Source organism: Pseudomonas folii, assembly GCF_014357575.1.
GTDB lineage: Bacteria > Pseudomonadota > Gammaproteobacteria > Pseudomonadales > Pseudomonadaceae > Aquipseudomonas > Aquipseudomonas folii.
Window position 1 is genome coordinate 1 of the sequence record NZ_JACONW010000028.1, and the last position, 46,928, is coordinate 46,928.

General features: G+C 59.3%; 37 protein-coding genes and 1 pseudogene. 17 read left to right on the forward strand and 21 right to left on the reverse strand.

Annotated elements, in window-relative coordinates; genetic code table 11:
* The 5 genes from hslU to H8S59_RS08485 all read right to left on the reverse strand — a co-directional run.
* Positions 1-1,328, reverse strand: a 1,328-nt coding sequence (hslU, locus tag H8S59_RS08465; protein WP_187521107.1) for an ATP-dependent protease ATPase subunit HslU, incomplete at its 3' end; no start/stop codon positions are given.
* 68 nt (positions 1,329-1,396) lie between these two features.
* A complete protein-coding gene (gene hslV / locus H8S59_RS08470) occupies positions 1,397-1,927 on the reverse strand; it encodes an ATP-dependent protease subunit HslV (protein ID WP_027901992.1) in 531 nt (176 codons plus the stop codon).
* A 222-nt stretch (positions 1,928-2,149) separates the two neighbouring features.
* Positions 2,150-2,830, reverse strand: coding sequence for an SPOR domain-containing protein (locus H8S59_RS08475; RefSeq protein ID WP_095092494.1), 681 nt, complete (start codon positions 2,828-2,830; stop codon positions 2,150-2,152).
* Between the two features lies 1 nt (position 2,831).
* Positions 2,832-4,568, reverse strand: coding sequence for an arginine--tRNA ligase (gene argS, locus H8S59_RS08480; protein WP_187521108.1), 1,737 nt, complete (start codon positions 4,566-4,568; stop codon positions 2,832-2,834).
* Positions 4,569-4,832: 264 nt separating this feature from the next.
* Entirely contained in the window at positions 4,833-7,052 is a 2,220-nt protein-coding gene (locus H8S59_RS08485; RefSeq protein ID WP_187521109.1) for a primosomal protein N', read from the reverse strand.
* Positions 7,053-7,218: 166 nt separating this feature from the next.
* Between H8S59_RS08485 and rpmE the strand changes: the two genes are divergently transcribed.
* From rpmE to H8S59_RS08500, 3 genes are all read left to right on the forward strand, one after another.
* Positions 7,219-7,452: a 50S ribosomal protein L31 gene (gene rpmE, locus H8S59_RS08490; RefSeq protein WP_020293533.1), complete on the forward strand. Its 234-nt coding sequence runs from the start codon at positions 7,219-7,221 to the stop codon at positions 7,450-7,452.
* 11 nt (positions 7,453-7,463) lie between these two features.
* Complete coding sequence (locus H8S59_RS08495) at positions 7,464-8,279, forward strand: thermonuclease family protein (RefSeq protein WP_214658251.1); 816 nt, start codon at positions 7,464-7,466, stop codon at positions 8,277-8,279.
* A 291-nt stretch (positions 8,280-8,570) separates the two neighbouring features.
* The gene (locus tag H8S59_RS08500; RefSeq protein ID WP_027901987.1) at positions 8,571-9,839 is read left to right on the forward strand and encodes a malic enzyme-like NAD(P)-binding protein; all 1,269 of its coding nucleotides are present in this window, start codon (positions 8,571-8,573) and stop codon (positions 9,837-9,839) included.
* A 164-nt stretch (positions 9,840-10,003) separates the two neighbouring features.
* On the opposite strand, the gene H8S59_RS08505 is transcribed toward H8S59_RS08500, so the two are convergent.
* Positions 10,004-12,460 carry a penicillin-binding protein 1A gene (locus tag H8S59_RS08505; protein WP_425504563.1) on the reverse strand — a complete coding sequence of 819 codons (2,457 nt, stop codon included), beginning with the start codon at positions 12,458-12,460 and terminating at the stop codon, positions 10,004-10,006.
* Between the two features lie 211 nt (positions 12,461-12,671).
* Between H8S59_RS08505 and H8S59_RS08510 the strand changes: the two genes are divergently transcribed.
* The 11 genes from H8S59_RS08510 to hemE all read left to right on the forward strand — a co-directional run bounded on the left by H8S59_RS08510 (position 12,672) and on the right by hemE (position 28,943).
* Positions 12,672-13,736: a pilus assembly protein PilM gene (locus H8S59_RS08510; protein WP_095092490.1), complete on the forward strand. Its 1,065-nt coding sequence runs from the start codon at positions 12,672-12,674 to the stop codon at positions 13,734-13,736.
* Positions 13,736-14,302, forward strand: a complete 567-nt coding sequence (locus tag H8S59_RS08515) for a PilN domain-containing protein (RefSeq protein WP_095092489.1) — start codon at positions 13,736-13,738, stop codon at positions 14,300-14,302. The genes H8S59_RS08510 and H8S59_RS08515 overlap by 1 nt, the downstream gene beginning before the upstream one ends.
* Positions 14,299-14,922 carry a type 4a pilus biogenesis protein PilO gene (gene pilO / locus H8S59_RS08520; protein WP_187521112.1) on the forward strand — a complete coding sequence of 208 codons (624 nt, stop codon included), beginning with the start codon at positions 14,299-14,301 and terminating at the stop codon, positions 14,920-14,922. Before H8S59_RS08515 ends, pilO begins: the two co-directional genes overlap by 4 nt.
* Positions 14,919-15,446, forward strand: a complete 528-nt coding sequence (gene pilP, locus H8S59_RS08525) for a type 4a pilus biogenesis lipoprotein PilP (protein WP_187521113.1) — start codon at positions 14,919-14,921, stop codon at positions 15,444-15,446. The genes pilO and pilP overlap by 4 nt, the downstream gene beginning before the upstream one ends.
* Before the next feature lie 56 nt (positions 15,447-15,502).
* Complete coding sequence (locus H8S59_RS08530) at positions 15,503-17,605, forward strand: type IV pilus secretin PilQ (RefSeq protein WP_176469754.1); 2,103 nt, start codon at positions 15,503-15,505, stop codon at positions 17,603-17,605.
* 4 nt (positions 17,606-17,609) lie between these two features.
* The gene (gene aroK / locus H8S59_RS08535; RefSeq protein WP_027901980.1) at positions 17,610-18,128 is read left to right on the forward strand and encodes a shikimate kinase AroK; all 519 of its coding nucleotides are present in this window, start codon (positions 17,610-17,612) and stop codon (positions 18,126-18,128) included.
* A 129-nt stretch (positions 18,129-18,257) separates the two neighbouring features.
* Positions 18,258-19,361, forward strand: coding sequence for a 3-dehydroquinate synthase (aroB, locus tag H8S59_RS08540; protein WP_187521114.1), 1,104 nt, complete (start codon positions 18,258-18,260; stop codon positions 19,359-19,361).
* A 9-nt stretch (positions 19,362-19,370) separates the two neighbouring features.
* Positions 19,371-20,990, forward strand: coding sequence for an AAA family ATPase (locus H8S59_RS08545; RefSeq protein WP_187521115.1), 1,620 nt, complete (start codon positions 19,371-19,373; stop codon positions 20,988-20,990).
* A gap of 357 nt (positions 20,991-21,347) precedes the next feature.
* Positions 21,348-25,796: a glutamate synthase large subunit gene (gltB, locus tag H8S59_RS08550; protein WP_187521126.1), complete on the forward strand. Its 4,449-nt coding sequence runs from the start codon at positions 21,348-21,350 to the stop codon at positions 25,794-25,796.
* Positions 25,797-25,917: 121 nt separating this feature from the next.
* Positions 25,918-27,336 carry an FAD-dependent oxidoreductase gene (locus H8S59_RS08555; protein WP_095092482.1) on the forward strand — a complete coding sequence of 473 codons (1,419 nt, stop codon included), beginning with the start codon at positions 25,918-25,920 and terminating at the stop codon, positions 27,334-27,336.
* 542 nt (positions 27,337-27,878) lie between these two features.
* Positions 27,879-28,943 (forward strand): uroporphyrinogen decarboxylase, encoded by a 1,065-nt coding sequence (gene hemE, locus H8S59_RS08560; protein ID WP_095092481.1) that lies wholly within the window; start codon positions 27,879-27,881, stop codon positions 28,941-28,943.
* Positions 28,944-29,034: 91 nt separating this feature from the next.
* Here the strand turns inward: hemE and H8S59_RS08565 are convergent, their stop codons facing one another.
* Positions 29,035-30,261 carry an MFS transporter gene (locus H8S59_RS08565; RefSeq protein WP_425504564.1) on the reverse strand — a complete coding sequence of 409 codons (1,227 nt, stop codon included), beginning with the start codon at positions 30,259-30,261 and terminating at the stop codon, positions 29,035-29,037.
* 165 nt (positions 30,262-30,426) lie between these two features.
* On the opposite strand from H8S59_RS08565, the gene H8S59_RS08570 reads away from it, so the two are divergent.
* From H8S59_RS08570 to H8S59_RS27255, 3 genes and pseudogenes are all read left to right on the forward strand, one after another.
* Positions 30,427-31,323, forward strand: a complete 897-nt coding sequence (locus H8S59_RS08570; protein ID WP_095092479.1) for a LysR family transcriptional regulator — start codon at positions 30,427-30,429, stop codon at positions 31,321-31,323.
* A gap of 80 nt (positions 31,324-31,403) precedes the next feature.
* Positions 31,404-32,165: pseudogene (locus H8S59_RS27250) on the forward strand (MCP four helix bundle domain-containing protein); the annotation flags it as partial.
* Between the two features lie 72 nt (positions 32,166-32,237).
* Positions 32,238-33,026 (forward strand): methyl-accepting chemotaxis protein, encoded by a 789-nt coding sequence (locus tag H8S59_RS27255; RefSeq protein ID WP_425504565.1) that lies wholly within the window; start codon positions 32,238-32,240, stop codon positions 33,024-33,026.
* 117 nt (positions 33,027-33,143) lie between these two features.
* Here the strand turns inward: H8S59_RS27255 and H8S59_RS08580 are convergent, their stop codons facing one another.
* The 14 genes from H8S59_RS08580 to H8S59_RS08645 form a co-directional block, all read right to left on the reverse strand.
* Complete coding sequence (locus H8S59_RS08580; RefSeq protein ID WP_027901972.1) at positions 33,144-33,590, reverse strand: hypothetical protein; 447 nt, start codon at positions 33,588-33,590, stop codon at positions 33,144-33,146.
* A gap of 31 nt (positions 33,591-33,621) precedes the next feature.
* Positions 33,622-34,848: a beta-ketoacyl-ACP synthase gene (locus H8S59_RS08585; RefSeq protein WP_095092476.1), complete on the reverse strand. Its 1,227-nt coding sequence runs from the start codon at positions 34,846-34,848 to the stop codon at positions 33,622-33,624.
* Complete coding sequence (fabG, locus tag H8S59_RS08590) at positions 34,848-35,576, reverse strand: 3-oxoacyl-ACP reductase FabG (RefSeq protein ID WP_187521118.1); 729 nt, start codon at positions 35,574-35,576, stop codon at positions 34,848-34,850. The genes H8S59_RS08585 and fabG overlap by 1 nt, the downstream gene beginning before the upstream one ends.
* A complete protein-coding gene (locus H8S59_RS08595) occupies positions 35,573-36,028 on the reverse strand; it encodes a hotdog family protein (RefSeq protein ID WP_095092474.1) in 456 nt (151 codons plus the stop codon). The genes fabG and H8S59_RS08595 overlap by 4 nt, the downstream gene beginning before the upstream one ends.
* Positions 36,025-37,221: a beta-ketoacyl-[acyl-carrier-protein] synthase family protein gene (locus H8S59_RS08600; RefSeq protein ID WP_187521119.1), complete on the reverse strand. Its 1,197-nt coding sequence runs from the start codon at positions 37,219-37,221 to the stop codon at positions 36,025-36,027. Before H8S59_RS08600 ends, H8S59_RS08595 begins: the two co-directional genes overlap by 4 nt.
* Positions 37,218-37,715 carry a DUF3261 domain-containing protein gene (locus H8S59_RS08605; RefSeq protein WP_187521120.1) on the reverse strand — a complete coding sequence of 166 codons (498 nt, stop codon included), beginning with the start codon at positions 37,713-37,715 and terminating at the stop codon, positions 37,218-37,220. Before H8S59_RS08605 ends, H8S59_RS08600 begins: the two co-directional genes overlap by 4 nt.
* A complete protein-coding gene (locus H8S59_RS08610) occupies positions 37,712-38,446 on the reverse strand; it encodes a class I SAM-dependent methyltransferase (RefSeq protein WP_187521121.1) in 735 nt (244 codons plus the stop codon). The genes H8S59_RS08605 and H8S59_RS08610 overlap by 4 nt, the downstream gene beginning before the upstream one ends.
* Complete coding sequence (locus H8S59_RS08615) at positions 38,443-39,687, reverse strand: NAD(P)/FAD-dependent oxidoreductase (protein WP_187521122.1); 1,245 nt, start codon at positions 39,685-39,687, stop codon at positions 38,443-38,445. Before H8S59_RS08615 ends, H8S59_RS08610 begins: the two co-directional genes overlap by 4 nt.
* A complete protein-coding gene (locus H8S59_RS08620; protein ID WP_187521123.1) occupies positions 39,674-40,846 on the reverse strand; it encodes a cation:proton antiporter in 1,173 nt (390 codons plus the stop codon). The genes H8S59_RS08615 and H8S59_RS08620 overlap by 14 nt, the downstream gene beginning before the upstream one ends.
* Entirely contained in the window at positions 40,843-43,179 is a 2,337-nt protein-coding gene (locus H8S59_RS08625) for an MMPL family transporter (RefSeq protein WP_187521127.1), read from the reverse strand. Before H8S59_RS08625 ends, H8S59_RS08620 begins: the two co-directional genes overlap by 4 nt.
* Positions 43,169-43,783 (reverse strand): outer membrane lipoprotein carrier protein LolA, encoded by a 615-nt coding sequence (locus H8S59_RS08630; RefSeq protein WP_095092467.1) that lies wholly within the window; start codon positions 43,781-43,783, stop codon positions 43,169-43,171. Before H8S59_RS08630 ends, H8S59_RS08625 begins: the two co-directional genes overlap by 11 nt.
* Before the next feature lie 116 nt (positions 43,784-43,899).
* The gene (locus H8S59_RS08635; protein WP_122707474.1) at positions 43,900-44,325 is read right to left on the reverse strand and encodes an acyl-CoA thioesterase; all 426 of its coding nucleotides are present in this window, start codon (positions 44,323-44,325) and stop codon (positions 43,900-43,902) included.
* Positions 44,315-45,862, reverse strand: coding sequence for an HAL/PAL/TAL family ammonia-lyase (locus H8S59_RS08640; RefSeq protein WP_187521124.1), 1,548 nt, complete (start codon positions 45,860-45,862; stop codon positions 44,315-44,317). Before H8S59_RS08640 ends, H8S59_RS08635 begins: the two co-directional genes overlap by 11 nt.
* Positions 45,843-46,781: a lysophospholipid acyltransferase family protein gene (locus tag H8S59_RS08645; RefSeq protein WP_425504566.1), complete on the reverse strand. Its 939-nt coding sequence runs from the start codon at positions 46,779-46,781 to the stop codon at positions 45,843-45,845. The genes H8S59_RS08640 and H8S59_RS08645 overlap by 20 nt, the downstream gene beginning before the upstream one ends.
* Between the last annotated feature and the right edge of the window lie 147 nt (positions 46,782-46,928).

A 46,928-nucleotide genomic window follows, 5' to 3' on the forward strand; every position in this document is an offset into this window, starting at 1 on the left:
TACCGCGACAGATCCTCATCCTTGGCCAGTTCGCCAAGATGACTGTTCACGTATTCTGCATCGATGCGGATCGGCGCTGCATCCGGATCCGTCGCCAGATCACCGGCGCTGAACGACACTTCCTCAAGCAGACGCTCAAGCAAGGTGTGCAAGCGACGCGCACCGATGTTTTCGGTCTTCTCGTTGACCTGCCAGGCAATCTCGGCGAGACGCTTGATGCCGTCGGCTTCGAACGCGATGTTCAAGCCTTCGGTCTTCAGCAGTGCGCAGTATTGCTCGGTCAGGGACGCATGGGGTTCGCTGAGAATACGCTCGAAGTCCTGCGGTGACAGTGCCTTGAGTTCAACGCGGATCGGCAGACGGCCTTGCAGCTCAGGCACCAGATCGCTCGGCTTGCTCAAGTGGAAAGCGCCGGACGCAATGAACAGGATGTGGTCAGTCTTGACCATGCCCAGCTTGGTGTTGACCGTGCAGCCTTCGATCAGCGGCAGCAGGTCGCGCTGGACGCCTTCACGGGACACATCGGCACCGCCCACATTGCCGCGCTTGGCGACCTTGTCGATTTCGTCAATGAACACGATGCCATGTTGCTCAACGGCTTCCAGCGCTTTGGCCTTGAGTTCTTCCTCGTTGACGAGGCGGCCGGCTTCTTCTTCGCGCACCAGCTTGAACGCTTCCTTGACCTTGAGCTTGCGGCTCTTTTTCTTGCCCTTGCCCATGTTGGCAAACAAGCTCTGCAGCTGGTTAGTCATTTCTTCCATGCCAGGTGGCGCGGAAATATCGACGCCAACGGCTTCGTTGATTTCGATCTCGATTTCCTTGTCGTCCAACTGACCTTCACGCAGACGTTTGCGGAACAGCTGACGGGTGTTGGAATCGTTGCTCGGCGCGGCTTCTTCCTGAAAACCCGTACGGGCAGGAGGCAGCAGGGCGTCGAGGATACGGTCTTCAGCAGCGTCTTCGGCGCGGTGACGAACCTTGATGATTTCCTGTTCGCGCAGCAGCTTGATCGCCGCGTCAGCCAGATCGCGAATGATCGACTCAACGTCGCGACCGACATAGCCGACCTCGGTGAATTTGGTCGCTTCGACCTTGATGAACGGCGCGTTGGCCAGCTTGGCCAGACGACGGGCGATCTCGGTTTTACCGACACCAGTCGGGCCGATCATCAGGATGTTCTTGGGTGTGACTTCAACGCGCAGTTCTTCCGGCAATTGCATCCGGCGCCAGCGGTTACGCAGGGCGATGGCGACGGCGCGCTTGGCATCGTCCTGGCCGATGATATGGCGGTTCAGTTCATGGACAATTTCACGGGGAGTCATTGACATGGTATTTGGCGGTCCTCCAGCTGATTCAAGGTCGATATGGCCGCCGATTGCAGCGGCCATATTGAGGCTTATTCAGCGAGGTCCTGCTCCTCAATGGTGATGTTGTGGTTAGTGAACACGCAGATATCGCCAGCGATATGTAGTGCGGTTTCGGCAATTTCACGCGCCGACAGATCGGTTTTTTGCAGCAGGGCGCGGGCAGCCGCCTGGGCGAAAGCACCGCCGGAACCCATGGCGATCAGACCGTCTTCGGGTTCAACGACGTCGCCGTTGCCGGTGATGATCAACGAAGCATCTTTATTGGCGACGGCCAGCATGGCCTCCAGACGGCTCAGGGAGCGGTCGGTCCGCCAGTCTTTGGCGAGTTCAACGGCGGCACGCACCAGATGACCTTGGTGCTTCTCAAGTTGCCCTTCAAAGCGTTCGAAAAGAGTGAACGCGTCGGCCGTAGCGCCAGCGAAACCGGCAATCACTTCGCCGTGATACAGGCGACGCACTTTCTTGGCGTTGCCTTTCATGACGGTGTTGCCCAGAGAAACCTGGCCGTCGCCAGCCATGACGACTTTGCCGTGGCGGCGAACTGAAACGATGGTGGTCAAGGGAGAGTCTCCACACAGCGGGGCGAAAATGCCCTGGTGAAAACTCATATGGGGGTGTGGAAGGGGATTTCAACCACGGGGGATGAGTGGTTGGGCATTGCCGGTAGGAGCGCGCTTGCCCGCGATAAGGGCCGAAGGACCTTCAAACAATAGTGGGCCTCACTATTTCTACGACTGCTTCGCAGCCGATCGCGGGCAAGCGCGCTCCTACCAATTGGGTAATTATTTACTACGTTGCTGCAACAGCAAGTTACTAAAACCACCGCCCGCCAGTTGCTTCTGGGCAACGGTCAGTTGCTCACGGTTGCTGAACGGGCCGACCAGTACGCGGTACCAGGTTTCCTCTTTGACGGTGCCGGATTCCACGGCGGCGGTCTGGCCGAGCAGAATGATCTGAGCACGAACCTTGTCGGCGTCTTCTTTTTTGCGGAACGAGCCCGCTTGCAGGAAGAACTGCGTCACTGCAGCCGGTTTGACCACAGGCGGTGCCGGTGGCGGCGTCAGGCCGCTAAGTGCCGCTTGGGCGCGTGCGGTATCTATCTTCGCAGCCTGTTCAGGCGTGACCGGCGCAACCACAGGTGGCGGAGTTTTCTCCGGCACGGCTTCGTTAGGCACGATGACTTCCGATTCCGGCAGCAGCGTGTAGAAGTCGTACTTGGGCTTCACAGGTGCTGTCGGGCTTGGCGGCGTCTTGTTCGCTTCAGCGATTTTCGCCGCCTTGGCGTCAGCCCGAACCCGCTTGATGTCATCGCCACCCGGTTCGAGCTTCATCAGGAAGACAACGAATGCACCGACGCTGAGGCCGATCGCCAGCCACAGCCATCCAGGAATCGGCTTCTTCGCGGGTGCCTGATAACGGCTGGCGCCGCGCTTGGGAGCAGGTTTCTTTTTCGCGGCAGCCAACTTACATACGCTCCAGTGTTTCCAGACCCAACAGTTGCAGGCCTTGCTTGAGGGTGCGGCCGGTCAATGCAGCAAGGCGCAAACGGCTCTGCTGTTGTTCGGCATTATCGGCAGCCAGGATAGGGCAGTTCTCGTAGAAGCTGGAGAACAACCCCGCTAGATCGTAGAGGTAAGCGCACAGAACGTGAGGCGTGCCCTTTTCGGAGACGTTGTTGAGGATTTCCCCAAACTGCGCCAGACGTGCAGCCAGCTCCTGCTCCTGTGGTGCCTCAAGGACGATCTGGCCCTTGCTGGCATCAAACGGCGTACCGAGTTTACGGAACACACCCGCAGCCCGTGTGTACGCATACAGCAGATAAGGCGCGGTATTACCTTCGAAGCTGAGCATCTGGTCGAAGTTGAAGCTGTAATCGCTGGCCCGATGCTTGGACAGGTCGGCGTATTTCACCGCACTGATACCCACCGCCTGGGCAATGGTGCGCAGTTCGTCTTCAGGCAGCTCCGGGTTCTTTTCCTTCACCAGGGTGTAGGCGCGCTCCTTGGCTTCTTCGAGCAGGTCAATCAGCTTGACCGTGCCGCCATCGCGGGTCTTGAACGGACGGCCATCGGCTCCGTTCATGGTGCCGAAGCCCATGTGTTCCAGTTGCATGCCTTCGTGAACGAAACCGGCGCGGCGCGCGACTTCGAAGACTTGCTGGAAGTGCAACGCCTGACGCTGGTCGACGAAATACAGCACACGATCAGCTTTGAGTACCTTGCTCCGGTAGCGCATAGCCGCCAGGTCGGTGGTTGCGTACAGATAGCCGCCACCGGCCTTCTGCACGATGACCGGCAGCGGGGTGTCGTCTGCGGTGCGGAATTCTTCGAGGAATACGCACTGTGCGCCGTTGCTCTCAACCAGCAGGCCGGTGGCTTTCAGATCGGCAACTACGTTAGCCAGATCGTCGTTGTAAGCACTCTCGCCCATCACGTCTGCCGGGGTCAGTTTGACGTTCAGCAGGTCGTAGACTTTCTGGCAGTGCGACAACGAGATGTCTTTGAATTTTGCCCACAGGCTCAGGCATTCAGCGTCACCGGCCTGCAGTTTTACCACCAGCCCACGGGCGCGGTCGGCGAACTCTTCGGATTCGTCAAAACGTTTTTTCGCAGCACGGTAGAAGTCTTCCAGGTCCGACAACTCGTCGCTGGTGGCTGGCTGCTCTTGCAGGTAAGCCAACAGCATGCCGAATTGCGTACCCCAGTCGCCCACGTGGTTCTGGCGGATGACGGTGTCGCCCAGAAACTCCAGAACGCTGGCAACGCCGTCGCCGATGATGGTCGAGCGCAAGTGGCCAACGTGCATTTCCTTGGCCAGGTTCGGAGCCGACAGGTCGACTACCGTGCGCTGTGCAGGGCCGTTTTTGCGGACGGACAGTTGGGCATCGGCGAGGGCGGCATCAAGACGCGCGGCCAAAGCCTGAGTGTTCTGGAAGAAATTCAGGAAGCCCGGACCGGCGATTTCCACCTTGCTGATCTGCTCGTCGGCAGGCAGTGCAGCGATCAGCTTTTCAGCCAGATCACGGGGCTTCATGCCGGCTGGCTTGGCCAGCATCATGGCGATATTGCTGGCGAAGTCGCCGTGGGTCTTGTCCTTGGCATTCTCCACCTGAATCGCTGGCGACAGGCCTTCTGGCAAGACGCCCTCGGTGACGAGTTGGCTCAGGGCTTGTTGGATCAGCTGGCGAATGGTGTCTTTCATGGTGCTCTCTTTCGACCGCAAGCGCGGCGGCGCCTGGATGCGCGGGTGGAAAAACTGGGCATTATCCGTTGCCGGAGCCACCTTGCCAACCGCGTTGGATGTGCGGTTGTAAATTACGGTCTGTTGGAGCGAGGCTTGCCCGCGAAGGGGTCGGCACATTCAATAAATCTTCGCCAGCTTGATATCGCCTTCGCGGGCAAGCCTCGCTCCAACAGAAAAGCATTTCAACCCATCGGGTTAAATTTCTTAACGCCGGTGTCAGGGCTAATACAAATCCACCGGATCCACATCCAACGACCACCTGACCTGCCTGCCACTCGGCATCTGTTCCAGGGCCAGCAGCCAGGAAGCAAGCAGCCGATGCAGTGGCGCTCGGGCGCTGGATTGCAGCAACAATTGGGCTCGATACCGACCGGCGCGGCGCTCCATCGGGGCCGGGACCGGGCCGAGCAGTTCAATGCCGCCCAGATTCATGTCGTTCAACAGTTGCTCGGCAACCGAGCAGGCTTCATCAAGGAACCCTTCGGCCTGACCCGGTTTATGCGCTTCGGCCCGTAACAGTGCCAGATGCGCAAAAGGCGGCAAGCCCGCCGCGCGACGTTCGCTCAGGGCTTGCTCGGCGAAGGCGAAGTAACCTTGTTCGGTGAGCTGAATCAGCAGCGGGTGATCCGCCAGATGCGTCTGGATAATTACCCGGCCTGGCTCTTCAGCTCGTCCGGCCCGCCCGGCTACCTGTACGATCAACTGCGCCATGCGCTCGCTGGCGCGGAAGTCTCCGGAAAACAGGCCGCCGTCGGCATCCAGAATCGACACCAGCGTTACACGCGGGAAATGGTGCCCTTTGGCGAGCATCTGCGTGCCCACCAGAATGCACGGCTGGCCGCGCTGGATAGTTGCGAACAGTTGATTCATCGCGTCTTTACGCGAGGTGCTGTCGCGATCAACCCGCAATACGGGGTAATCCGGAAACAGAATGGCCAGACGCTCTTCGGCGCGCTCGGTGCCTGCGCCAACCGGACGCAAATCCACCTTGCCGCAGGACGGGCACTGGCGCGGTACGCGTTCGACGTGGCCGCAGTGGTGACAGCGCAGTTCGCCGGAGCGCTGATGCACGGTCATCCGCGCATCACACCGCGGGCAGCCCGACAGCCAGCCGCAATCGTGGCAGAGCAGCGTCGGCGCAAAGCCACGTCGGTTCAGAAACACCAGTACTTGCTGACCCGCTGCGAGGGTCTGGCCGATGGCTTGTTGCATCGGTCCGGAGATACCGCTGTCCAGTGGACGGCTTTTGACGTCCAGACGCATGAATTTCGGTTGTTGCGCACCGCCCGCCCGCTGGTTAAGGCGCAACAGGCCGTAACGGCCGGTGTAGGCGTTGTGCAGGCTTTCCAGCGAAGGCGTGGCCGAGCCGAGCACAATGGGGATGTTTTCCTGGCGCGCGCGCACTAAAGCCAGATCCCGGGCGTGATAACGCAGGCCTTCCTGCTGTTTATAGGAGCCGTCGTGCTCTTCGTCGATGATGATCAGGCCGGGATTCTTCATCGGCGTGAACAGCGCCGAACGGGTGCCAATAATAATGTCGGCCTCGCCATCCCGCGCTGCCAGCCAGGCATCCAGCCGATCGCGATCATTGACCGCCGAATGCAGCAAGGCGATGCGTGCATTGAAGCGCTGCTCGAAGCGCGCCAGAGTTTGCGGCCCGAGGTTGATTTCCGGGATCAGTACCAGCGCCTGTTTACCGGCTTCCAGCGTTTCGCGGATCAACTGCAAATAGACTTCGGTTTTGCCGCTGCCGGTAACGCCCGCCAGCAGAAACGCGTGAAAGCTGCCGAACCCGGCGCGAATCGCCTCGCAGGCCGCGCGTTGCTCAGTATTGAGTGGCAGTTCTGGCTGGGCCAGCCAATGCTCATGACGCGCTGAAGGGGCATGGCTGCGCACTTCAACCTGCACCAACTCTTTAGCCAGCAGCAAATTGAGGCTTTCTTTATTCAGCATCAGCTTGCTCAGCAACTGATGCGCAACACCGTGGGGATGCTGGGCGAGCGTGGTCAGTGCTTCAAGCTGCTTGGGTGCCCGGGCGATGCGCGGGTCATCGACGCTGGCATTCGGCGCAACCTGCCAGAAGCGTTCCTGGCGCGATTCGGCCGGTTCGCCTTGGCGCAGCAGTACGGGCAGCGCCCAGCTCAAGGTATCGCCGAGACTGTGCTGATAATACTGAGAGGTCCACAGGCACAGTTTGAACAGCGCGGGCGGCAGGGGCGCCTGTTCATCGAGCAGGGCGATGGCGGGCTTGAGTTTGTCTGCGGGTACTTCGCTGTGATCGGCGATCTCGATCAGGATGCCGATCATCTCCCGACGGCCGAATGGCACACGCAAGCGCATGCCCGGCTGCAAGGCGCTGCGCAGCACCCCGGCGGGCGCCCGGTAGTCGAACAGGCGCCGCAGTGGCGAAGGCAGGGCAAGGCGCAGAATGGCGTCGGGCACGCGGGGTTTCCCTGTTACGGTATGTGACGGATGCGCGATCTTAGCAGACGACCGGCGTAAAGCCCCGCTTGCGTGATCTGGATTGTCTGGTAATATTCGCGGCCTATTTACGTGCGGTATTCGACAATAGTGTTGGATGGCGGCACGCTAGCCCGAGGAAGTACCGATGAAAGCTGATATCCATCCAGTTTACGAAGCCATTGACGCTACTTGCAGCTGCGGCAATGTCATCAAGACCCGTTCGACTCTCGCCAAGCCTCTGAGCCTGGACGTTTGCAACGAGTGCCACCCGTTCTACACCGGCAAGCAGAAGACTCTTGACGTTGGCGGCCGTGTTGACAAGTTCAAGTCGCGCTTCGGTGCGTTCGGTGCTACCAAAGCTCCTGCTGCTGCAGAGTAAGGTTGGCCGATCTGGAAAATCCAACGGGTTTCTCCAGGCTGCTTAAAAAGGCGTCCCTTGTGGGCGCCTTTTTTGTGGCCGCGATTTGGTTGCCTGCCGCTCAGGCTCTTTGCCCTGCGCCATCTTCGCTCCCGATTGTTCAGGTCGAGCGTGTGGTCGATGGCGACACCCTGCGCCTCAAAGATGGCCGCAATGTGCGCATGATCGGCCTCAATACTCCCGAGACGGGCAAGAAAGGTCGTGCCGCCGAGCCATTTGCCGAGGCTGCCAAACGCCGCTTGCAAGCGCTGGTGGATGAGAGCAATGCCACCGTCAGTTTGCGGATCGGCGAGCAGGGCAAGGACCGTTACGGTCGTGTGCTGGCTAATGTCTACAGTCGCGACGGTGCGAATCTGGAAGCGCAGTTACTGAGCGAGGGCCTGGGTTATCTGGTCGCGGTATCGCCGAATGTGGCGTTGGTGGACTGTCAGCAAGCGGCTGAGCTTACTGCGCGTAAGGCTGGCCTCGGCCTGTGGCGTAATTCCCCGGTGCAATCGGCTGGTCAGATCGATAAGGGCGGTTTTGCGCTGGTCTCTAGTCAGGTCACGGGTGTGCAGCGCAATGGGGGTGGCCTCTGGATTGAGCTGCAGGGCTCGCTGGTGCTGCGTATCGCACCTGATCTGGTCAGCCAGTTCGATGTAAAGCAGCTGAGTCGCATGAAAGGGCAGCGCATCGAGGCGCGTGGCTGGGTCGTTGATCGCTCCCGACGGGGTGGCCTCAAGGAGGGGCAGGCACGGTGGATGATGCCCATTACTCATCCGGCGATGCTTGATTCATCGACCCCATGACACACCGATCTGTAGGGGCGCGCTTCCATCAAACAACACGCAAACTAATGGATTGGAATGCATTTTCTGTAGGAGCTGCCGAAGGCTGCGAAGCGTTTATCCTGACACACCCCAATCGCAGCCTTCGGCAGCTCCTACAAACTAGTTGCCCTGATGCAACTCCTCCGCTCTAAGCGTAAAGTCTAACTTCCCGCCTATTGACAGTAGTGACTGGCCAGTCTTGTTAGGACTTTGCATCTTGCGTATCCTCGGCGGTCCGTCTTCCCACAGTAAAAAAAGCGGAATGCCCACATGTCTGATTTGAAAACTGCCGCGCTTGAATATCACGCCAATCCTCGTCCGGGGAAACTGAGCGTAGAACTCACCAAGCCCACCGCTACTGCTCGCGACCTGGCCCTGGCTTATAGCCCTGGCGTTGCCGAGCCTGTGCGTGAAATCGCCCGTGACCCTGAGCTGGCCTACAAATACACCGGCAAAGGTAACCTGGTAGCAGTTATTTCCGATGGCACCGCGATCCTCGGCCTGGGTGATCTGGGCCCACTGGCATCCAAGCCAGTGATGGAAGGCAAGGGCGTTCTGTTCAAGCGTTTCGCCGGTATCGACGTATTCGATATCGAAGTGGATTCGGAAAGCCCACAGGCTTTCATCGATACCGTAAAACGCATCTCCATCACCTTCGGCGGTATCAACCTCGAAGACATCAAGGCGCCTGAGTGCTTTGAGATCGAGAAAGCGCTGATCGAACAATGCGACATCCCTGTTTTCCACGATGACCAGCACGGCACCGCGATTGTGACTGCGGCCGGCATGATCAACGCGCTGGAAATCGTCGGCAAGAACCTGGCTGACGCCAAGATCGTCTGCCTGGGCGCTGGCGCTGCGGCCATCTCCTGCATGAAGTTGCTGGTGAGCATGGGCGCGAAGATTGAAAACATCTTCATGATCGACCGTTCCGGCGTTATCCACTCCGGCCGTACCGATCTGAACCAGTACAAAGCGGTGTTCGCTCACGCGACTGAAAAACGCACGCTGGCTGACGCTCTTGATGGCGCCGACGTATTCGTTGGTCTGTCCGGCCCGAACCTGCTGAGCGCTGAAGGCCTGAAGTCCATGGCCAAGGATCCGATCGTGTTCGCCTGCTCGAACCCTGATCCGGAAATCTCCCCAGAGCTGGCTCACGCCACTCGCAGCGACGTGATCATGGCGACCGGTCGTTCCGACTACCCGAACCAGGTCAACAACGTACTGGGCTTCCCGTTCATCTTCCGCGGTGCCCTGGACGTTCGCGCCAAGCGCATCAACGAAGAAATGAAGATCGCCGCGGCCAACGCCCTGCGCGAACTGGCAAAACTGCCAGTGCCTCAGGAAGTCTGCGACGCCTACGGCGGCATCAAACTGGAATTCGGTCGTGAGTACATCATCCCGAAACCAATGGACACCCGCCTGCTGGGCCTGATCGCTGATGCCGTTGCCAAGGCAGCCATCGAAAGCGGCGTTGCAACCCTGCCGTATCCAAAGCACTACCCGCTGACCAGCGTAGATGACGTTTTTAACGGCTAATCGCTGATTCAGATGCACAAAAAACCCTGCAGCGATGCAGGGTTTTTTTGTGGAGCTAAATCTGTTGGAGCGAGGCTTGCCTGCGAATAGCCTTAACGCGGTGCGTCAGTGGTACCGAGGGGCCCGATTCGCGGGCAAGCCTCGCTCCAACAAACGGGGGTGCGTCAGAAAAGGTCGATCGGTGCTGACTCGTCCGCTGGCAGCGGGCTGCCTGGCGCCTGACCGCCCAGTTCGTTGACGCTTGGCGGTGTGTCTTCGCTTTTGAACAGCTCGAAGAACGCGTTAGGCGTGCTCGGTGTCGCGGCCCTGCCGCTGATCGGATCAACCCGCAGGCTCAGGATGCCATCCGGTTCGGCCTGCTGATGCGGCGGTTTGTCCTTGAGCGCAGCGCTCATGTAGTTCATCCAGATCGGCAGGGCAACGGTACCGCCAAATTCATGACGGCCCAGGCTTTCGGGTTGGTCGAAACCCGTCCAGACCGTAGTCACGTAATCGGCGTTGTAACCGGTGAACCACGCATCCTTGGATTCGTTGGTCGTACCGGTCTTGCCCGCGATATCCGGACGGTTCATCGCCAGGGCCCGGCGGCCGGTGCCGCGTTTGATCACATCCTGCAGCATACTGTTGAGAATGTACGTAGTGCGGCCGTCCACAATGCGCGGTGCAATGGCGGGTGCCTGAGGGTCTACCGGCGCAGCAGGCTGTGCTGGCCCTTCATTGGATGAGGTGATGAGCGCAGGCCCATTGGGCACCGCGACCGTGTTGGCATGTGGCGCTGGCTGATGGTCGACCGCCGGGACGCTTGGCGGGTTGGCTTCAAACAAGGTCACGCCATCGCGGCTCTCGATGTTCTGGATCAGGTACGAGTTGATCTTGTAGCCACCGTTGGCGAACGCCGACCAGCCGGTGACGATTTCCATCGGTGTCAGGGTTGCAGTGCCCAGTGCCAGCGACAGGTTGCGCGGCAGATCGCTCTTGTTGAAGCCAAAGCGCGTGATGTAGTCGATTGACGTATCGATGCCCAATTGTTGCAGCAGACGAATCGAAACCAGATTGCGCGATTTGTACAGCGCTTCACGCAAGCGGATCGGGCCAAGGAACGTATTGGTGTCGTTCTTCGGACGCCAGACCTTGTCCAGATACTCATCAACAAACACGATCGGCGCATCGTTTACCAGGCTCGATGCGGTGTAGCCGTTGTCCAGCGCTGCGCTGTACAGGAACGGCTTGAAGCTGGAACCCGGTTGACGCTTGGCTTGCAGGGCGCGGTTGTAGTTGCTCTGCTCGAAAGCGAAACCACCGACCAGGGCACGGATTGCGCCATTTTGCGGGTCGAGGGATACCAGTGCACTTTGCGCGGCTGGAATCTGGCTGAACTTGAGAGAGCCATTTTCCTGACGCTGCAGGCGAACCAGATCGCCGACATGCGCGACATCAGCAGGCCCCTTGGGATTTGCGCCCAGGCTGTTGGTGTTCAGATAAGGGCGCGCCCATTTCATGCTCGCCCATTCGACAGTTTCTTCCTTCTCACCATTACGGGTCAGGACGCGAACGCCGGTCTTGTCGACCTGGGTGACGATTGCAGGCTCAAGGCCGCTGATGGTGCGTTGTTTGGTCAGCTCTTGCGCCCAGCCTTCGCGGGTCATGCCCGGGAAGCGGCTTTCAGGACCGCGGTAGCCGTGGCGCTGGTCGTATTCGATCAGGCCTTCCTGAACCGCAGTGTTGGCGTGTTCCTGAAGGTCGCTCGGTACTGTCGTGGTGACACGGAAGCCTTCTGTATAGGCATCGCTGCCATAACGGCCGACCATTTCGGCCCGTGCCATTTCTGCAATATAAGGTGCGTTAACTTCAGGTGTAGGCACGTGATAGCTGGCGTTGAGTGGCTCGCTGAGCGCGGCCTGATAGGCGCTTTGGTCGATCTTGCCCAGCTTGTACATGCGGCCCAGGATCCAGTCGCGACGTTCTTTGGCGCGTGTCGGGTTGGCCAGCGGGTTGAAGCGCGAAGGGGCTTTCGGCAGGCCGGCGATCATGGCCATTTGTGCAAGGCTTACGTCGCGGATCGATTTGCCGTAATAGACTTGCGCCGCTGCTTCGATGCCGTAGGCCCGGTTACCCAGATAGATCTTGTTGACGTACAGCTCGAGAATTTCGTCTTTGGTCAGTTGGCGCTCAATTTGCAGTGCAAGAAGGATCTCGGTGGTTTTACGCGAAAAACTGCGCTCACTCGTCAGAAAATAGTTCTTTGCCACCTGCATGGTGATGGTGCTGCCGCCCGACTGGATGTGGCCGCTTTTAACCAGTTGTGACGCCGCACGCATCAGGCTGCCAGGGTCGACGCCGTAGTGGTTGGCGAAATTGTCATCTTCGGCCGAGAGCAATGCGTTGATGAAATTCGGCGGGATTTCGGCAAAGCGGATCGGGGTACGGCGCATCTCGCCAAACTCCGCAATCAACTTGCCGTCGCTGCTGTAGACGCGCAGCGGGATTTGCAGCTGGATGCTGCGCAAGGCTTCGACAGACGGCAGGTTCGGGCTCAGATAAAGAAAGGCACCGCTGAGGCCGAGCAACAGCGCACAGAATACGGCGACGAGAGACCACCAGAAAAACTTCAGCAGGCGTATCAAGGCTTTTTGATTTCCAGAATAAAAAGAATGAGTTAAGCGCAGGCACTAACAAATAGACACGCCTTGAAGCTTGGTTATACGAAAAAAGCGCTGGGCATTATAAGCATTTTTCGTCTCCAAGCGTTATTTGCGCTACTGTCAGGATTGCTGACAGCGGCGTTGGACAACAAATAATCCGTAAGTGACGGAAACTCATAGGGAACAGGTTGTGTTCGAACTCTTCGGTAAGAAGGCCAACACCCTTCTAGGGATCGATATTAGCTCTACATCGGTGAAACTCCTTGAGTTGAGTCGTTCCGGCACACGCTACAAAGTCGAGTCCTACGCGGTGGAGCCACTCCCGGCGAACGCTGTGGTCGAAAAGAACATTGCCGAGCTCGAAGGCGTCGGAAATGCGTTGACGCGCGTGTTGGCCAAGGCGCGTACAAGCGTCAAATCTGTGGCGGTTGCCGTGGCCGGTTCCGCCGTCATTACCAAGACCATTGAGATGGACGCTGGCCTGTCGGATGACGACATGGAAAACCAGCTGAAGATCGAGGCTGACCAGTACATTCCCTATCCATTGGAAGAAGTCGCAATCGATTTCGAGGTTCAAGGCTATTCGGTGCGTAATCCCGAGCGCGTCGAAGTCCTGCTTGCTGCCTGTCGCAAAGAAAACGTTGAAGTACGTGAAGCCGCTCTGGCGCTCGCGGGCCTCAGCGCGCGGGTCGTCGATGTAGAAGCCTACGCACTCGAGCGTGCCTATGGCCTGTTGTCGACGCAGTTGGGTAGCGGTCACGACAAACTGACCGTTGCCATCGTCGACATCGGCGCGACCATGACGACCCTGAGCGTGCTGCACAACGGGCGCATTATTTATACCCGTGAGCAGTTGTTCGGCGGGCGGCAGCTGACTGAGGAAATTCGCCGTCGCTATGGCCTTTCCATGGAAGAGGCCGGCCTCGCCAAGAAGCAGGGCGGTCTGCCCGATGATTACTTGATCGAAGTGCTGCAGCCATTCAAGGATGCCGTGGTGCAGCAAGTTGCCCGGTCGCTGCAATTCTTCTTCGCCGCAGGACAATACAACGCCGTGGACTACATCATGCTGGCCGGTGGTACCGCATCGGTTTCCGGTCTGGACAACTTGATCCAGCAGCGCGTCGGCACTCCCACGCTGGTCGCCAACCCGTTTGCAGACATGGCCTTGAGCGCCAAGGTCAATGCTGGCGCCCTGGCCAGCGATGCTCCTGCTTTGATGATCGCGTGCGGTCTGGCCCTGAGGAGCTTTGACTGATGGCACGGATCAACCTTCTCCCCTGGCGTGAACAGCTTCGCGAAGAGCGCAAGAAACGATTTCTCATGGCCCTGGCTGGCGTATTTGTGGCTTCGGTCGGCGTATTGTTCATGGTTGATCAATATTTGAGCAGTGCGATCACTCATCAGGCGGCGCGCAATGCATTCATCCAGAACGAAATCGTGCAGCTCGATGAACGTATTAAAGAGATCAGTGATCTGCGAGCTCGTCGCAAGCAGTTGCTGGAACGGATGAAAATCATCCAGGACCTGCAAGGCAATCGGCCGATCATCGGCCGGGTCTTTGATCAGATGGCACGTACTCTGCCGGACGGTGTGTATTTCTCGAACGTGAAGATGGTCGACAACCTGGTGAGCATCACCGGCGCGGCAGAATCGAACAATCGCGTGTCGGACTTGATGCGTAATCTCGACGCTTCTGACTGGTTTGAAGCGCCGAGTCTGACTGAGGTCAAGGCCACGACCGCTGGCGCGCTGGATCAGGCCAACGTGTTTCAGTTAACAGTGCGCCAGACGCAACCGGCCATTGATGGAGTCAAGCCATGAACCTTTCCGAGTCGCTGGAAAGTCTGCGCCGGATTGACCTTGGCGATCTGGACATCAACAACCTTGGCTCATGGCCTGCTGCCGTCAAGTTCGTGAGCGGCATCCTGTTGATGGTGTTAGTGCTGGCCTTGGGTTACTTCTTCTATATCCAGGATCTCGAGAGTCGGCTGGATGGCGCGCGCGCCAATGAAATCACGCTGAAGGAGCAGTTCACCAACAAGGCATTTCAGGCCGCTAACCTGCAGCCCTACAAGGTGCAGATGACCGAGATGGAAAACACCTTCGGCGCATTGTTGCGGCAGTTGCCCAGCGATACCGAAGTGCCTGGTTTGCTGGAGGACATCACGCGCACAGGGTTGGGCAGCGGACTGGAGTTCGAAGAGATCAAGTTGCTGCCGGAAGCTGCTCAGCAGTTTTACATCGAGTTGCCGATACAGATCACCGTTGTGGGCGGGTATCACGATCTGGCGACCTTCGTCAGTGGTGTCGCCAGCCTGCCGCGGATCGTCACCCTGCATGACTTCGAGATCAAACCTGTGGAAGCGTCAAATCCCGCCAGGTTGCGAATGAATATTCTCGCCAAGACCTATCGCTACAACGACGAAGGACTGAATAAATGAGGCTGGCGCGATTGTTGTGCGCCAGTGTGGCGTTGATCAGTCTGGCCGGGTGCAACGAGGATTCGTCGTTCGCCGACCTGACCAGCTTTATGGATGAGGCGCGTGCCCGACCGACGGGCACTATTGAGCCTCTGCCAAGGTTTCGTCCTTATGAGGCTTTCACGTATAACGCTGCGAATCTGCGCAGCCCGTTTCAGCCGCCGATCAAGGTCGATATCGTCAACCGCCTTAAAGGTTCAAGGCTCGTGGCCCCGGATGAAACCCGGCCAAGGCAGTTTCTGGAAGGGTTCAATATCGAGACGTTCGAGATGGTCGGCACCATGGGGAATGAAACCGGGACGTTTGCCCTGCTCAAGGGGGCGGGTGGCGTATACCGGGTGAAAGTCGGTGATTATCTGGGCCGCAATAACGGCCGGATTGTCTCGGTCGATGAATCTCGCGTTGATGTCGTAGAAATAGTTCCTGACGGAGAGGGGGCATGGCTGGAAAGGCCGCGCAGCATTTCCCTGAAAGAACGCTCATGAAACGAGCACAGCCAAGCATGCAAAGCACTCTCGGGTTCGCAGGACGGAAAATGATCATGACCAGGATTCTTTCGGCTATCGGTGTATCGCTATGGATTGCGATGATTTCGCCGGTGCTCCAGGCCGCCACTCTCAAAACGCTGGATGTTGCGGCGCTGCCCGGTGACAGGATCGAGCTCAAGCTGACTTTTGACGCGCCGGTCCCGGCGCCCAGAGGCTATACCACCGAACAGCCAGCCCGTATCGCACTCGACTTGCCCGGCGTGACCAGTCAGCTGGCGACCAAGAGTCGTGAGCTGGGCAGTGGCAATGCCCGTAGCGTGGTTGTGGTCCAGGCCAATGATCGCACGCGAGTCATTATCAACATGACCACGCTCGCGCCCTACAGCTCGCGGGTCGATGGCAATAATCTGTTTGTCGTGATCGGTCAGGGGGCTGCCGCGGCGCAGGCATCACAGCCCAGTACTGCGCAGGGCGCTGCTCGTGTTGCCGTACCGCCCTCTGCTCCCGCAAGACCCAAGGCTTATGGGCCAGTTGGCAAAGCCATCCGGAATGTCGATTTCCAGCGGGGCGAGTTGGGTGAAGGCAATGTGATCATTGATCTGACGGATTCCAGCGTTGCGCCTGATATTCAGGAGCAGGGCGGCAAGATTCGCGTCGATTTTGCCAAAACCCAACTGCCTGAAAAGCTGCGGGTACGACTGGACGTCAAAGACTTCGCCACGCCGGTGCAGTTTGTTAACGCCTCTGCGACCGGCGACAAGGCAAGCATCACCATCGAGCCTTCCGGGCCTTTCGATTACTCCGCCTATCAGACTGAAAACAAGCTGACCATCAGCGTGCGTCCGTTGACCAACGAAGACCTGGACCGTCGCAACGCAGAGAAGCTGGTTTACACCGGTGAGAAGCTGTCGCTCAACTTCCAGGACATCGATGTGCGGTCGGTGCTGCAATTGATCGCGGACTTCACCAGCCTCAATCTGGTGGCCAGTGACACGGTTCAGGGCGGCATTACCTTGCGTCTGCAAAACGTGCCGTGGGATCAGGCGCTGGATCTGGTGCTGAAAACCAAAGGTCTGGACAAACGCAAGATCGGCAATGTGTTGCTGGTCGCACCGGCTGACGAAATTGCGGCCCGTGAGCGGCAGGAGCTTGAGTCTCTCAAGCAGATTGCCGAGCTGGCACCGCTGCGTCGTGAGTTGCTTCAGGTCAACTACGCCAAGGCTGCGGACATCGCCAAGTTGTTCCAGTCGGTCACTAGCGCCGAATCCAAGGTCGATGAGCGTGGCTCGATCACCGTGGATGAGCGTACCAACAATATCATTGCCTATCAGACTCAGGATCGTCTGGACGAGCTGCGTCGTATCGTTTCCCAACTGGATATTCCGGTGCGTCAGGTGATGATCGAAGCGCGTATCGTTGAGGCCAACGTCGGTTACGACAAGGCGCTCGGGGTGCATTGGGGTGGGTCGACCAACCTCAAGCGTGGGAGTAACTGGAACGCCTATGGTCTGGACGACAATGGTGATGAGGCGGGCAACACCGGCGATGAACTTACTGCCAACACACCGTTTGTGGATCTGGGGGCTGCGAATGCCACATCGGGCATCGGTATCGCCTTCGTCACCAGCAACACCCTGCTGGACCTTGAACTGAGCGCCATGGAAAGAACCGGCAATGGTGAAATCGTTTCCCAGCCAAAGGTCGTCACGTCCGATAAGGAAACCGCGAAGATTCTGAAAGGCACCGAGATTCCGTATCAGGAGTCCAGCTCCAGCGGCGCCACCACCGTGTCCTTCAAAGAGGCATCGCTCTCCCTGGAAGTGACGCCGCAGATCACGCCAGACAACCGCATCATCATGGAGGTCAAGGTCACCAAGGATGAGCCGGACTACCTGAACATGGTGCAAGGTGTGCCACCTATTCGTAAAAACGAAGTCAATGCCAAGGTGCTGGTGGCTGATGGCGAGACCATCGTAATCGGTGGTGTGTTCTCCAATACGCAAACTAAAACTGTCGATAAGGTGCCATTTCTCGGCGATGTGCCGTATGTTGGCCGCCTTTTCCGGCGCGATGTGGTCTCGGAGGCAAAATCCGAGCTGCTGGTGTTCCTCACTCCGCGTATCATGAACAACCAGGCGATTGCTGTGAGTCGTTGATTCTGTGCGAAATTTAATACTTGTAGGGCCGATGGGGGCTGGTAAAAGCACCATCGGCCGTTTGCTGGCCAAAGAGCTGCGCCTGCCGTTCAAGGATTCCGACAAGGAAATTGAACTGCGCACGGGTGCCAATATCCCGTGGATCTTCGATAAGGAAGGCGAACCCGGATTCCGTGACCGCGAGCAGGCGATGATTGCCGAGCTGTGCAGTGTCGACGGGATTGTCCTCGCGACCGGCGGCGGTGCCGTCATGCGTAGCGAAAATCGCCAGGCCCTGCATCAGGGCGGACGCGTGGTGTATCTGCATGCCTCGGTAGAGCAGCAAGTCGGGCGCACCGCCCGCGACCGCAACCGCCCGCTGTTGCGCACCGCTGATCCGGCAAAGGTTTTGAGCGATCTGCTCGAAATGCGTGACCCGCTTTATCGGGAGATTGCGGATCTGGTGGTTGAAACCGATGAGCGGCCGCCACGAATGGTGGTTCTTGATATCCTTGCGCGCCTGGCGGAGCTTCCTCCCCGTTAAAGCCTGGGCAGAAATGCGCTATCCTCTGCGACCAATAAAAACACAGGACGAGGCGTTGCCTTGAGCCACCTGTTGCGTGAGTGCCAAAAGCGCTCACGGCGACGTATTCGGTAATCAACGTGGGGACACATGCAGACACTTAAGGTCGAGCTTGGCGAGCGTAGCTACCCGATTCACATCGGTGAAGGCTTGCTGGATCGTTTGGATTTACTCGCTCCGCATATCGTCGGGCGGCAAGTGGCGATTGTTTCCAATACCACCGTCGCGCCCCTTTACCTTGAGCGACTGACCCGCACCCTGGTCGGCTACAACGTCCTGCCTGTCATCCTTCCGGACGGCGAAGCCTTCAAGAACTGGGAAACATTGCAAACCATTTTCGATGGCCTGCTGGGTGCCCGTCATGATCGACGTACCACGGTAATCGCCCTTGGCGGCGGCGTAATCGGCGACATGGCCGGTTTTGCAGCTGCCTGTTACCAGCGCGGCGTGAACTTCATTCAGATTCCTACGACCCTGCTGTCCCAGGTTGATTCTTCGGTGGGCGGCAAGACCGGTATCAACCACCCGCTGGGCAAGAACATGGTGGGTGCGTTCTATCAGCCAAGCGTCGTGCTGATCGACACTGCCAGCCTCAATACGCTGCCGGAGCGCGAGCTGTCGGCGGGCCTTGCTGAAGTCATCAAATATGGTCTGATCTGCGATGAGCCGTTCCTGACCTGGCTTGAACAAAACGTTGATCAGTTGCGTGGCCTGGATCAGGCCGCCTTGACGGTTGCCATCGAGCGCTCCTGTGCCGCCAAGGCCTTGATTGTCGGTGCTGATGAGCGGGAAACCGGCGTGCGCGCTACGCTGAATCTAGGCCACACGTTCGGGCATGCCATCGAAACCCACATGGGTTACGGCGTCTGGCTGCATGGTGAGGCGGTAGGCGCAGGCACGGCCATGGCGCTGGAAATGTCCTCGCGTCTGGGCTGGATCACCGAGCAGGAGCGCAATCGCGGCATTCGCCTGTTGCAGCGTGCCGGTTTGCCAGTGGTGCCTCCACAGGAGATGACCCCGGAGCATTTCCTCGAGCACATGGCTGTCGACAAAAAAGTCCTGGATGGTCGTCTGCGTCTGGTCTTGCTGCGCCGTATGGGCGAAGCCGTGATCACCGACGAATATCCAAAAGAAGTTTTACAGGCCACGCTGGCAGCGGATTACCGCGCCCTCGTGGATCAGCTCAGAGGTTAATGAAATTCCATGACGAGTAGCTTGCACGCCGACGAGGCCTTCCTCGGCCATTACCAGTTGAGTCATGACCCGTTCGCAGCGCGGGTGCCTGGCTTCAAATTCTTCCCTGCCCAGCGCAAGCCGGTATTGGGTCAGTTGCATCATTTGGCTCGTTACAGCCAGTTATTGCTGGTCGTGACCGGCCCGGTTGGCAGCGGCAAGACCTTGTTGCGTCAGGCACTGGTTGCCAGCACCAACAAACAATCGGTCCAGAGCGTGGTGGTTTCGGCTCGCGGTGCCGCCGATGCAGCCGGTCTGCTGCGTCAGGTTGCCCAGGCGCTGAATGTCGCCCAGCCAGAGATGCGCGCCATCCTTGCGCAGGTCGTGCAATTGGCCCTGACCGGGCAGGAAGTCTATTTGTTGGTGGACGATGCCGAACAACTCGGCGAATCCGCACTCGAAGCACTGCTTGGTCTGGCCGATGGAAGTCCTGAAGGCCGCCCGCATGTGTTTCTGTTCGGTGAGGCGTCGCTGATCGATCGACTCGATCAGCTGTGTGCCGAAGCGCAAACCGAGGGCGAGCGCTATCACGTCATCGAGCTGGCACCTTACACGGAAGATGAAACACGGGAATATCTGGAGCAGCGACTGGAAGGTGCCGGACAAGGCATCGAATTGTTCACGGCCGAGCAGATAACCGATATTCACGAGCATTCCGGTGGATGGCCTGGCGCTATCAATCAGGTTGCCCGGGACTCAATGATCGAGGCGATGATCGCCAGCCGTTCGGCGGTCAAACGCCCAAGTGTGGGATTCAAAATGCCGAAGAAATATGTAATGGCACTGGGTGCTGTGGTTGCAGTCGGGGTATTGGCAGCAGTGCTTATCCCTGGCCGTGGCGGCAATTCCAGCGCCCCAGCGACGCAGCCTGCCAACTCTCAGGCGCAATTGCCTCTGGGTCAGGGCACGCCAAGCGCTCAGCAGTCCAACAACGGTGGCCCGGCCATCGAGTTCGCGGGTAATTCGCAGCCGATGCCGTTGCCGCTGGTGGGCAACTCTCAACCTGTCATGCGCGGCCCTCTGGCTGAAGCGGCGGGCGCGAGCGATGGCGACGATGACGGCGTACCGGTTGGATCTGTTGATCAGCCGCCTACCGTGACCACCACCGCGCCACCCGCTGGTGTGCCGGCCGGTGCTGCAGCGTCGACACCTCGTTCTTCCATTGCGCCGCCAGCGGCCGCGACTGCTCCGAAGCCAGCCGCACCTGCTGCGACCGCGCCGAAGCCTGCAGCGCCTGCGCAGGCTCCAGCGCAAGTGGCAACCGCCAAGACTGCACCGGCCGCTGCCGGAAAACCGGCAGCCGGTAGCAGCTGGTATGGCAGTCAGGCACCGGGGCGTTATGTGGTGCAGATCCTGGGCACCAGCTCCGAGAGCACCGCACAGGCGTTCGTTGCCGAGCAAGGCGGCGAGTACCGTTATTTCAAGAAAACGCTTCAGGGCAAGCCGCTGTATGTGATCACTTACGGCAACTTCTCTGACCGCGCAGCTGCCCTTGCAGCCATCAAGGTATTGCCAGCGAAGGTTCAGGCTGGTAAACCTTGGCCTCGTACTGTCGCCAGTATCCAACAGGAACTCGGCGCAGCTCGCTGAAGTCGCAGCGGCCTTATCCAGGCCGCTCACCCAGCATCCCTGTTTTGATCCGCAAGCGTGCAGTCAGATTGACCGCGCGCGTTGTGGTGTCTGCGTCCCGGACGCTTTTGAAAAACGGGGTGTTTTGGTCAGATCGCTAAAAAAGCCTTTGACTAGCACAGCATCCAGCTATAAACGTTCATAAATGCGACACGAATTTACGACTGTTCGTCGTTAAATTTGTGAGGCTTTGTGTCGCTGTGTACAATGACCTCCCTTTTGCTCCCGCTAAGCTGGCGTACGTTCAGCGCGAGAGGTAACTGGTTGAATTGAAAAGAAATTTGTCTCTTTTAGAGGCAGCCTGGTGAGAAAGTGTCTATGAAAGCAGGTCTGTACCATCCAGATGAATTCAAGGATAACTGTGGTTTCGGCCTGATTGCCCACATGCAGGGCGAGCCCAGTCATCACCTGTTGCAGACGGCTATCCAAGCCCTGACCTGCATGACCCACCGTGGTGGGATCAACGCCGACGGCAAGACCGGTGACGGTTGCGGGCTGTTGATTCAAAAACCGGACGCGTTCCTGCGCGCCATTGCCAAAGAACACTTTGGCAATGAGCTGCCGCGTCAATATGCCGTGGGCATGGTGTTCCTCAATCAGGACGACGCCAAAGCCGATGCCGCCCGCGAGAACATGAATCGCGAGATTCTCGCTGCTGGCCTGACCCTCGTTGGTTGGCGCCAGGTGCCGATTGACACCAGCGTGCTGGGTCGTCTGGCTCTGGAGCGTCTGCCGAAAATCGAGCAGGTGTTCATCGGTGGTGAAGGCTTGAGCGATCAGGAGTTCGCAATCAAGCTGTTCAGCGCCCGTCGCCGTTCTTCGGTCGCCAACGCTGAAGACACCGATCACTACATCTGCAGTTTTTCTCACAAGACCATCATCTACAAAGGTCTGATGATGCCGCGCGACCTGACGGCATTTTTCCCTGACCTGAGCGATGAGCGCCTGCAAACCGCGATCTGCGTGTTCCACCAGCGCTTCTCGACCAACACCCTGCCGAAATGGCCGTTGGCGCAGCCGTTCCGCTTCCTCGCCCACAACGGCGAGATCAACACCATTACCGGTAACCGCAACTGGGCGCAGGCCCGTCGCACCAAGTTCGCCAACGAACTGATTCCGGATCTGGACGAGCTGGGCCCGCTGGTCAACCGTGTAGGTTCCGACTCCTCGAGCATGGACAACATGCTGGAGCTGATGGTCACCGGCGGCATCGACCTGTTCCGTGGCGTGCGCATGATCATTCCGCCTGCGTGGCAGAACGTTGAAACCATGGACCCCGATCTGCGGGCGTTCTATGAATACAACTCCATGCACATGGAGCCGTGGGATGGCCCCGCTGGCGTCGTAATGACCGAAGGTCGCCACGCGGTGTGCCTGCTTGACCGTAACGGTCTGCGTCCGGCTCGCTGGGTCACCACCAAGAATGGCTACATCACCCTGGCGTCGGAAATCGGCGTGTGGGACTACAAGCCGGAAGACGTGATCGCCAAGGGCCGTGTCGGTCCGGGTCAGATCTTTGCCGTGGACACCGAAACCGGTCAGATCCTCGACACCGACGCCATCGACAACCGCTTGAAGTCGCGTCATCCGTACAAGCAATGGCTGCGCAAGAACGCTTTGCGTATCCAGGCGACCATCGAAGACAACGACCATGGTTCGGCTTTCTATAATGCCGACCAGCTCAAGCAATACATGAAGATGTATCAGGTCACCTTCGAAGAGCGCGATCAGGTATTGCGTCCGCTTGGTGAGCAAGGCCAGGAAGCGGTTGGCTCCATGGGTGACGACACGCCGATGGCGATCCTGTCGCAGCGCGTGCGCTCGCCTTATGACTACTTCCGTCAGCAGTTCGCGCAGGTCACCAACCCGCCGATTGACCCGCTGCGTGAAGCCATCGTCATGTCGCTGGAAATCTGCCTCGGTGCCGAGCGCAACATTTTCCAGGAGTCGCCTGAGCACGCTTCCCGCGTGATCCTCAGCTCGCCGGTCATTTCTCCGGCCAAGTGGCGCTCGCTGATGACTCTGGAGCGTCCAGGCTTCGAGCGGCAGATCATCGACCTGAACTACGACGAGAGCATCGGCCTGGAAGCGGCCGTGCGTAATATCGCCGATCAGGCTGAAGAAGCTGTGCGTGCCGGTCGTACCCAGATCGTCCTGACTGACCGCCATATTGCGCCGGGCAAACTGCCGGCTCACGCCTCTCTGGCAGTAGGCGCGGTGCACCACCGCCTGACTGAAAAGGGCCTGCGTTGCGACAGCAACATCCTGGTTGAAACCGCGACAGCCCGCGATCCGCATCACTTTGCCGTATTGATCGGCTTCGGTGCTTCGGCGGTCTATCCGTTCCTGGCTTACGAAGTGCTGGGCGACCTGATCCGCACCGGTGAAGTGCTGGGCGACCTCTATGAGGTGTTCAAGAACTACCGCAAAGGCATCACCAAAGGCCTGCTCAAGATTCTGTCGAAGATGGGCATTTCGACCATTGCTTCGTACCGTGGCGCGCAATTGTTCGAAGCTATCGGCTTGTCCGAAGCGGTCTGCGAGCTGAGCTTCCGTGGCGTCCCGAGCCGCATCAAAGGTGCGCGTTTCGTCGATATCGAAGCCGAGCAGAAGTTGCTCTCGAACGAAGCCTGGAGCCCGCGCAAGCCTATCCAGCAAGGTGGCCTGCTCAAGTTCGTGTTCGGTGGCGAATACCACGCCTACAACCCGGACGTGGTCAGCATGCTGCAAGCCGCTGTGCAACAGGGCGACTACGCCAAGTTCAAGGAATACACCTCGCTGGTGGACAAGCGTCCCGTGTCGATGATTCGCGACCTGTTCCAGGTCAAGACCCTCGACACGCCGATGTCCATCGACGAAGTCGAGCCGCTGGCGGAAATCCTCAAGCGCTTTGACTCGGCGGGCATCTCGCTGGGCGCACTGTCTCCTGAAGCTCACGAAGCGCTGGCTGAAGCCATGAACCGCTTGGGCGCACGCTCCAACTCCGGTGAGGGCGGCGAAGACCCTGCGCGCTACGGCACCATCCGCAGTTCGAAAATCAAACAGATCGCTACTGGCCGTTTTGGTGTGACCCCTGAGTATCTGGTCAACGCCGATGTGTTACAGATCAAGGTCGCTCAAGGCGCCAAGCCGGGCGAGGGCGGGCAACTGCCGGGCGGTAAAGTGAACGGTCTGATCGCCAAGCTGCGTTATGCAGTGCCGGGCGTGACCCTGATTTCACCGCCTCCGCACCACGACATCTATTCCATCGAAGACTTGTCGCAGCTGATTTTCGACCTCAAGCAGGTCAATCCGGATGCACTGGTTTCGGTGAAACTGGTTGCTGAAGCAGGCGTGGGTACGATTGCCGCTGGTGTTGCCAAGGCTTACGCCGACCTGATCACTATTTCCGGCTATGACGGCGGGACCGGTGCTTCGCCGCTGTCGTCGATCAAATACGCGGGCGCTCCGTGGGAACTCGGCCTGGCCGAAACCCACCAGACCCTGCGTGGCAACGACTTGCGCGGCAAGGTTCGGGTACAGACCGACGGTGGTCTGAAAACCGGTCTGGACGTTATCAAGGCTGCAATTCTCGGCGCTGAAAGCTTCGGTTTCGGTACTGCGCCGATGATCGCGCTGGGCTGCAAATACCTGCGTATCTGCCACCTGAACAACTGCGCTACCGGCGTTGCAACCCAGAACGAGAAGCTGCGTAAAGACCACTACATCGGCACCGTCGATATGGTGATCAACTTCTTCACCTACGTAGCTGAAGAAACCCGCGAGTGGCTGGCCAAACTGGGCGTCCGTTCGCTGGAAGAGCTGATCGGCCGTACTGATCTGCTGGACATCCTGCCGGGCGAAACCGCCAAGCAGCAGCACCTGGACCTGACGCCGTTGCTGGGCAGCGACCATATTCCGGCTGACAAACCTCAGTTCAGTCTTGTGGATCGCAACCCTCCGTTCGACAAAGGCTTGCTGGCCGAGCGCATGGTTGAAATGGCCAAGCCGGCTATTCAAAGCCTGAGTGGCGGTGAGTACGAACTGGACATCTGCAACTGCGACCGCTCCATCGGCGCACGGATTTCCGGCGAAATCGCCAAGCTGCATGGCAACCAGGGCATGAACAAGGCTCCGATCACCTTCCGCTTCAAAGGGACGGCCGGTCAGAGCTTCGGTGTGTGGAACGCCGGTGGCCTGAACATGTACCTGGAAGGCGATGCCAACGACTACGTCGGTAAAGGCATGACCGCTGGCAAGCTGGTGATCGTTCCGCCAAAAGGCAGCCCGTTCAAAACCCAGGAAAGCGCCATCATCGGCAACACCTGCCTGTACGGCGCAACCGGCGGCAAGCTGTTCGCAGCCGGTACGGCGGGCGAGCGTTTCGCAGTGCGTAACTCCGGGGCCCACACCATCGTGGAAGGCACCGGCGACCACTGCTGCGAATACATGACCGGCGGCTTCGTCTGCGTATTGGGCAAGACCGGCTATAACTTCGGTTCCGGCATGACCGGTGGTTTCGCCTACGTACTCGACCTGGATAACAGCTTCGTTGACCGGGTCAACCATGAGCTGGTTGAGATTCAGCGCATCAGCGGCGAGTCGATGGAAGCTTATCGCAGCCATCTGGAGCGTGTCCTGGCCGAGTACGTCGAGGAAACCGACAGCGAGTGGGGCCGTAACGTCTGGGAAAACCTGGACGATTACCTGCGCCGCTTCTGGATGGTCAAGCCGAAGGCTGCTTCGCTGAAGTCGTTGCTCTCCAGCACCCGCGCGAATCCGCAGTAACTGCAGCTTTAAGCGGCAAGCTTCAAGCCGCAAGTTAACAGCAGTGCGTGATTTGCCTGCGAATATGATTCTGGCAGCTTCAGGTTTGTCGCCTGAAGCTGCCATGTAGAGGTTCAAGAGAATGGCCGAACGTCTAAGTAACGACTTCCAGTTCATCGATGTCGGGCGTAAAGATCCGAAGAAGAAGCTGCTGCGTCAGCGCAAGAAAGAGTTCGTGGAAATCTACGAACCTTTCAAACCCCAACAGTCGGCCGATCAGGCCCACCGTTGCCTGGGTTGCGGTAACCCGTACTGCGAGTGGAAATGCCCGGTACACAACTTCATTCCCAACTGGCTGAAGCTGGTTGCGGAAGGCAACATCCTGGCCGCCGCCGAACTGTCCCACCAGACCAACACCTTGCCGGAAGTCTGCGGCCGTGTGTGCCCACAGGATCGTCTGTGTGAGGGTGCCTGCACCCTGAACGACGGTTTTGGCGCTGTGACCATCGGCTCGGTCGAGAAGTACATCACTGATACCGCGTTCGCCATGGGCTGGCGTCCGGACATGTCCAAGGTTGTGCCCACCGGCAAGCGCGTGGCAATTGTTGGTGCCGGCCCTGCCGGTCTGGGCTGTGCCGACGTGCTGGTGCGTGGCGGCGTGACCCCGGTGGTGTTCGACAAGAACCCTGAAATCGGCGGTCTGCTGACCTTTGGCATCCCCGAGTTCAAGCTGGAAAAGACTGTCCTGAGCCACCGTCGTGAAGTGTTCTCCGGCATGGGTATAGAGTTCCGCCTCAATACCGAAGTCGGCAAGGACGTGACCATGGAGCAGTTGCTCGAAGAATACGATGCGGTGTTCATGGGCATGGGCACCTACACCTACATGAAAGGCGGCTTTGCCGGTGAAGACTTGCCGGGCGTGCATGATGCGCTGGACTTCCTGATCGCCAACGTCAATCGCAACCTGGGCTTTGAAAAGTCGCCAGAAGATTTCGTCGACATGAAGGGCAAGAAGATTGTGGTGCTTGGCGGTGGTGACACGGCCATGGACTGCAACCGTACTTCGATCCGCCAAGGCGCCAAGTCGGTGACCTGCGCTTATCGGCGTGACGAAGAAAACATGCCGGGTTCGCGCAAGGAAGTGAAGAACGCCAAGGAAGAAGGCGTGAAATTCCTCTACAACCGTCAGCCGATCGCCATCGTGGGCGAAGACAAGGTTGAAGGTGTGAAGGTCGTCGAGACCCGTCTCGGCGAACCGGATGCCCGTGGTCGTCGCAGCCCTGAGCCGATTCCTGGTTCGGAAGAGATCATCCCGGCTGATGCTGTGGTGATCGCTTTCGGCTTCCGTCCAAGCCCGGCGCCGTGGTTCGAGCAATTCGCCATCCAGACCGACAGCCAGGGCCGCGTCATCGCCCCGGAACAGGCGCAGTACAAACACCAGACCAGCAACCCGAAAATCTTCGCCGGTGGCGATATGGTGCGCGGTTCTGACCTGGTGGTGACTGCAATCTTCGAAGGCCGTAATGCGGCTGAAGGGATTCTGGACTACCTGGGCGTCTGATCGCAGGTTCGGTGATTATCCGTCGGACCGGCCTTAGCCGTGAGGGCGTCATTTGCAACAACACCTATCCAGGGTGTGGCTGCTGCTCGCGGCTAAAGCCGCTCCTGCGGCGGGGTGGTCATCTGTAGGAGTGAGCTTGCTCGCGATGAAGACGACACAGTCCGCCTGATGGGCCGCATGATTCGCGGGCAAGCCTCGCTGTCACAGGGGTGTGGCGTGCCGTCGTGGGACTGGCTTTAGCCGGGAATAGATCCTCGTGTTTGAAGAAATCATGCCCTCGCACAAATCCAAACATTGAGTTTGACGCGTCGCCTCTGTAGGACCTGCCGAAGGTTGCGAGAACGCTGTATCAGACCGACTGCATTCGTCGCCGTCGCAACCTCGGAGCGTTCCTGTCAGGGGCAATTAATCAAATGATTTGCGCTGTTTGATGAACTGCACCCCCGCGACAAATCGACCCGATAGATAAAAGGCACGGCTCTGGCCGTGCCTTTTGCGTCTGCGTCTGAGAAAATGCCCGCACTTTTTTTGCGGATGCCGACATGACTGCCCTGAAGAACGACCGTTTCCTTCGTGCCCTGCTCAAGCAACCCGTGGACATTACCCCTGTCTGGATGATGCGCCAGGCCGGGCGCTATCTGCCGGAATACCGCGCCAGTCGGGCCAAAGCCGGGGACTTCATGAGCTTGTGCATGAACCCGGAATTCGCCTGCGAAGTCACGTTGCAACCGCTCGAGCGTTATCCGCTGGACGCTGCAATTCTATTCTCCGACATCCTGACCATTCCGGATGCCATGGGGTTGGGCCTGTACTTTGAAACCGGCGAAGGCCCGCGCTTCAAGAAAACCGTCAACACAATGGCCGATATCGAGGCCTTGCCGATCCCTGATCCGCAAAAAGACCTCGGTTATGTGATGGACGCCGTCAGCACTATTCGTCGCGAACTGAATGGCCGTGTGCCGCTGATTGGTTTCTCCGGCAGCCCATGGACCCTCGCCACCTATATGGTCGAAGGCGGTTCGTCGAAGGACCATCGCAAGTCGAAAGCCATGCTTTACGAAAACCCGCAGGCCATGCACTTGCTGCTGGACAAGCTGGCGGACTCGGTCATTGCTTACCTCAACGGCCAGATCCTGGCAGGCGCGCAGGCGGTGCAAGTGTTCGACAGCTGGGGCGGTAGCCTTTCCGATGCCGCCTACCAGGAGTTCTCGCTGGCGTACATGCGCAAGATCGTCAACGGTCTGATTCGCGAGCACGACGGGCGCAAGGTCCCGGTCATCCTGTTCACCAAAGGCGGCGGTCTGTGGCTGGAAAGCATGGCTGACACCGGCGCTGACGCACTGGGTCTGGACTGGACCACCAACATCGGCGACGCCCGTCGTCGCGTGGGTGACAAGGTCGCACTGCAAGGCAACATGGACCCGTCAGTGTTGTACGCCAGCCCGCAAGCCATTCGCGCCGAAGTGGCGCGCATCCTCGCCAGCTATGGCAGCGGCAATGGCCACGTCTTCAACCTCGGCCACGGCATCACGCCTGAAGTTGACCCTGCACATGCCGGTGCTTTCATTGAAGCGGTGCATGAGTTGTCGGCGCAGTATCACGGTTAATGCAATGACCCTGTAGGTGCTGCCGAACGCTGCGAAGGTGTATTCCTGACACACCGCTTTCGCAGCCTTTGGCAGCTCCTACAGGGAGCGCTTATATTTGTGTCTTTACCTGCAACGGCGGTAACTTCGCCAACCTCAGCGCCACCGCCAGTGCAATCAACAGCAGCACGCCAATAAACAACCCGATGCCGTGCCACCCGCCGTAATGCCAGCACACGCCGCCCGCCGTTCCGGCGACGCTTGAGCCTGCGTAGTAACTGAACAGATAAAGTGACGACGCCTGGCCTTTGGCTTTGAGTGCTCGTCGGCCTATCCAGCTACTGGCCACTGAGTGGGCACCGAAGAAGCCGAAGGTGAACATCAGCACGCCAATGACTACCAGCGCCAATGGCTCAAACATCGTCAGGGCCATGCCTGCCAACATCAACACGATGACCGCCCACAGCACTTGGCGTCGGCCGAGTTTGTCCGCCAGCGAACCAATCTTCGCCGAGCTGTAGATGCCCGACAGATAGACCACCGAAAACAACCCCACCACCGCCTGACTCAAGTGATAGGGCTCGGCCAGCAGGCGATAGCCAATGTAGTTGAACAGGGTCACGAAGCTGCCCATCAGCAGGAACGCTTCGAGGAACAGCAATGGCAGGCCCGCATCGCGAAACTGCATGACGAACCCATCAATCAGGCTGCGCGGCTGCAGTGACCGTGCGCGGAAGTTGCGCGACTCCGGGAGGATTTTCCAGAACACTGCCGCCGCTATGAGTGCCAGGACACCCACCACCATCAACGCAACATGCCAGCTGACGTAGTCGATCAATACGCCAGTGATGACCCGGCCGCTCATGCCGCCAATCGCGTTGCCGCCAATGTACAAACCCATGGCCAGACCAATGTGGTTCGGATGAATCTCTTCGCTGAGATAGGTCATCGCCACCGCCGCCAGCCCGCTCAGGGACAGGCCCACGAACGCTCGAGTGATCAGCACGCCTTCCCAGCTCGGCATCAATGCACTGGCGAGGGTGAAGATCGCCGCGCAAAACAGCGCCAGTACCATCACCGGCTTGCGCCCGAGGCGGTCGGAGATCGGCCCGGTAATCAGCAAACCGATCGCCAGCATGCCGGTCGACACAGAAAGAATCAGGCTGCTCTGCGCCGCATTGATCGAGAACTCTCTGGAGAGCACCGGCATCATCGGCTGCACGCAATACAGCAGCGCAAACGTCGCGAAACCGCCCGCGAACAGCGCCAGCACCGTGCGCATGAACAGCGGCGTGTCTTTCTCGATATAAACGTCGCCCAAGGGGATGGCCGCTTCAATCGTTGTCGACTGGGTTTGAGGAGCGCAAGGGCTGACGGCAGTGTTCACGGTGGACCTCAAAGAGCGTCTGGCGGGCAATGAGAAAAAAGAATATAGCTCGCTAATCATTCTTTCCAATATATTGTTCGACCTGTTTGATAGGTAAAACGACTTAATGGAAGGTCCATGGAATTACGTCATCTGCGCTACTTCATTGCTGTTGCCGAAGAGCTGCACTTTGGTCGCGCTGCGCAAGTTCTGGGCATTTCCCAGCCACCGCTGAGTCAGCAGATTCAGGCGCTGGAGCAGGAACTGGGCACGCGTCTGTTTGATCGCACCAATCGCCGCGTGGAGTTAAGTGAGGCGGGGCGACTGTTCCTCGACGAAGCGCGCCTGGTGCTGGCGCAGGTCGACAAGGCCGCCGACGTCGCGCGCCGTGCGCAATTGGGAGAACTGGGGGAGTTGAAGATCGGCTTCACCACGTCGGCACCGTTCACATCGAGTATCCCCCAGGCGATCTTCGCGTTTCGGCAACGCTTCCCTGCCGTGCACCTGGCCTTGCAGGAAATGAACAGCATGGAAGTGGCCGCGCAACTGGAAGATCAATCCATTCAGGTCGGCATCATGCGGCCTCTGGCGTTGCCGGAATCACTGGTTGTGGTCGAACTGCTGCGCGAGCCGTTAGTGGCGATCATCAATGCCGGTCATCCGTTGGCGCAGGGCAGCGAGCAGGGCCTGCACTTGTCGGAACTGGCAAACGAGCCGTTCGTGTTCTTCCCGCGCACCTATGGCAGCGGCTTGTACGCGCAACTGATGGGACTGGCCAGAGCCGCTGGTTTCACGCCGTTAATCACCCAGGAAGCGGGTGAGGTCATGACCATCATCGGTCTGGTCGCCGCGGGCCTTGGCGTGACGGTGTTGCCCGCCTCTTATCGGCGCATGCGCATTGATGGCGTGGTTTATCGAACATTGCTTGACCCGGAGGCCACCAGCGCCGTCTGGCTGGTGCAGCGCAAGGATCAGCAATCACCTATGGCCAGGGCTTTTGTCGAGCTGGTGACGCGCCGAACGGAGGACAAGTAGCCAATTAATCGAGGCCTTGAGGTCAAGTTCTGCTGGCCGAAGTCGAGACAATTTAAAGACCTTTCCAGTTTCGGTGATCTATGGCGCTTCGGCAGATACGTATTTCAACACGTGCATTTCTGAGTTTTGGCGTCATCAGCGTATTGATGCTTGGATTCGGTATCTTCTCCATGCACCAGATCACGCAGATGCGCGAGGCCGTTGTGCACACCGAGCAGGTGTCGCACGCCGGGACCCGATGGCTGGGCAGTATTCGTGATAACTCACTGGGCATTCGGGTTCTCACATTCCGGCTGATGATCAACCGCGATCCCGCCGTCCTTGGACCTTCCACCCAACGTCTGGTGTTTCTACGCGGCGAATTGAGCAAGGCGCTGGACGGCTATACCCCGATCGTACCCGAAGTCGCTCGCACATCCTTTTCGAAGATGCAAAACGTCGTGGCCCAATATCAACAGGCGCTGGATAGCTATCAGAAGCTTTCCGAGCAGGGCGATATTCCAGGGATGACCGCGCTGCTCAACGGCACCATCCAGGATCTGTCCAACCAGACCGGTGACTTGTTCAACGAACTGGTCAAGATCAACCTGGAGCAGGGCAGCCTCTACACCCAGCAGGCCGAGCAACGCTATGACACGGCCATGCAGACCACCGTGGGCGTGCTGGTGCTGGTATTTGCCCTGACCGTCGGGCTGGCCTGGTTGCTGACGCGCAGCATTGTGCAACCACTCAATGGCGCCATCGGTGCCGCCCGGCGTATTGCCCGTGGAGACCTGACCGGGACTATCGAGGTCGATGGCAAGGACGAGGCCGCCGATCTGCAGAAGTCTCTGGGTGACATGCAGCAAGCCTTGATGGATACCCTGCGTCTGATCGGTAACTCTTCCGACCAACTTGCTACTGCTGCCGAAGAAATGACTGCGATCACCACCCAGACTTCAGGGGATCTTCACAACCAGAACGACGAAATCCAGCAGGCTGCCACAGCGGTTAACGAAATGACGGTCGCTGTTGAGGAAGTGGCTCGCAATGCGGTCTCCACAGCGGATGCTTCCAGCGCATCGACGACCACCGCACAAATGGGTCGCCAGCGCGTCGACGGGACTATTCAGGCCATCGAGCGTATGGGGCAGCGTGTCGAGGACGCTTCTTCCCAGGTCCGTGAGCTGGCCGAGCATTCCCAAGATATCGGCAAAATTCTGGATGTGATTCGGGGCGTGGCCGAGCAGACCAATCTGCTGGCGCTCAACGCCGCGATTGAGGCTGCTCGCGCGGGAGAAGCTGGACGAGGTTTCGCTGTCGTTGCCGATGAAGTCCGCGCATTGGCGGGGCGTACTCAGACTTCGACTCAGGAAATCGAACAGATGGTCGCGGCTATTCGGGCCGGTACGGCGAAGGTCGTTGATACCATGCAGGCGACCAATGAGCAGGCGCTCACGACCCTGGACATGGCGAAACACGCCGGTGGTGCGCTGGACGAGATTGCCCAGGCGATCTCGCTGATCCACGAACGGAATCTGGTGATCGCCAGTGCCTCAGAGGAGCAGGCGCAGGTGGCGCGGGAAATCGACCGCAATCTGGTCAACATTCGCGACCTTTCTATCCAGACCTCGGAGGGCGCCGGGCAGATTGATTCGGCCAGCCAGTCTCTGTCGGGGCTGTCCCACGATCTGAAAACCATGGTTGGGCGTTTTCAGTTGTAATCTGGTCGGGTACCGATCCCCGGTAGGAGCGAACTTGTTCGCGAGCCGCTTTACGCGGTGTATCAGGCAAACTGCCTCGCCAACAAGTTGGCTCCTACCAATATCAGCAGCCTGGTATCAGTCCACTTTGCTCAAATCACCCTTCAACGCAACGCCAGCAATGATTGCACCGGCGTGGCATTCATAGTTCACAGGGTCTTTGCGTTCGATGCTTTTGTAGTAGCTGGCAATGTTGGTCACCGCATTGGCATTAGCGTTTTTCGCTGCGCTGTACATCTGCAGGATGGCCGATTGCAGGACCCACTCACACGCTTCGGTATCGGTCTTGTTGAAGGCGTTGGTTTTCTTGTTGGTCACGGCGCCCGGGCTGATCACGGTGACTTTACCTTTGGGCTGCACGCCCGCCAGATAGAACTTTACGCTGCCATCGATTTTGCCAGCGGCGGTCATGTCATTGATGACTTTCTGAAACGGCAGAAACAGCGCCGTGTCGCGGGCCTGGCTGACAGCGGGCAGAACGGACAACGCGACGGCGGCTGCAGCGATCCAGGTTTTCATGCGCATAACGATCTCTCCTTGAGATTAAGAAAAAGTGTCAGGACCAGCGGCGGAAAATCAACGACGTGTTGACTCCGCCAAAAGCGAAATTGTTGTTCATCACGTATTCGTGGCTCATCTGCCGGGGCTCGCCGCGCAGGTAGTCCAGGTCGCCGCACTGCGGATCGATCTCGTCCAGGTTCAGCGTATGGATGTAACGGTCGCGATTGAGCATCTCGATGCAGAACCACGACTCCAGCGCACCGCAGGCTCCCAGCGTGTGGCCGAGGAAGCTTTTCTGCGAACTGATCGGCATGCGTGAGCCAAACAGGCTGCTGGTGGCGAGGGTTTCGGCAATGTCGCCTTGTTCGGTCGCGGTACCGTGGCCGTTGACGTAGCCGATGGCTTCGGGGGGCAAGTTGGCGTCTTCCAGTGCCAGCTCCATGGCACGGCGCATGGTGGCCTGCTCCGGGCGGGTGCTGTGCGCGCCGTCGGCGTTGCTGCCAAAACCCACCAGCTCTGCGTGAATATGGGCGCCACGGGCCAGTGCGTGCTCCAGTTCTTCGAGCACCAGCATGCCGCCGCCTTCGCCGATCACCAGGCCATCGCGGCCGCTGTCGTACGGACGTGGGCTGGTGTGAGGCGCATCGTTTTTCAGGCTGGTGGCGTACAGCGCATCGAAGACCATGGCTTCGGTAGGGCACAATTCTTCCGCACCCCCGGCCAGCATCAGTGGCAGACGCCCGAATTTGATCGCTTCATAGGCGTAACCGATGCCCTGGCTGCCGCTGGTGCAGGCGCTGGACGTCGGGATCAGGCGACCGGTGAGCCCGAAGAAAATGCTGATATTGGCCGCCGTGGTGTGAGGCATCATCCGCACGTAGGAGTTTGCGTTAAGCCCCACCGCCACCGAATTGAGCAGCATGTTGCCGAAGGCTTTCACATCTTCGGTGCTGCCCGTGGATGAGCCGCACGCGGTGCCCATGCGTCCATCTCGAATGATCGGGTCGTTGAGCAGGCCCGCACCGATCAGGGCCTGTTCAGAGGCCCCTACCGCGAAGCGGGAGACACGGCCCATGCTGCGCAGTTGTTTACGGGTCCAGTGCGACGGTACGGTGAAATCATCGATAGGGCCTGCCAGCCGGGTATTCAGCTCGGTGAAGCGATCCCACTCGTCCATGCGCCGAATGCCGCTACGGTTGGCATTGAAGTTGGCTTCGATGCTTGCCCAGTCGCTGCCCAATGAAGTGATGCCGGCCATGCCGGTAACGACGACGCGCTTCATCAGCACAGGCCCCCGTTAACGGCGAGTACCTGGCGGGTGATGTACGCCGCTTCGGCGGACATCAGAAAATTCACCGCGCCAGCGACTTCTTCAGGGGTGCCCATGCGCTGCGCGGGGATCATCTTCATCAGTTCATCCACTGGGACATTTTCGTCGAGCATGGCGGTATCGATCAGGCCGGGTGCGACGCAGTTGACGGTGATCTTGCGCTTGCCCAGCTCGATGGCCAGTGCCTTGGCAGCTCCGATCACACCGGCTTTGGATGCGCTGTAATTGACCTGGCCGCGATTGCCGATCAGGCCCGATACCGAGGTGATGCACACGATGCGCCCGGCCGCACGGCGACGGATCATCGGCATCATTACCGGGTGCAGCACGTTGTAGAAGCCATCAAGGTTAGTTCTGAGCACTACGTCCCAATCGTCGTCGCTGAGCGCCGGGAAGGCGCCGTCGCGCGTCAGCCCGGCGTTGAGCACCACGCCGTAATAGGCACCATGGGTTTCCACGTCGGCTTCAAGAATGGCTTTGCAGGTCTCGCGGTCAGCCACGTCGAATTGCAGAATCCGCGCCTGACGGCCCATGGCGACAATTTCGGCCTGGACGGCTTCAGCTTCTGTGCGCCCATTGCGGCAATGCAGGATCAGGTCGAAACCTGCTTGCGCGAGACGCAGGGCAATCGCGCGGCCAATGCCACGGCTGGAGCCGGTGACCAGTATCGAGTCAGTCATGTGCGGGCTCCTTCGTTCAGGTATTGGTCGGGGTTGGGCGGGCAGTACACGCTAAGGCGGGCAAACGCTTCAATGGCCGGGCCGGTCAGGCGACATTCGAAGACACCCATGCCGTTATCGTCCTGCAACGTACGCAGCGCGTGGATGTTCAGTTCACTGCCCGCGGGAAACTGCTCCACGTTGCATTCGTACTTGCGGCTGCCCAGCAGGAAGCCCAGCGCCACGGGCTGCCCCTGAGTTCTTGCCTGGCAACCGGCATAGGCCGCGACACTCTGGGCCATCAGCTCGATACCCACCCAGGCGGGCATGTTGCCGTTGGTGTCATTGAGCAGGCCGTTCGGGGGCACGGTCAGGCGAGTTTGAATCTGTTCTTCGTCGAACGACAGCACCTCATCGATGAGGATCATGTCGCCGGCATGAGGCAGCAGTTCGGCGAGCGGCCAGTCAATCATTGGGCGTCTCCGATAATCAGGCTGATATTGTTGCCACCGAAGGCAAACGAGTTGCTCATCAGGTAGCGCTTGGGTGTTTGCGCCAGGCGAGTTTGTGCGTCAGTCCATTGCAGGGGCGGCAGCAGCGGATCGGCTTCACCATCCCAGGCGTGGGGGGGCAGGGCGTGGTCGGTGTTTTCCGGGGCCAGGCTCAGCCAGCAGAAAGCAGCTTCCAGTGCACCCGCTGCGCCTAGCGTATGGCCGGTCATGGGCTTGGTGGAAGAACACGGTACGCCGTCAGGGAAAATAGCGTTCACGGCCAGGCTTTCCATGGCGTCATTAAGTGGAGTAGCCGTGCCGTGCAGGTTCAGGTAACCGATCTGCGTGGCTGCAAGTCCGGCATTGTCCAGGGCTTGCTGCATGGCTTGGCGGGCACCGCAGCCGCTGGGCTGCGGCGCAGAAATATGGTGCGCGTCGCACGTTGCGCCCGCGCCCAGCAGTGCAATCGAATGGTCGCCGCTGGCTTCACGGGTCATCAGAAACAGCACCGCAGCTTCGCCGATATTGATCCCGTCACGATTGCGCGAAAACGGGTTGCAGCGCTGTTGCGAAACAGCTTCCAGCGCCGAAAAGCCGTTCAGGGTGAGTTTGCACAAGGTGTCGACCCCGCCGCACAACACCGCGTCGCACAGGCCCATGTCCAGAGCGCGTCGGGCACTGAGCAGCGCGCGGGCACTGGAGGTGCAGGCGGTAGAGATCACATAAGACGGGCCGCTCAGTTGCAGCCACTCCGAAATGAAGTTGGCTGCCGCGCCCAGCTCTTGCTGCTGGTAGTGATAGTCCGCGGGGAATTGCTGGCTGCTCAACCATGCGCCAATGCCACGCCCGGCTTCGTCGATGCCCGACGTGCTGGTGCCCAGGATCACCCCGATACGATGAGTGCCGTAACGCGTGATGGCCTCACGGATATCCGATTCGATCTGCAGGGCAGCCGCCAGCAACAGCTGATTGTTGCGGCTGTTGTGGGAAGCCAGAGCGGAGGGGATGTGTGGCAACTCTGTTTTGACTGCACCTACAGGCAAGATGCGCTCCGGCACCCAGCCGCCTTCTTCGACCATGCCTGATGTGTCAGCGGCGAACAGCCGACGCGCGACTTCTTCACGGCCACTGCCCAGCGAGCAAATCAGGCCCAGTGCGTTCAGGTAGGCGCTCATTGCACGGCCTCACTGTTCAGCGGGCTGACGCCGTAGTTGATTCTGCCGTCTTTGCCGGTGAGCACGACCAGCCTGAAGGTGTCTGCGCTGCTGTATTCCACGCCCCATCGTTCATCAACAATGCGTTGCGTGCCCCGGCGCTGCGCGGTGGGGTAGTTACGCCGCAGCTCGCTGTCCGGGGTGAGCGCGAACAGCAGGGCAGCGAACAGCTCCCGGGCTTCGGCATTGGGCGGCAACAAGCCGTCGGCTTGCCACTGGCCGTTGATCAACTGCTGACGTGCCAGCGGAATACCCAGCGGGTCCATCAGTGACCAGCGCAACCCGCTGGCTTCCTGTTGAATCACCAGCAGCCAGTCCTGGCGCTGATCAGCCTGCTGGCGCTGAATGTGCAATTGCATCGGCAACTGCAGCTCGGGAACCGAAACAGGCAACGGGGCTTTACTGGCACACGCCGCCAGCAACAGGACGCAGGCGGTGAACAATGCGCGAATCATGTTTGCTCACCCTCGCAAGGTTTACGCGCCACCACGTTGACCAGGGTTTCTTCGCGTTGGCCAAAAAGCGCTGGCTTGCGCAGTTTCAGAAGTTCCAGCAAACCGAAATCACTGGAGCGGCTCCACCAAAGATACGGGTAAGACACATTCTGTGCACCAAACTGAAAGCCCTGATCGCGGATCATTTGCAGATATTGCGCGGCACTCTTCTGCACATGCATAGGGTGGCGGAACAGCCAGCGGATGACCCAGGTGTCGATATAGGCTTCGGTGGATTCAGCGAACAATAAATAGCCGCCGGGCTTGAGCACTCGATAGAACTCGGCAAGGGCCTGTTCCTGTTCGACCAAGTGATGGAACGTCTGATGGCAGAACAGGATATCGACGCTGGCGTCGGCCAGTTTCAATGCGGCGCAGTCGCTGCCGATCAGCTCGACATCGATGCCTTGAAGCCGGGCTTCGGTGCGGCTCATGGTCAGGCTTTCCGGGTCGGCGTCCACACCCAGCAGGCGTGATGGCGCAAACACCTCGCACAGGCGCTTGAATGACTTGCCCTGACCGCAACCCGCATCGAGCAGTACCGGCTGGCTCGGCGGTTCGCTATCAAACAGGCTGCGCAGGTCGTTGATCGCCACTCGCAGCACGCGGTGTTGCCACGTGTGGCTGCGCAGGAACCACAAACCGAAACGGGTTTCTTCGACGTATTTGTCGCTCAGAAAAGGTCCGCTCATTGTGCTGTACTCGCGCAGATTTCAGACAGCATGCGCAGGCGGCGCTTGGGTTCAGAAACAAACGGGTTGCGCTGATCCCAGGCGTATCCAGCCAGAATCGCGCTGATCATGCGGCGGATATCCCGAGTGCTTTCCGGGTAGAAAATCACGTCCTGAAACGTGCCTTCGTACCAGCCCTCGACATAGGCGCGGAACGTGTCTACACCCCGCTTGAGCGGTATCGCGAACTCGGCCTGCCAGTCGACTGCTTCACCTTGCAACTGGCGATGCAGAACGCCCGCCGCCATGCTCGCCGAACGCATGGCAATGGTCACGCCGGAGGAGAACACCGGGTCGAGGAATTCAGCCGCATTGCCCAGTAGCGCAAAGCCCGGACCGTGCAGGGTTTTGACGTTGGCCGAGTAACCGCCGATGGTCCGCGCCGGAGTGTCCCACACGGCGTTTTTAAGCAGTTCTTTGAGGTGCGGAGTTTCACCCACGAACTCGCGCAAGCAGGCGTCGAGATCTTCGGGTTTGTCCTTGAAACGTTCGGACGCAGCGACGACACCCATGGAGCAGCGGCCGTTGCTGAACGGAATCGACCAGAACCACACGTCGCGCATTTCAGGGTGAATGCTGACGAGGATTTTTTCGCGGTCAAAGGATGCCGGGAAATGGTCTTCAATGTGGGTGAACACCGCCTGACGCACCGGGAAATTCGACGGTGCTTCCAGGTCCAGCAAACGGGGTAAAACGCGGCCGTAACCGCTGGCATCGAGCACGAACTGCGCCTGCACTTGATACTCGCTGCCGTCTTCGCGACGTACGTTCAGGACTGGCTGCGGGCTGTTGAAATCGCCCGCGATGATCTCTTGCTGATAGCGGATTTCCACGCCCTGTAATTCAGCCTGATCGGCCAACAGTTTGTCGAACTCACCGCGTTGTACCTGGAAGGTCGATGGCTGGCCTTCGCTGAAGGTGTCGCCGAAATCGAATGCGCTGTACTGATCGCGCCACGCAAAGGCAGCACCATTTTTCTTCTGAAAACCTGCGGCCTTTACGGCGTCGAGCATGCCGGCCTCTTCGACGAAGTCCAGGCAGTGGGACAGCAGGCTTTCACCAATGGAGAAACGCGGGAATTGCTGGCGCTCAATGATCAGCACGTCATGCCCGTTACGCTTGAGCAGGGCAGCGGCGATCGCACCGGCGGGACCTGCTCCAATCACGACGACTGTCCGGCTTTCCCTATCAGTTACTGACATACGACTTCCTTACTGGATCGACAGCGTTTACGGGTGGCTGCACCGGTGCGCGGCCCATGCCCAGCAAAGCTGGCATCAGGGTCGCGAGCAGGCTCATCAGCATCAGCGCGAAGTACAGCGCCGGGTTGATCAGTTGTTGTTGCAGCAGCATATTGAGAAAGACGATTTCGCTCAGGCCGCGAATATTCAGCAGCACGCTTTCACGCCAGCGGCTGGCACCGTCGAAGGACGGTGTTGCCCAGCTCAGGCCAAGCCAGTTGCCGAGCATCTTGCTGATAATCGGCAACAGAATCAGCGCACTGAGCTGTACCCAACCGAGGCTGCCCATGGCGCTGTGCACGTTGATCTGCACGATGCCGAAGGTCAGGATCAGCGGGATCGCGAGCCAGGTTTGCAGGTGCATGAACCATTCGCGCCTGATCGGCAGCACCCATGGCTGTTTGAGTCGGGCCATGCACAGCAGATAGCCGATGCCGAAAATCAGCGCGTTAAGTTTGTAGTGCTCGGCCACCATCAGCAGGGCAAAGAACGTGAGGCTGTAAACCAGCGGCTGGCGCAGTTGCAGAACCCGTAGCAGCAAAGGCACGCACGCGCCGAGCAGCGGCAGTAGAAGGCTGTTGATGTTCAGGCTGCCTTGGGCAATGCCGAACAGGCTCCAGCACATCAGGTCGATAAGGATCGCAGTCTGCACCAGACGGCGGGTCGCCTCTGGCGGATAGTCGATGTGGCGCAGATACAGATAGAGCACAGGGATCGCGGTAATCGCGAACACCAGACCCAGCGCCAGCGAGCTGATCCAAGGTTGCGCGGGCAAAAACCAGAGGGCGCATCCCAGCCCTGCGAGAAATGGCACAGCAAAACTCGGCAGTGCAACTTTCAGGCTTTGGCGATCCATCTTTACGTCGATAACATCGCTAAGAATATGCCCCAGAACCATGGCGAAACTCAGACCGTAAAGCGTCTTCAGCCAGACTGGCGCCACCAGTTGCGCGCCGCTCAACTGCCAGACCGGTTCAATCCAGAACAGCATGATCAGTGGCAGGGCGAAGGTTGCCAGCAATAACTGACTGACGATGGGGATCAAGCCGAAACGGCGTCCCAGATGTGTCACCACCGCAAACATCAGCAAGGCCATCACCCAGAACAGTAAGGTCATCATGGATGAGCCTCGCTTTCGGGTGCTGGCGTGGCGCGTCGACTGGCCGCCCACGGCGCGAGCATGAAGCTGAACGCCAGACCGAGGCTCACCGACAGGCCAAAATTGCTGATGGCGGGCGTGCTTGAAACCGCCAGCAAACCAAAAGACAACCAGGTGGTGACCGCGGCGAGCAAGGTACCCAGCAAACTCACGGCGGCACCACCAATCTGTTCGCGCATCAGGATTGCGTAATCAACGCTGATTGCGGTGACCAGCAGCAAGCCGAACAGGCTGAACAGTGTCAGCGGCTGGCCGAGCCAACCCAGGCTGGCAAGGCTGCATAGCGCGGCCAGCAACGGCAGGGCGACAATGCGCAGCGCACCGCCAAAGCCGAACGGCGCAATCAGCAACAGCACGATCAACACGCAGGACGCCAACTTCAATTCAGCGGCGCTGATCTGGGTCGCGGCAAAGACAGTGTTGAGTTGACCCAGACGATCCACCAGCCGCACGCCCGGCAAGTCCTGAGCCTGTAAGCGCAGCAGGGCGGCACTGTTCAATCCCTGAAGGCTGACCATACCGGCGACACCGTTTTTGCTCGCGCCCAGCCACAGCACACGCCAGGGTTCGCCGAGCGGTCCGGCCAGCGCCGCGTCGATATCGGTGATCGGTGACGCTTGCAGTTGAGTCAGTTCAGCTTGCAGGGCGCTGGCGGGAACACCGAGATCAATCAGTGTTTGCCAGTGCTCCGGCAGCGCGTTCAGGGCTTTGCGCACGGCATCCTGTTCGGAGGGCGACGCGACCAATTGATTCAACGCCAGATAGCCGTTCAACTCGTCCAGATTCACCAACTGATCGAGACGTTGCGTCAGTGCCGTCTGGCGCTCCAGCAATTCTTGCTGGTCTTTGCCTTCCACCAGAAAGAACTGGCTGGTGGGTTGGTAACCGGTAATTTTGGCAATCGCCTTGGCTTCTTCGGTCAGTTGCGGTGGCGCTGAGATCCACTGGCGGATGTCATTTCTGGTGGTCAGTTGCCAAAGACCGGCAGCGCAGAACAGCAGCAACAGCGCCAGCAGGATGGGCGTGCCGACCCGGCGCAGCAACGCTTCGCGCCAGCCCAGCAAACGTTCAGCCAGACGCAGCGGCCATTGAGCCGGTTTCAGCTCAGTGTTGTTAAGCAAGGCGGGCAGCAGGCAAACGGCGGTGAGATAAGCGCCGACTAGACCGGCAGCAGAGAACACTGCGATTTGCGTCAGCGCCGGGAAAGGTGTCCAGGCCAGCGCCAGATAGCCGATGCAGCTGGTTGCGAGGCTGAGGCTCAGGCCCGGCAAGGTCAGGCGTAAGGCAGGCCAGCTGCGCCAGGGTTTCAGGCTCCAGCTTTTGGACAGGTAATGCAGTGGGTAATCCACTGCCACGCCGATCAGGCTGGAACCCAGTACCAGGGTCATCACATGCATATGGCCGAAGAATGCGACGCAGGCGACGGCGCCAAACAGCATTCCTACCAGCACTGGCACGAACGCCAGCAACACGCGCCAGCGGCGGAAAGCCAGCAACAGCAACAACAGGATGCCCGCTGTCGCACCGCCGCCCACCCAGGTGATTTCCCGACTGGCCTGACGTTGGCCGTCGGCCGCGTACAGCAGGCCGCTGGCTGCCAGTAATTGACCGTTGGCCTGCGCGGCCTGTTGGCGGGCTGCGCTGAGCAAGTCGGCGACGCGCAGCGGCAAGTGCATGTCGAACGCATTGCCGTTGGTGCGGGCTCGCAGCAGTACCCAGCTTTTGCCGTCAGCATTGGCGATCAACGCACCGCTGCCGATGTCCGGTTGCACCGAGCCATGCTGCGGCATGCCGTTCTGGATGCGGCCGGTCAGACCCAGCCAGTCATCCTGGCTTGGCACGAGACTGAAGCCGCTGAACGGGTCGAACAGGCTCTGCACACATTGTTGAATGAAGGCCTGCGGGTTGTCGATCAGTTGCGTCCGGTCCGCCTTTGGCAGCATCGCCAGTCGACCTTGCAGCAACTGGGTGCGCAGCGCAGGCAGATCGGCCTGCAGGCTCCATTGGACCTTGTCGAACAAACCGCTGGCCTGCCACTGCTCGCCCAATTGCTTCGCCAGCGCGATGGCTTGTTGTTGGTCAGCGTGGCCGACCAGCACCAGCATTTCGCGGTTCAACGGTTCTTGCATGCGCTGTTCGGCGCGCAATTCCAGAGGATCAGGGCTACTGCCGGGGACCAGCTCCATCAGGTTGGCGGACAGCGGCGCACCGTCGCGCCATTGCCAACCCGCGAGGGCCAGCACCGCCAACAGGGTGATCAGGAACAGGCGCGGCAACAGGCGTTCAATTCGCAAAATCAGCACGCTCCGCATCGCTCAAGGCAGGCACACTCTGGCTATCGACCATCTTCAGCAACGTGCTGTCGCCCTGGGTTTCCAGCAGTTCGATGCGTTGCACCAGTTCGCCGCCGTCGATATTGATCTGCTTGAACACCTGTTGCAGCAACAGCGAGCGCGGGGTCAGCGTCAGTTGCCAGGATTTGGCATCGCCTTTGAGCTGCAATTCGAAGTCGCGCTCCAGGCCACTGCTGTCGCCCTGCAAAACGGCCAGGAACAGCCGGTTCTGTTCTGCCCCGGCACTCTTGTTCGGCAATAATTGCCAGCCGTTGGCGGCGTCACGACGGGCTATACCGGCCGGGCTGATGCGGTAGTCCTGTTTGAGCGGCGTGTTCAACAGCCACAACAGGCCGAACTCCTTGGCCAGTACAAAGCGGCCTTTGCTGATCAGTGGAGTTGGCAAGGCACGCAGGTGTTTTTCCTGGATGAAATTGCCGCGTACCACGACCGGTTTTGCCAGTTGATCGCTGAGTTGCTGCAGGTCAAAGGCCTGGGCCAGTGGGGACAGGCACAGCAGCGCCATAAGGCAAAACACACGACCTATGGTTGAAATGAGGTTCATGTGGGAGCGATGCTTGCCCGCGATAAGTGCACCGCAGATATCAGGTCTACCGCGTCCAGCCTTATCGCGGGCAAGCACCGCTCCCACAGGGCTGAGACCTGTTTCGATACAGAGATTCATGGCAACACCCTCTCAACCGCATCAGTGAAGGCTTTCGGCGAAGCCAGCTGCATTTCGCGGGTTTCGATGTGTACCGCCACTTGAATCGAGCTGGCGCGGGTCATGCGCTCGCCGGTTTCGGCGTCGGTGATCAGGTAATTAATCTTCAAGCGATTCTCCCACTCCACAAGACTGGCGCGCACGATCAGCCGCTGGCCGAACACTGCGCCACGCACGTAGCGCAGCTGGATGTCGATCACCGGCCAACCGTAACCGGATTCGAGCATGTGCGTGTAGTTGTGGCCGATGTGGTCCAGCAGCGCGCAGCGGGCGACTTCCAGATATTTGATGTAATGCCCGTGCCAGACGACGTTCATCGAATCGACGTCGAAAAAGGGCACCAGGACTTCGGTGTCCACATCAATTACGCCTTTACTGCGCATGCAACCTCCAATGGCGATCAGCAATGCGTTGCAGGCATAGACGCAGCTCGCCTTCCAGCGCACGGTCTTCGATCACGGGCGGGAAATCAACGGCCAGTTGCTCGTGCATGGCTGCCAACGCTGGGGGGAGTGGGCGTGCATCGGCGGCTTTGCTGCGCAGCCAGACACCCTGGTTCGCAGCGATCAGCGTGGCAGCGGCCACTTGCTCGGTCAGTTCCAGTACCCGAATGGCGTCCCGGGCAGCGATGGTGCCCATGCTGACCTTGTCCTGGTTGTGGCACTCGGTCGAGCGGGAGAACACGCTGGCCGGCATGGTGTTTTTCAGGGCTTCTGCAGTCCAGGCGCTGGTGCCGATCTGCACGGCCTTGAAGCCATGGTTGATCATCGCCCGATCCGCTGGCGCGCCAGACAGATTGCTCGGCAAGCCGTGGTTGTAACGCTCATCCACCAACAGCGCGAGCTGGCGATCCAGGAGGTCGGCAACGTTGGCGACGAGGTTTTTCAGGCTGTCCATGGCGAAGGCGATATGGCCGCCATAGAAGTGCCCGCCGTGCAGCACGCGTTCTGCCTCGGCGTCGATAATCGGGTTGTCGTTGGCGCTGTTCAGTTCGATTTCGATAAACGAACGCAGCCAGTTCAGGCTGTCAGCCAGTACGCCCAGCACATGCGGGGCGCAACGCAGCGAGTAACGATCCTGCAAACGATGCAGAGGTGCGGTCGGTGCGTCGATGGCCAGATCCTTGCGCAACCAGGCCGCGACTTGCATCTGGCCCGGATGAGGCTTGGCCGCGAAAAGGCGCTCGTCGAAATGCTCCGGGTTGCCTTGCAACGCGACTACGTTCATCGCAGTGATGCGGGTTGCCAGTTGCAGCAGGTAATCGGCGCGGGCAAAGGCCAGGCACGCCAGACCAGTCATCACCGCTGTACCGTTCATCAAGGCCAGGGCTTCCTTGGGGCGCAACACCAAGGGTTCCCAGCCCAGCTCACGATGCACGTCGCTGGACTGACGGCGTTCGCCGCGGAACATCACTTCACGCTCGCCGGACAAAGTCGCCGCGACGTAAGACAGCGGCGTCAGATCACCGCTGGCACCCACTGAGCCTTCTTCCGGGATCAGCGGCAATACGTCCTGCTCAAGAAACGCCTGCAGGCGCTCCAGCAGTTCCACGCGAACACCGGAAACCCCGTGGCACAGCGACTGCAAACGCGCAGCCAATACCGCGCGCGTGGCTTGGGCGTCGAGCAGTTTGCCGAGTCCACAACCGTGGAAGGTGTACAGATGACGCGGCAAGGCTTCCACGTGTTGCAGCGGCACGGCTACCACGCAGGAATCACCGTAACCGGTGGTCACGCCATAGATCACGCCTTCCTTGTCCAGCAAAGAATCAAGGAACTGCGCGCCTTTGGCGATGCGTTGACGGTAGGCGCTGTCGCTTTGCAGAGCGGTCGGCACTTGGCGATTGGCCAGGGCCAGCACGTCTTCGATCTGCAACGCACGCTCACCGAAGGTGACCGGCTCAGGAACTTGATTCGTCATCGGACTTCCAGAAAGGATAGAAATTGAACCACTGCTGCGGAGCTTGCAGGCAGTAGTGGCCGAGGCGATCGGCATAGCGCTGGGCGTGATCGGCAATCACTTGTTGCCGGTCGCTGCGTCGCCATTCGATGGCGTCGGCAAATGGCTCGAGGGTCACTTGATAACCGCTTGGGCGCTTGAGGCAGAAAATCAGATTGATCGGGCATTTCAATAATCCGGCCAGCAGCCACGGGCCCTGGGGGAACGCCGCTTTGGCGCCAAGGAAGTCGACCCTCGCGTTACGCCCGCCATGCAACGCCACGCGGTCACCGGCAATGGCCAGCCACTCACCGTCGTCCAGGCGCTGGCTCAGTTGCAGCATGACGGAAGGGTCCAGCTCGCTGACCTGAATCAGGCGCAGATTGGTCGCGCCTGCTTCGCCCAAAAGACGGTTGAAGCGTTCGGCGTGCTTGGTGTGGACCAGCACATTCATGGTGACTTTTTCGCCCAGCTCGGCGAGTGCGCGGCAGACTTCCAGATTGCCCAAGTGCGCACCCACCAGCATTTGGCCGCGTTCGCCACGCAACTGAGTGCGCAGCAGCGCCGGGTCAACAATCTCGATTTGCTCAAGACGCAGCTTGCCGTTCCAGACGTCGAGTTTATCCAGCAGCGAATCAGCAAAGGCCATGAACTGGCCGAATACCCGTTTGTGCGTAGGCATCAGCTCTGGTCTGGCGCTCCATTCGGACAAGCGTCGTTGATATTCCCAGGCACTCCTGCGCGCCTGACGGCCGAACAGAAAGAAATACAGCACGATGCCATGCAGCACCGGGCTCAGCACCCGACGGCCCAGGTGCCGCACGCCCCAGGCGGTGAGTTTCATCAGCAGGAAACTGCCACGCTCTTCGTGTTTGGCCCAGTGCTTATCGCTCATCGCCATACCTCCCGGTAGGAGCGAACTTGTTCGCGAGAGCGTCGGTACATACAACGCACAATCGGCGCCTGGCAGATGGTCCTCGCGAACAAGCTCGCTCTTATCGAAAAAAATACAACTGCCTGGTTTGGAATACTGTTCTGTAGGAGCGCG

Coding starts and splice junctions, on each gene's coding strand:
- H8S59_RS08595 (WP_095092474.1), bottom strand. CDS start 36,028: ATGATTGACTGGCCGCTCGCCGAACTGCTGCCTCATGCCGGCGACATG.
- pilO (WP_187521112.1), top strand. CDS start 14,299: ATGAACCTTTCCGAGTCGCTGGAAAGTCTGCGCCGGATTGACCTTGGC.
- pilP (WP_187521113.1), top strand. CDS start 14,919: ATGAGGCTGGCGCGATTGTTGTGCGCCAGTGTGGCGTTGATCAGTCTG.
- H8S59_RS27255 (WP_425504565.1), top strand. CDS start 32,238: ATGACTGCGATCACCACCCAGACTTCAGGGGATCTTCACAACCAGAAC.
- H8S59_RS08585 (WP_095092476.1), bottom strand. CDS start 34,848: ATGAAGCGCGTCGTCGTTACCGGCATGGCCGGCATCACTTCATTGGGC.
- H8S59_RS08570 (WP_095092479.1), top strand. CDS start 30,427: ATGGAATTACGTCATCTGCGCTACTTCATTGCTGTTGCCGAAGAGCTG.
- aroB (WP_187521114.1), top strand. CDS start 18,258: ATGCAGACACTTAAGGTCGAGCTTGGCGAGCGTAGCTACCCGATTCAC.
- H8S59_RS08615 (WP_187521122.1), bottom strand. CDS start 39,687: ATGTCAGTAACTGATAGGGAAAGCCGGACAGTCGTCGTGATTGGAGCA.
- H8S59_RS08580 (WP_027901972.1), bottom strand. CDS start 33,590: ATGCGCATGAAAACCTGGATCGCTGCAGCCGCCGTCGCGTTGTCCGTT.
- H8S59_RS08600 (WP_187521119.1), bottom strand. CDS start 37,221: ATGAGCGCCTACCTGAACGCACTGGGCCTGATTTGCTCGCTGGGCAGT.
- H8S59_RS08610 (WP_187521121.1), bottom strand. CDS start 38,446: ATGAGCGGACCTTTTCTGAGCGACAAATACGTCGAAGAAACCCGTTTC.
- H8S59_RS08555 (WP_095092482.1), top strand. CDS start 25,918: ATGGCCGAACGTCTAAGTAACGACTTCCAGTTCATCGATGTCGGGCGT.
- H8S59_RS08640 (WP_187521124.1), bottom strand. CDS start 45,862: ATGACGAATCAAGTTCCTGAGCCGGTCACCTTCGGTGAGCGTGCGTTG.
- H8S59_RS08620 (WP_187521123.1), bottom strand. CDS start 40,846: ATGATGACCTTACTGTTCTGGGTGATGGCCTTGCTGATGTTTGCGGTG.
- H8S59_RS08605 (WP_187521120.1), bottom strand. CDS start 37,715: ATGATTCGCGCATTGTTCACCGCCTGCGTCCTGTTGCTGGCGGCGTGT.
- fabG (WP_187521118.1), bottom strand. CDS start 35,576: ATGACTGACTCGATACTGGTCACCGGCTCCAGCCGTGGCATTGGCCGC.
- argS (WP_187521108.1), bottom strand. CDS start 4,568: ATGAAAGACACCATTCGCCAGCTGATCCAACAAGCCCTGAGCCAACTC.
- H8S59_RS08545 (WP_187521115.1), top strand. CDS start 19,371: ATGACGAGTAGCTTGCACGCCGACGAGGCCTTCCTCGGCCATTACCAG.
- gltB (WP_187521126.1), top strand. CDS start 21,348: ATGAAAGCAGGTCTGTACCATCCAGATGAATTCAAGGATAACTGTGGT.
- H8S59_RS08645 (WP_425504566.1), bottom strand. CDS start 46,781: ATGGCGATGAGCGATAAGCACTGGGCCAAACACGAAGAGCGTGGCAGT.
- rpmE (WP_020293533.1), top strand. CDS start 7,219: ATGAAAGCTGATATCCATCCAGTTTACGAAGCCATTGACGCTACTTGC.
- H8S59_RS08630 (WP_095092467.1), bottom strand. CDS start 43,783: ATGAACCTCATTTCAACCATAGGTCGTGTGTTTTGCCTTATGGCGCTG.
- H8S59_RS08635 (WP_122707474.1), bottom strand. CDS start 44,325: ATGCGCAGTAAAGGCGTAATTGATGTGGACACCGAAGTCCTGGTGCCC.
- hemE (WP_095092481.1), top strand. CDS start 27,879: ATGACTGCCCTGAAGAACGACCGTTTCCTTCGTGCCCTGCTCAAGCAA.
- H8S59_RS08530 (WP_176469754.1), top strand. CDS start 15,503: ATGACCAGGATTCTTTCGGCTATCGGTGTATCGCTATGGATTGCGATG.
- H8S59_RS08515 (WP_095092489.1), top strand. CDS start 13,736: ATGGCACGGATCAACCTTCTCCCCTGGCGTGAACAGCTTCGCGAAGAG.
- H8S59_RS08500 (WP_027901987.1), top strand. CDS start 8,571: ATGTCTGATTTGAAAACTGCCGCGCTTGAATATCACGCCAATCCTCGT.